A 57,671-nucleotide genomic window follows, 5' to 3' on the forward strand; every position below is an offset into this window, starting at 1 on the left:
CGCAGCTGTACCAGGATCTGGACCTGCTGCCGCGGCTGGCCCGCGATGTGATCAGCGACGATGTGCAGGAGGTTTGGATTAATGATCGCGGCGTTTATGAGGAAATGCGTACTTTAATCCGCAAGGCGAGCCCGCGCTGGCCGGGGCGGCTGGCATTCTACGACCGCAAGGTGCCGCTGTTCGACCAGTTCGGCATCACCGAGGAATTGAGCCGCAGCTTGCGCCGCAAAATCTGGCTGCCGAGCGGCGGTTACCTGATCATCGACCAGACCGAGGCGCTCACGGTGATCGACGTGAACACGGGGCGGTATACCGGCTCCGTCGATCTGGAACAGACCGTCTTCGAAATCAACCGCGAAGCGGCGTGGGAAATTCCCAGGCTGCTGCGGCTGCGCAATATTCGCGGCATCATCATTGTTGATTTTATCGATATGAGCTCTGATCACAACCGCACGGTCGTTATGGAAACCATCTCGCAAGCCGTTCGCAAGGACCGTTCCAAAACGGTGATCGTTGGCTGGACCAAGCTGGGCCTGCTCGAAATGACGCGCAAGCGCAAATAGACGGTTGCATAGTCAGACGTATCTGTGTTACAATAGCAAAAGTGTGTTGCTTAGGCATGCGCTGTAACCGCGCGAATCAGGTATGAGTTCTATAAGCGGGACAGGTCCCCACCTGGACATAGGCGAGTCTGAGACATGAGGAGGTGCAACGAAATGTACGCAATTATCGAGACTGGCGGCAAACAGTACAAAGTTCAAGAGGGCGATGTTCTTTACATCGAGAAATTGAATGCGGCTGAAGGCGAAGTAGTTTCTTTTGATCGTGTGCTTGCCGTATCCAAAGAGAGCGGACTGGTAGTCGGTTCCCCGCTGGTATCCGGCGCAGCCGTATCCGCGAAAGTGGAAAAACACGGCAAAGGCGAGAAAATCATCGTCTACAAGTACAAAGCGAAAAAGAACTATCACAAAAAGCAAGGTCATCGTCAACCCTACACGAAAGTGGTTGTTGAGAAAATCCAAGCTTAATTAAGAGGCGCGCCTTATGATCTATGTAACCATAGAGCGGCAATCGCCGGAACAGACCGACATCACGGCTTTTGTGGTGGAGGGCCATGCAGAATATGACGTGCCCGGCAAGGACTTGGTTTGCGCCGCGGTATCGGCCGTCACGGTCGGAGCTTGTAATGCGGTTGAGCAATTGACCGGCATTATTCCGCTTCACGAGATGGACAAAGGGCTGTTGGATATTACGCTCCCGCCTTTGCCGGAAGAGAAGCGCAAGCCGGTGCAGCTGCTGCTGGAAGGAATGCTCGTCATGCTGCAAACCATTGAACAATCATACGGTGAGTATATAACGATTGAAACCATCTATAGCAAAGGAGGATGACACCATGTTGAAGTTGGATCTCCAGTTATTCGCTTCGAAGAAGGGCGTAGGCTCGACGAAGAACGGACGTGACAGCATCGCGAAGCGCCTTGGCGCAAAACGTGCTGACGGCCAAACGGTTACAGCCGGAAGCATTCTCGTGCGCCAACGCGGCACGAAAATTCACCCGGGCAACAACGTAGGCATCGGCAAGGACGATACGCTGTTTGCTCTGGTACAAGGCGTAGTGAAATTCGAACGCTGGGGTCGCGATCGCAAAAAAGTGAGCGTGTACCCGGTTGAAGTAGCTCCCGTAGCTGCTGCAGTTGAAGTTTAATAAAATCCCCGGCGAGCGATAAGTTCGCTGGGGTTTTTTGTTTATGCAACAGGTTGTCCACGTGCTGTAACTAAGTGGTGATAATTTCCAGTTTTAATGTTATACTGAGAAACGGTTACATAGCATGCGGAGAACGGGGAGAAGCGGGAATGAAGCGAACAAGCGGGGTTCAGGTCTATCTGCTCGCGATTGTGCTGATCGGATGGACGGGCCTGTTTTTGCTGGATGCATGGCCGGTGCGGGCAGCGCTGCTGATTATTTCGGCTGCAGCCGGCTGGGCAGCCCACAGGCTTGAGCTGAGCCGGCAACGCGAGCAAGCTGATCTGGACGCGATGCAGCGTGAGCAGCAGCATCATGCCAGTATTTTGCAGGTGGTCAACCGTCTGCGTCATGACTGGTTGAACGACTTGCAGCTGTTGTTCGGCTACATCCAGTTAAAGAAATATGAGCAATTGCAGCCTTTTATGGAAAAGCTAAAAGTAAAGATTCAGCAGGAAGGTTACGTGTCCAAGCTGGGCATTCCTTCGCTGATCGCTTTTCTGATTACTTTTCGCGTGCAGTCGCGCTCACTGCAGCTGGAGGTCGGGCTGGATCAGGAAGTCAACCTGCAGCAGCTGCCGGTGAGCGCGGAGCTGATTTCGTCGCTAGTGCGGGATACCGTGGAATTGTTCCGTGAGCACAGCGGCTCGGATTTGACCGGCAGCGGCGTGCTCAGCTTGGAGTTTGACGCGGGGGACGATCATTTGCTGATTGATTTTGTATACCAAGGCAGCTACGAGCGCGAAGCGCTGGAGCGGGCGATTCATAGCAGGCTGTCGAGCAGTCCGGCATACGGGCTGGAGACGAGCGACTTTCAAGAGGAAGAAGCGGTAATCGCGTTGCGGCTGCCGTTTCACACATAATGAGGTGTAACGATGTTTGTAGATAAGGCGAAGATTTTCGTAAAAGGCGGCGACGGCGGCGACGGGGTCGTGGCGTTTCGCCGGGAGAAATATGTGCCCGAGGGCGGTCCGGCCGGCGGCGACGGCGGCAGTGGCGGCGACGTGATTTTCCGTGTTGACGAGGGCTTGCGCACGCTGATGGATTTCCGCTATCAAAAGCATTTCAAGGCGCCGCGCGGCGAGAAGGGCCGCAACAAGGCCCAGCATGGCGCAAACGCCGAGGATATGATCGTGCGCGTGCCGCCGGGCACGGTTGTCATTGACGACGATACGCAGGAAGTGATCGCCGACTTGACCTGGCACGGACAGGAAGTTGTCGTGGCTCATGGCGGACGCGGCGGGCGCGGCAATATGCGTTTTGTGACTTCGCAGCATACGGCGCCGGAAATCGCCGAAAACGGCGAAGACGGTGAAGAACGTTGGGTGGTGCTGGAGCTCAAGGTGATGGCCGATGTCGGGCTGGTCGGCTTTCCGAGCGTTGGTAAATCGACGTTGTTGTCGGTGGTGTCGGCAGCGAAGCCGAAAATCGCCGCCTATCATTTTACCACGCTGACGCCGAATCTCGGGGTAGTCGATGTCGGCGACGGACGCAGCTTTGTCATGGCCGATCTGCCGGGGCTGATTGAAGGCGCGCATGTGGGCGTGGGCCTTGGGCATGAGTTCTTGCGCCATGTAGAGCGAACCCGCGTCATTGTCCATGTGGTCGACATGTCGGCTGCGGACGGCCGCGATCCGTATGAGGATTTTAACAAAATCAACGAAGAAATCAAGCTCTACAATGCCAAGCTGGAACAGCGCCCGCAATTGCTGGTCGCCAATAAAATGGACATGCCGGAATCCGCGGATAACCTGGAGCTGTTCAAAGAGCAGCTTGCTGCGGACGGGCGTGAGCTGGATATTTACGAAATTTCGGCGTTGACGCGCAGCGGCGTACAGGAGCTGCTCTACCGGATTGCTGAATTGCTGGAGAGCATCCCGGACGTGCCGGAGGTAGAAGAGGTTGCGGATGTGGAGGAGCGTAAGGTTTTCCGCTTCGAAAAACGCGAGGAGATGGACTATACCATTCGTCGCGAGAACGATACGTTCATTGTGGAAAGTCCGTCGATTGAAAGACTCATCAAGCGGACGAACTTTAGCACGCAGGACGGGATTATGCGTTTTGCACGGATTTTGCGCAATATGGGCATTGATCGTGAGCTGCGCAGCCGCGGCGCTGTCGACGGGCAGACGATCCGGATTGCCGATTTTGAGTTTGAATTTGTGGAGCGCGAATAGCAGAAGCGAGAGCACCCTTGGCGATCAAGGGTGTTTTTGTGTAGGTGGGACGGACGCTGCGCGAACCCCAAGCGCACATGAAAACCCCGGGAGGTTCGCGCAAATCTGCGCATACCGTAAAAAGCCTTGTGCAATAAGGTTTTCGTCTGGACAAAGCAGTGATTATCTGGTAAATTTTTATAAAAATCACTTGTCAATCAGTCCTCCGCGGACAGGTTCGCGCAAATTGCGCCACAAAGCCTTGCGGGGCAAGGGTTTGACAAGGGTGCTGTCGCTCTCCGTGCGAGAGCGTGGATTGAAACCCCGTTGTGTTCGGCGCAATATGCGTGATGATATCGTCGCTCTCCGTGCGAGAGCGTGGATTGAAACCTCCTGATCATTGGGATGCGGAACAACGAACGTAGTCGCTCTCCGTGCGAGAGCGTGGATTGAAACTGGACACTAAACAGGTTGGGGATTTTGACAAGTATCGTCGCTCTCCGTGCGAGAGCGTGGATTGAAACAATTAACGGATTTTCGATTTTTGTGTCGCTGCATAGTCGCTCTCCGTGCGAGAGCGTGGATTGAAACAAATCGGCGGATAACCCGAAAACATTGGTCGGCAGTCGCTCTCCGTGCGAGAGCGTGGATTGAAACGATGCGTTGCGCCGTCCGAAATTTCGAGCGGCAATGGTCGCTCTCCGTGCGAGAGCGTGGATTGAAACCAGATAGTTGCTCATATTATTTGGCATTGTCCGAGGTCGCTCTCCGTGCGAGAGCGTGGATTGAAACGCGGGGATCAGCTTTTTAACAATTCCAATCGCGGTCGCTCTCCGTGCGAGAGCGTGGATTGAAACTACCCTTTTCTTGCTACCTTGTCTAGTATTGCTGGTCGCTCTCCGTGCGAGAGCGTGGATTGAAACTTACCAAAAGACGGGCGCGACATATATAAGGCAAGTCGCTCTCCGTGCGAGAGCGTGGATTGAAACCAGTGTGGCAGGATCATGGAGTTCAACCATCGTAGTCGCTCTCCGTGCGAGAGCGTGGATTGAAACAGGTAGTTAGTCATGGCGACGACCATTTCGGATAGTCGCTCTCCGTGCGAGAGCGTGGATTGAAACCCCGTACTTCTGCATACCTTTTTCCGGCCTTCATGTCGCTCTCCGTGCGAGAGCGTGGATTGAAACTTGACCATAGCAATATTTTCGTCTGTGGCTTCAAGTCGCTCTCCGTGCGAGAGCGTGGATTGAAACGACTTGTGGGGCGGCTCGAATCCCCTCAACCCGAGTCGCTCTCCGTGCGAGAGCGTGGATTGAAACTTGCTGTCCATCGCCTCCAGCGCTCCGGCTCCGCGTCGCTCTCCGTGCGAGAGTGTGGATTGAAACAGCAATGATTTGTCCAATTTGCTGCGATAGCTGCTTGTCGCTCTCCGTGCGAGAGTGTGGATTGAAACCGGGCCGACCGGCTGCAAGTTACCGCTGTCCGGGGTCGCTCTCCGTGCGAGAGTGTGGATTGAAACAAAGGTCAGCCAGGTAAATTCGCACTGACTAAGATCGCTCTCCGTGCGAGAGCGTGTTTTGAAACATCAAGAAGCCTCAACAGGCTTCTTATTTTTTTATCTTTCCTTGTGAATTTAATGTAATGAAACTTGACACAAACTTCAAAAACCTTTACGATTTTATTATAAAATCAACATATCAACGTTTTTAAGTTATATAAACTAACGTATAAATAACAACGGGAGGGGTCGTCTTATGAAAGAGTGGATTCAGGCTGTAGGAAACGGCGGCCCGGCCGCTCGCGATTTGACGTATGAAGAGGCGGTGGCTGCGGCGCGTGCCATAGCCGAAGGTGAGTCCACAGATGCGCAAAATGCCGCTTTTCTCATGGCGCTGCGGATGAAGGGGGAGACCGGCGAAGAGCTTCGAGCCTTTGTCGATGTATTCCGCGCTCATCGATTGCCGTTCATTGAGCATAAGCATTCGCTTAACAGTATAAGCCCCTACGAAGGCCGGCATTTTGTCCCCGTCTCGCTGGCAGTCAGCTTGCTGCTCGCTTCCGTCGGTTTTCCCCAGGTGCTGCATGGCAGCGGCAAGCTGCCCCCGAAGCTGGGCGTATCGTTAAAAGAGATCGTCGAAGGGCTGGGCGTCGCCGTTGATTTATCAGTGCATGCGTGGGAAACCGTGTTCGTGCATCACCAGATTGGGTTTTTGTGGACGGATCGTCTCTGTCCCCCCATTGGCCGACTGCGGCAGGTGAGGGAGCAACTCGGGGTGCGGACGGTGATCAACACGGTAGAGAAAATGATCAATCCGGTGCATTCGTCCAATTTGATCATAGGGGTACGCAGCAGGGCGATGATGGAGACATTGGTGCCGATTTGCGCGCAATCCGGTTTTCAGACCGTCTATATCGTGCAGGGGATGGAGGGCTCCGAGGATTTGGCGATTTGTGAAAAAAGCCTGATCCGCATCGTAACGCCGTGGGGCGACGAATCCCGAATGGTCGAGCCGCAAAAATTTGGCTTCGCCGCAGGCCCGCTGACGCCGATGAACCGGGAGGAGCAAATTGCCGTGCTGTTGCGGCTGCTCGCTGGCGACGACGGACCTGAGCTGCGGAGGGAACGGGATCATATTGTTTTCAATGCGGGGCTGCGGCTGATGTGGTTTGATAAAGTAACCAGCTATGAAGAGGGCTTTCAGCTTGCGGACGCGCTGCTGCGCCGTAAAGAAGCCGATAAGCTATTGCGTCGCTGGAGCGAGCTCAGCACAAGGCTGTATATGCAGGAGGCCGGGCTGCGGGCCAATTAACGAAAACACGTGCATCAGGCGCGTGTTTTTTTGCGCATGCGGACCGGATCGGCAGTATCGGCAGTCGGAACGTTGCCCACAATGATGTCTGAATATGCGCGGCGAAGCGGATTGGCAGGATTTACAGCTAAACGCTCGTCATTGGATATGTTACCATAATGTCACGGTACATCTTGCATGCTTCTTCCTCTCGGCACATTAACGACTCTAATCTTTCACCGTAGGAGGACTACATCATGAAAAAACAATTATTAGCTCTGCTGCTCGTCCCGGCCATCGCGCTAGGCGCTGCAGGTCCGCTCGTCCCGCGTGCGGCGGCGGCCACCGAAGCGCATGTCCTGTCCGGCGTCAGCTTCCGCGAAGCGCCTGATGTCAATTCAACCCGCATCCGTTATCTGAAAGCCGGAGAAGCTGTATCTGTGGTCGAAAAAGTCAACGCTTACTGGTATTACGTTCAGGATACGAGTGGCAAGCTTGGCTATGTATCGGCCAATGCAGGTTATCTCGATCTGTCGGCGCCGACTGTGCCGCAGCAGCCGGACAATGGTGCAGCCAAGCCGGGGACCGGCGTTATTGTCGCCAGCGTCAGCTTCCGCGAGCAAGCCAGCGAGACGTCGACGTGGATTCGCTATCTGAAAGCCGGAGAGAACGTGCAAATTTTAGAAAAAACGAACAGCTGGTGGTATAAAATTCAAGATGCCAGCGGCCGTACAGGTTATGTCAGCACCAACGCGAAATACATACAAGCGTCTGGTGTACCGAGCTCGCCAACGCCATCTCCAACGCCAACACCGACGCCAAAGCCAACACCGACACCAACGCCAACACCGACGCCAAAGCCGACACCAACGCCAACGCCAACACCGACGCCAAAGCCGACACCGACGCCAACGCCAACGCCGATTCCGTCCAGCGAGAAGGCGCAAAAAGTGATCGAAGCAGGCAAAAAATATCTCGGCACGCCCTACGAATACGGCTCCAGCCGTTCCAACACGGCCACGTTCGATTGCTCGGATTTTGTGCGTCAATCCTTTTTGGACGGGCTTGGCCTGAAGCTGCCTTCGGATTCCCGCAGTCAGGGCGCTTACGTCAAATCGCTTGGCGGAGCCACAACCGACTGGCGGCAGCTCAAGCCGGGCGACATCATGTTTTTTATGGATTATAAAGGAACGGCGGCTTCCAACTATTCGGGCATCAATAAAGCGGCGCAGACGATTTCGCATTCCGGCATTTATTTGGGTAATGGACAAATCCTTCATACGTATTCCAAAGAAAGCGGCGGCGTGCGCATTGATAATATTGCCGGGACTCATTGGGAGTATCGCTTCATGTTTGGCGGCAGTGCGTTTTAAAGTAAAGCAGTCAGAAGCTGTTTCGTGCGGGGAGAACCTGAGCGAAGCGGCTTTTTTTCATCTAAGGGTACAAAAAAGAAACGCGGCCACCGGCTAGATCTGCCCGGGATCGACGAGCGGCGTCCAGAGCACGCCGGGCGTGTCGGCAGGGCCGTTCAGTCCAGCTGTACCAACCCACGGATGGCCGCCAGGCGCCGTGCCATGACACAAATGATGCTCCAGCAGCATCCTGAAAATAAACGGCAGCGGCCGGTTCAGCACCTCGGCGCGCGGAACCCAGTGCAAATCGCCTTCGCAGGTCGCGATTCGCGGATCGCAGTCGGTATGGCCGACGTAAAAAAACTGCTGGCGAATTTCCGCCCCGTTCAGCCGCAGCAGCACATAGCGCAGCTCCAGCCCGGCGATATCCCCTTCGGTGAGGCCGGTTTCCTCGAATATCTCGCGCACGCAAGCTGAACGCGGATCGTTCAGCTCCTCCGGCTCCATATGGCCGCCCACAGCGCCCCACAGACCTGGCGACAAGGTGCGCAGCAGCGAACGTTTCATCATTAACAACTCGTCCCGGCTGTTCCATAGCAGCGCAACGGACAACATCCGCAATCGAATCGAAGGCAGCAAGCGATTCCCTCCAAGCGTAATCAAGTCCAAGCAAGCAGCGCCTTGCGGCAATTCCTTCACAGCTTATCACGGCGGCAGAGAGTGCGGCAATGGTTGAATGCGGGCCGGGAAATTTACCTATTGCTTCGCTTGCGTCATTTCGCTATAATGTCCACTATACGGAAACATCAGTCTTTCCAGAGAGGACGATTAAGAAACGTGTCCGAGACCAAAGAGTTTTTCGAGCCGATGAAGCCGGACGAGCAGGAGCGGTACTATTTGATCCGCGAGGATATTTTGCCCGAAGGTGTGCTCAAGACGCTGCAAGCCAAGGAGCTTTTGGCCCGCGGAGCCGTCAAGACGGTCCATGAAGCCGTCGAGCTTGTCGGTTTAAGCCGCAGCGCGTTTTACAAATACAAGGATGCGATTCATCCGCTCAGCAAGCTGGATCGCGAACGCATTGTGACGATTTCGATGGATTTGGAGCACCGCGCCGGCATTTTGTCGCGCGTTCTGGCGCTGATTGCCGATTTGGACGGCAACGTGCTGACCATTCACCAGACGATTCCGCTGCAGGGCATGGCCAACGTCGTACTGTCGGTGGACACCTCGCTGATGGGCGAGCGGATTGGCGATTTGCTGGACCGCTTGCGCGCGCAGGAGGGCTTGCGAAGAGCAGTCGTGATCGGACAAGGCGGATAATGAAGAGAAGCTTATCCAGATAAGCAAACCGGGAGGGTATGGAATGAAACCGATTAAAGTGGGATTATTGGGACTGGGCACCGTAGGAACCGGTGTTGTGCGCATTGTGGAAGGCCATCAGGAGGATTTGCAGCGGCAAACCGGCGCAGCCATTGAAATCGCCAAAATTTTGGTGCAAGATAAAAGCAAGGCCCGCAGCATTGCGGTCGATCCCGACAAGCTGACGGAGAATCCGTGGGACATCGTTGGCGATCCGGACATTGACGTTATCGTGGAAGTGATGGGCGGCGTGTCTGTAGCCAAAGACCATATTCTGACGGCACTGGCCGGCGGCAAGCATATCGTTACGGCCAACAAGGACCTGATGGCGCTGCATGGCGCGGAGATTCTGGCCAAGGCGGCAGAGAAAAGCTGCGACGTGTTGTATGAAGCCAGCGTGGCCGGCGGCATTCCAATCATCCGCACGCTGGTCGAAGGCTTCTCATCCGACCGGATCACGAAGATCATGGGCATCGTGAATGGCACGACCAACTATATTTTGAGCAAAATGAGCCAAGAGGGCGCGGCGTACGCCGACGTGCTCAAGGAAGCGCAGCAGCTCGGCTATGCCGAAGCCGACCCGACGTCCGACGTCGAAGGTCTGGATGCAGCGCGCAAAATGACGATTCTCGCCACGCTGGGCTTCCATGCTCCTGTAGCGCTCGGCGATGTCGGCGCGAAGGGCATTTCGCAAATTTCCAAGGAAGATATCCAGTACGGCAAACAGCTCGGCTACACCGTCAAGCTGCTGGGCATTGCCGAAAACAATGACGGTCATATTTCCGTCAGCGTACAGCCGACACTGGTCAAAAATTCCCATCCGCTCGCATCGGTCAACGGCGTATTCAATGCCGTCTACGTATACGGCGAAGCCGTAGGCGAGACGATGTTTTACGGCCCGGGCGCGGGCGAGCTGCCGACGGCAACCTCCGTGGTCGCCGATCTCGTTGCCGTCGTGCGCAACCTGAAGCTGGGCATCAACGGTCGCCGAGTGCTGGCTCCATACAAGGAGAAGAAGCTGAAGACCGACGAGCAAATCGCCTACAAAAACTTCATTCTCCTGCAAGTGGAAGACAAAGCGGGCGTGCTGGCGCAAATCACGCAAATTTTTGCCCGTCACGAGGTTAGCCTTGAATCCGTCGTGCAGCATCCGGATGCCGGCAAGCCGCAAGCGGAAATTATCATCATTACTCATGACGCCAACCAGGCGAGCATGAAAAAGGTGCTCGACGAGTTCGGAACAATGGACGTCATCCATGCGATCAAAAGCGTATACCGCGTAGAAGGCTAATCGTAAGGTTAATTTCGTGAGCTTAATTTATAGAAAAGAGGCGCTATACAATAATGAGATATATGGGCTTGCTTCAAACGTACAAACAATATTTGCCGGTTAACGATCAAACCCCGCTGCTGACGCTGCACGAGGGTAATACGCCGCTGATTCGCGCGGACAAACTGTCCGAGGAGCTGGATCTCGACGTTTATTTCAAATATGAGGGCTTGAACCCGACCGGCTCCTTCAAGGACCGCGGCATGGTGATGGCTGTGGCCAAAGCGATGGAAGAGGGCAGCCGCACGATCATGTGCGCGTCCACCGGCAATACGTCGGCTGCTGCCGCCGCTTATGCCGCACGCGGCAATTTGAATTGCATCGTGCTCATTCCGAACAACAACATTGCACTCGGCAAGCTGGCGCAAGCGATCATCTACGGCGCCAAGGTCATCGCGATTGAAGGCAACTTCGACCGGGCGCTGGAAATCGTCCGCGAAATCACGGCCAAGCATCCGATCACACTGGTGAACTCGGTCAATCCGTACCGCATCGAGGGACAAAAAACAGCCGCTTTCGAAGTGTGCGATCAGCTCGGCCAAGCGCCTGACTACTTGGCGATTCCGGTTGGCAACGCCGGCAACATCACGGCGTACTGGAAAGGCTTTAAAGAATATCATGCAGCGGGCAAGTCGTCGTCGCTGCCTAAGATGATCGGCTTTGAAGCCGAAGGCGCGATGGCGATTGTCAAAGGCGAGCCGATCCGCGACCCGGAAACGATCGCTACAGCGATCCGCATCGGCAATCCGGCCAGCTGGGACAGCGCTGTGAATGCAGCGAACGAGTCGGGCGGCCAAATCAACTTCGTGACGGACGAGCAGATTTTGCACGCGTACCGGACGATTGCCGCGAAGGAAGGGATTTTTGCCGAGCCGGCTTCGGCGGCGTCGATTGCCGGCGTGATGAAGCTGAAAGCCGAAGGTTATTTCAAGGGCGGCGAGAAGGTTGTCTGCGTCTTGACCGGACACGGCTTGAAGGACCCGAACATCGCGATCAAAAGCGTAACCGGCGGCGAGCCGCTGGTCGTTCAGGATTCCGAAGAAGCGGTTATGGAAGCCATCCAAAAGCTGGAGGGGTGAGCTTTTCATGCACAACAGCAGGATTCGCGTAAAGGTTCCGGCCAGCACGGCCAATCTGGGACCCGGCTTTGACGCTCTCGGCATGGCGCTTGATCTGTACGCCTGGATCGACATGGCCGTTGCCGAGGAAACGACGATTGAATTGATCGGCGACCAAATGAAGGGACTGCCGACCGACAAAACGAATCTCGTCTACAAGGTGGCGCAAATGGTGTTTGATGCAGCCGGCGTTTCGCACCCCGAGCTGTCCATCGCCATGTACAGCGACATTCCGCTGACGCGCGGCCTCGGCAGCAGCGCATCGGCGATTGTCGGCGCGCTGGCCGGCGCCAACGCGCTGATCGGCGACAAGCTGACGCTGCAAGAGCTGTTCCAGATCGCCACGAGGCTGGAGAAGCATCCCGACAACGTCGGGGCCAGCTTGTTCGGCGGGCTTGTCGTCGCCTTCTGGGACGGCGAGCGGGCCGAATATGTACGGCTGGAGCCGGACGCCCATCTGGAGGCGCTGGTGGCTATTCCGGCGTTCCAGCTCTCGACGGAGAAGGCGCGCGGCGTATTGCCGCAGCAGCTTTCGCTGCGCGAAGCGGTCTATAATGTCGGCCACGCCTCTGTGCTCGTTGCGGCGCTGGCGACCGGCAATCTCGGCATGATTCGCCACGCGATGAAGGACGCGCTGCACCAGCCGCACCGCGCGGCGCTGATCCCCGGCATGACGGAGATTCTCGAACAGGCCGACCGGCACGGCGCGCTGGGCGCGGCGCTGAGCGGCGCAGGGCCGACGATGCTTGCGCTCGTCGATACCCGCAGCGACCGCAAGGACGAGCTGGAGGCGTTCCTGAAATCGACGTTCAGCCGCCACGGGATCGAAGCCAAGACGCTGTGGCTGAAGCCGGCGTCGGCTGGCGTCACGACCGAGCCCCTTGCGCCGGGCGCGCCCGATTTGAAGGCGATGCTGGCGGTGCAAGGCGAGGTGAGAGCATGAAGAAGCGGGTTGCGCTGCTCGGACCGGGCACGTTCTCGGAGGAATCGGCGTTTCATTTTTTGGGAGCGGACAGCTATGACTACGTGCCGTGCAAGCTGATTTCCGACGTGTTCAACCTGACGGCAGGCGGCGACTGCGAGTTGGGTGTCATTCCAGTGGAAAATACGCTGGAAGGCTCCGTCGTCCTGCACATGGACTGGCTCGTTCATGAGGTCGACCTGCCGATTCGCGGGGAATGGGTGTATCCGATTGACATGAACCTGATCGGCTATGTGCCGGAAGGTCCAATCGATCCGGACAACCCGTACGCCCACATCCGCCGCATTATGTCGCACCATGTCGTGCCGGCGCAGTGCAGCCGCTTTTTGAAGCAGCACCTGAGCGGGGCTGAATTCGAGATTGCGACCAGCACGGCTGAAGGCGTGCGTCTGGCCGGGGCGCTCAAGGATCCGACCGTAGCGGCGATTGGAACCGCTGCGGCTGCGGCGTTGTACAACGTGCCGATTTTATCGCGGGAAATTCAGGATCACAAAGACAACATGACGCGTTTTTTGCTGGTGGGTCAAGAGGCTCCCGAGCTGAAGCCGTCCGCTCACATCAAGACGACGATTCTGATCACGCTGCCCGAGGACTATCCCGGCGCGCTGCATCAGGTGCTGTCCGCGTTTGCTTGGAGGCGGATCAATCTGTCGAAGATTGAATCCCGTCCAACCAAAAAAAAGCTGGGCAACTACTATTTTTATATCGACATTGAAGGCTCGCTGGATTCGGTGCTGCTGCCGGGCGCGATTCAGGAAATCGAAGCGATCGGCTGCCAGGTTCGCATTCTGGGATGTTATCCGAGCTATGCGTATGCGCTGCATTCCACGGAAGCGTAGGGCTTGCGTACAGATCAGGCTGTTTTTCGAAGGCTGCCGGAACGACAGGTCCGTTAGCGGGCATCGCTAGCGCTGCAGGGGCCTGAGGCGTAAATCCAAGCTGCAAGTCGCTGGGGCTGCTTGCACGGCTCTTGCTTCCGAAGCCGGGGCAAGTGGGTGGTCTCAAGGTTTATCAATAGGCGGGAATCCCTTTCGCATGGAGCGGGAGGGATTTTTTTTGCCCGTAAGAAGGTCAAAAGCCCAGACTGATGCATAAACTGTACAGTCATGGAAAATGGGCACCCGGAGAGGCCACCATTTGAAGGAGGTATTCGGTTTGAGAATTCATATGGTCAAACAGGGCGATACGTTGTACGGACTTGGAGAAAAGTACCGGGTCAGCGTAGAGCAAATTATTGCGTTGAATCCGCAAATTGCCGATCCGAACAGAGTCGAGCTGGGCACGAAGGTGAAAATTCCGAGCGCGCCCAAGCCGGTTGCGCCGCCGGCAATGGAGATCGCCTACAAGCACGTTGTGCAGCAGGGCGACAGCTTGTGGAAGCTCGGCAAGGCTTGGGACGTTCCGCTGCAGGCGATGCTGCAGGCCAATCCGCATTTGAAAAATCCGAACGTGCTGATGACCGGCGACATTGTATTTATTCCGAAGTGGGGCGCGACGCCGCACGAGCCGCAGCCTGTGCCGCAGCCGGAGCTGCCGCAGGAGGTCGCGCCGCCCGCGGAGGAAATGCCGCAGGTTGTTCAGGAAGCAGCGCCAGCGGCTCCACAGGTTGCCGAAGAGGCTATGCCGGCGCCGATGCCGATGCCGGAGGAAGTGACGGTGATCATCGCCCCGGCCGCGCCGGCGGAGCCAGACGCCGAGGAGCCGGCGGTCATTTCCGGCCCGTCTGCCGACGAGGTAGGCTTGCCGGCAGGGCCGCTTTGTCCGCCGCCGCTGTCGGCTACGGGCGGCGACATCGGCTTGAGCCAGCCTTATCCGCAAGCGGCGCATCCGTTCAAGCAGCTGGAGATTACAGCTACGGAGGTGTTCGCTTCCGGCATGCCGCCAGCCGGAGCCTACGATCCGGCCGCCGCAGGCATGCCGGCTTATCCGCCAGCCTTCCCGTGGGAGGCGGCGGGAGTGGGCGGCAGCACCTATGGGCTGCCGATGCCTAACGGCATGCCGTCCGTGGCGGCTGCCGCAGGCGGTTGCGGCTGTGGCGGCCCGGCAGCCGTACAGCCGATGCCCGGCGCCGGCGAAGCCTGGCCGGGCGCGGGCTTTCCTGCGGCGATGTATCCGCCGCAGATGCTGCCGGCGGCGGTCCCGCAGATGGGCCAGCCGCCGATGGCTGCGGCGTTCGGCCTGCCGATGGGGCCGCCGCCGTTCCCGACCGGCCCTGCGGGCGCGCCGGGGCCGATGGAGCTTTACCCCGGCCCGTGTTATCCGGTCGGGGGGGATTTCTCGCCGCCGTGGATGGGCGCGCCGGGCATGCCGCCAGCCGGCGGCCCGATGAGTCCCATGCCTTACGGCATGGCGATGCCCGGCGGCCCGATGAGCCCGCCGTTTGCGCCGCCGATGGGCGGGCCCGGCTTCGGCATGCCGCCTGCAGGCTTCCCGCAGCAGGGAATGCCCGGAATGTCAGGAATGTCTGCAATGCCCGGAATGCCGGGAATGCCAGGAATGTCTGCAATGCCCGGGATGCCCGGAATGTCTGGAATGTCCGGAATGCCCGGAATGCCTGCGATGTCGGGAATGCCAGGCATAGAGGAAGCTTATTCCGGTACGCCGCTGCTTTCGCCGCAAGTGAAGACGCATCAGCTTACGACGGACATGGAAGAGGAGAAGGTCGAGTTGGATGTTCGGCCGTCCAAAAACGCCGCCAAATCTGAGGTCTCCGGCAAAATCGGCAGCTCGGCTGTGCGCAAGGCCAAGAGCAGAGCGGCAGGCAGCGCTTCGCTGCACGCATTAACCCGCAAGCGGCCAAACAGTCCGGCACGCCCGGAAGCCAAAGCCAACGGCCCTTGGATCAACGTGTAGTTTAGCCGACAGCGGTATCATATCCTTTACGGGTAAATCTGCTCATACGGCTGCTTGCGCCCCGTGGCGTGAGCAACGAACGGAACGCATTGTGCGCCGGTTGTTGCTCGCCGCGGGGCTTTTTGCGAAGATGGGGTGTGCAACGCCCGGATTGCGACCTTACGACGTTTATGGAGCGTGGTATGTAGGCCACACGGCGGCTGACAGGTCGGTGCAGCGACTGTTACCGGCCGGATGAGCAGCTCGACCGGCCCTCCGCCGTGGCATTTGCGCTTGGATCGCAGCTCGGCCTGTATGCTCCCGGCCCAAAGCCGCGCCGCCGCCCGCGCCATGCTCCCGGGCCAAAGCCGCGCCGCCGCCCGCGCCATGCTCCCGGGCCAAAGCCGCGCCGCCGCCCGCGCCATGCTCCCGGGCCAAAGCCGCGCCGCCGCCCGCGCCATGCTCTCGGCCCAAAGCCGCACCGCCGCGCGGCCATGCTCTCGGGCCAAAGTCGCGCCGCTGCCCGGCCATGCTCTCGGGCCAAGCCGCGCTGCCGCCCGCGCCATGCTCTCGGCCCAAAGCCGCACCGCCGCCCGCGCCATGCTCTCGGCCCAAAGCCGCACCGCCGCCCGCGCCATGCTCTCGGCCCAAAGCCGCGCCGCCGCCCGGCCATGCTCTCGGGCCAAAGCCGGGCCGCCGCGCCCGCGCCATGCTCTCGGCCCAAAGCCGCACCGCCGCGCCAGCGCTCTGCTCCCGGCCCGCCAGTGGTCTCTACCTGCGCGGCCAACCAAACAAAACAGGCCCCGGCCAATTCGCCGGAGCCTGTTTACTATTTTTTTCCCGAACCGGCACGTCCGCGTTCAGGCGATCATGCCAATTGTAAAAAACACCATGAGGCCAACCACGAAATTCATGCCCCATTTTTTGCGCAGCAGCTCGCGTCCGCGGTGCAGGCGCGTTTTGACCGTCGTCACCGGAAGCTGAAGCTTGTCGCTGATTTCCTGCAGCGAAAGCTCCTCCATGTAATACAAGGTGATTACCGCCTTGTATTTGTCGGCCAGCTTGTTGATGGCTTTGCGGACATGCTCTTGCGTTTCCGTCTGCAGCACGGCGTGCTCAGGCGTATGGTCTTGACTGGCCAGCTTGCTGTAGTAGCTGTAGTCGTCATCAGCGTCCGACAGCTCGGCGTCGAGCGACTGTACGGGCTTCTTTTTGCGCAGCAGATCGATGGCGACATTTTTGCCGATGCGGTAAATCCACGTCGAAAACTTCTGGCTTTCATCATAGTGGTTCAAATTCAGATACACGCGCATAAACGTTTCCTGCACGATGTCCTCTGAATCGGGCCGGTTGTGCAGCATCCGGTACGCCAGGCGCTGAATTTTGCTGCGGTACAGCTCAACCAGTTCCACGAACGCTCCCCGGTCGCCGGTGCGAGACAGCTGGATCAAACGAAGCTCAGCGACATTCATGTTCTTCCCCTCCTACATCTTACCAATCTATATCGAAAACGTTTAGAAAGTATGAGAAAAATAAAAAAAATTCGCTCGGCGCTGCCGAAAAAATCGTCCTACTCTGACTATATCATTTCTACGGCTACAGTCAAATGGCAGATGCCTCGCTGACGGCAAAAAAGCCCGTTACCGGGCGGCATGGGCCTGTTTATGCCCCACGGAAGCGGGAATGGAGGCTGTGGCCCCCGGTTGGTTGTCCGGCGGCGCCTGACTGTGCTCCAGTTCGTTCCATAATGCTACGGTACACCAGAGCAGCACAGTACCGATGATCAGCAGCGTCGTCCGTTTGACGGGCAGCTTGCGGTTTATTTTCATAACGGCTTCACCATCCAAAGGTCAATTGACTTGTTGTTACATTAGACGCATGTATATAGACGTATCCCTGCACGGAATTGTTTCACCGTTTCCTCCTTCTATGGTAAATGATGTATACGCCCTTGCGCAAATGGAAACAATACGAGCAAAACGAGAATAGAAGGCGATTGTGATGAGAAGTTTCCCTTTTTGGAAGCAATTGAAAAAAAAGCTGATGCGCAAACGGCGCGGCTGGCTTGCTTTGGCAGCGCTGCTGCTGCTGACTACCGCGGCTTGGCGGTTGACGCAAGCGGGCGGCTGGCCGGGCATTGACGCGACAGCGGTGTCGCTGGGCGTGACGGCGGAGCCGCAGCAAACAGAGCAGAACGCCAGGCTGGCTCAGGCGGCTGAGCTGTTAAAGGGGCTGGACGGCGCACGGGAAACCTATTTGCGCAAATCATATGTTTGCGGCGAGGAATCGCAGCGGCTCGGCTTGTGGACAGCGGAGCGGATGCTGGAGGAGCTGGGCAGGCACCCGGATTGGACGCCGTCGCTGGACCCGGGCGGCAAGGTTACGTTTACGCAGCAGATTGACGATTTATCGCCGTCCTGCAAGGATCAGGCGGTGTTCGGCATCGACGCGGACGGCAATTTGTCGCTGTTCAGCGGCGCGCCGGGCAAGGACAACATCATCCGCACATTTTTTCAGCTGAATATTCGCCATTTGGAGAGCAGCCTGCCGCGAGAGACGGTCAAACAGCTTCACGACGGCATTCGCATATCCGATTTGGCCGAATACAACAGCGTGCTGTCGACATTCAGCGATTATGCGGTGGAAGAGGACAAGCGGGCGATGACGACGCCGTAAGGCCGGTTGTGACGGCTCGTACAGGACGGGCTGTACACTCACTGTACAAGGCGTCCTATGCAGACGGCTTATGCTCGGTGCTGCAGGAGCGCCAAGACGGCGTACGCAAGGCGAGCGCGGCAGCTCGCTGCGCTGTGTCGCGGAACGCATGCCCGGCATTTGCGGGCACGATAAAGCGCGTACAGCGCTATTATTGAGGTAGACAGCGGAAAGAACCGCGGTCTATCTCTTTTTTTTGTTATCTGCTATAATGACAATGATACATATGTTCGCTTTTTGAGAATGGGAGAGAAGATTGTGCGCATTTTGGGCATCGACCCTGGCATCGCGATTGTCGGGTTCGGTTTTATCGATAAAATCGGCAGCAAGCTCGTTCCCGTACAATACGGCTCGATTCAGACTGAAGCGCACCGCGATCCGGGCCTGCGGCTGCAGGACGTGTATGACGCGACGCGTCAATTGATTGACAAATACAAGCCGGATGCAATGGCCATTGAGAACCTGTTTTTTAATCGCAACGTGACGACGGCGTTTACGGTGGGGCAAGCGCGGGGCGTTATGATTTTGGCCGGCGTGCAGGCCGGGCTGCCGATCGGGGAATATACGCCGCTGCAGGTGAAGCAGGCCGTGGTCGGCTACGGCAAAGCCGAGAAGCATCAGGTACAGGAAATGGTCAAGATGTTTCTGAAATTGGCCGCAGTACCCAAGCCGGACGACGTTGCGGATGCGCTGGCCGTTGCGATCTGTCACGCGCATGCCTCCACGCTGCAAACCAAAATAGACGGAGCTGTGAAACGATGATCGATTTCCTCAGAGGAACTGTTGCGCTGCGCGAAAGCGAATATGCCGTGCTGGACGTAGGCGGAGTCGGCTACCGGGTGTTTTGCCCGAACCCTTATGCGCTGCCGCAGAAAGACAATGAAGCGGTGACGCTGTTTACTCATTATCATGTGCGCGAGGACGCACATTTGCTGTTTGGCTTTTTGACCCGCGAGGAACAAAGCTTGTTCCGTCTGCTGCTGGAGGTGACCGGCATCGGACCTAAGGTCGCGCTTGGCGTTTTGGCCGGAGGGGGCCGTCCGGAAGCGGTTGTGGCGGCGATTTGCCAGGAGAATCTGTCATTTTTGACGAAGCTGCCGGGCATCGGCAAAAAGACGGCGCAGCGGATCATTCTCGATTTGAAGGACAAGCTGGGAGGCTTTGCCGGCGCAGGATTGAGCGGCGCGGAAGCGGTCGAGGCGCTTGGCGGCGGGTTGGTCCGTCCGGTTGCTGTCGGCGAAGGCGGCATCGCTTGGGCCGAAGCGAAGGAAGGGCTGATGTCGCTTGGCTATACGGAAACGGAAGCGGACCGGGCATGGCAGAAGGTGAAGGCAAAGGTCAAGGACGGCGATTCGGTAGACGTGGTTATGAAGCTGGCGCTGCAGGCTTTATATACGATGTAAGGCGATAAGACTTCTGGGAGGGAAGCTGTATGGATGACCGGATCATATCCGCTCATTTGATGATGGAGGATCAAGTCGCCGAGCTCAGCTTGCGTCCGCGTTATTTGGCCGAATATATCGGACAGGCGCAGGCCAAGGAGAACCTGAAGGTGTATATCGAGGCGGCCAAGCAGCGGAAGGAAGCGCTGGACCACGTTCTGCTGTACGGACCGCCGGGATTGGGCAAAACGACGCTGTCGAACATCATCGCCAATGAATTGGGCGTCAATATCCGCACGACGTCGGGGCCGGCGATTGAGCGGCCAGGCGATCTGGCGGCGATTTTGACGAATTTGCAGGAAGGCGACGTGCTGTTCATCGACGAGATTCATCGTCTCCACCGGACTGTGGAAGAGGTGCTGTATCCGGCGATGGAGGATTACGCGCTTGACATTATTATCGGCAAAGGCCCGAGCGCCCGCTCGGTGCGGCTGGATTTGCCGGCATTTACGCTGGTCGGGGCAACGACGCGCGTCGGTCTTTTGTCCGCGCCGCTGCGCGACCGTTTTGGCGTTGTCAGCAGGCTGGAGTATTACACAGTCGATGAGCTGACTTATATCGTTTCGCGCACCGCCGATATTCTTGGCGTGCAGATGGTTGGCGAAGCGGCCCGCGAGGTCGGCTTGCGGTCGCGCGGTACGCCGCGAATCGCCAACCGGCTGCTCAAGCGGGTTCGCGATTTTGCCCAGGTGCGCGGCGACGGCGTGATTACGCTGGAGCTGGCGCGCGCGTCGCTCAAGCTGCTCCAGGTTGACGACCTCGGCCTGGACGAGATCGATCACAAAATGCTGCGGGCGATCATTCTGAGCTTTCAGGGCGGCCCAGTGGGCCTGGATACGATTGCTGCGACAATTGGTGAAGAGGGCCAGACGATTGAAGACGTCTATGAGCCGTATTTGCTGCAAATCGGCTTTCTCCAGCGCACGCCGCGCGGCCGGATGGTGACGCCGCTGGCGTACCGGCATCTGGGACTGCCGCAGCCCGATGCGCGCAGCTAGGCTAGGCGTTACGGCTGGCTAACTGCCAAGTCTCTTGCGGAGTCCGCCGCGCTGCGACAGGCGCAGCGACCCCAAGAGACGTCCGTTTTTCTGGAGCAAGGCGATCCGCCATATAGACCGGCTCCTGTTTTCTCCTTCCGCCGCTGGGCTGGGGGAGATTTTTTTGTCTGGCCAAAACTTCTTGGCGTTTTTGGCGTCTATAGCTTTGAAAGATTCGGAGAATTGAGAATGAGAGAGGATTTGTAAAATATGCCCCTGAAGACATGGCTGCCCCGTAAGTCCGCCGCCTTTGCTGCTGCGTTCGCGCTGATCGCCGGCACGCTGCCTGCGGCTGCACCCGTCGCCCATGCCGCTCACTGGGACACCATTCGTGTCGCACTATTGATGAATGCCAGTAAATATACGCTGATAGAACCTGCCGTCACCCTGACGGCTTCCGCAGGACTGACCATTGGCGTCGAGAACGGCGGCGTGTTCGCTCCGCTGGCGACGATCGCCGGGCCGGCCGTTGTGCGCGGCTCGCTGGACGCTTACAGCGTCATGCTGCTCGAAACGGCCGATTTCGCCGCGGCCAAGTCGCTGTACGCCAAGCTGGCCACGCTGCCGAACGACGGGTACATCTTGAGTCGCTCCAAAGCGGGCAAATTGCTGTACCAGGTGTATTACGGCAGCTTTGGCTCGCGCGAGGAAGCGGACAGCTTCAAGACGCAGGCGCTGCTGGACCCGGCCGTCGCCTCGCTGGCCCAAGGCGGCGCGCTGGCGGCGATTTCCGGGCCGCTGCACCTGGCCGTCGCGACCTACGCGACGGAAGCGCAGGCGCAGGCGCAAATCGCCTCGCTGGCGCTCGCCGGCCTGCCGGCCGAGCTGGCGCTGCAGCTGGACGCCACCGGCAAGCCGGTGTACAGCGTCTGGCTCGGCAGCGTCTCGACGCCGCAGGAGCTGGCGGCGCTCAAGCAGCAGGCCGCGCCGCTGCTGCAGGGCTTGCCGCTGCCGCAAGCCGACACGTCGGCGCCGTATGTGCTGCGCCGCGCCGACGTAACGGCGTCGGCATCCGCCACGGACGCCGCCGTGGCCCATTACGCCGCTGGCGGCGGCGGGCAGAAGACGCTGTTCCGCACCCAGATGGGCGGCATTGCGGTCAAGGAGCATTTTGCCCGGGCCTATCGCGGCGATTTGGAGCTGAGCGCGTTTAACAACCGGCTCGCGCTGATTAACGTGCTGCCGTTCGAGCAATACCTGTACGGGGTGGTCAGCTCCGAGCTGAGTGCAAGCTGGCCAAGTGAAGCCCTGAAGGCGCAAGCCGTCGCTGCGCGCACGTATGCGATTCGTCAGGGCAATAAATATCAGATTGCCAATGTGACCGATACGACGCTGGATCAGGCGTACAACGGGCTCTCCCGCGAATTCGACGCTGCGGTCCAGGCCGTGGACGCGACGAAGGACGAAGTGCTTGTCGATCAAAGCGGGACGCTGATCACGCCGTTCTATTCCTCCAACGCCGGCGGCACGACCGCCGATCCCAGCGAGGTGTGGGGTACGCCGATTCCGTATCTCAAAAGCGTCCCCAGCCCCGACGACGGCGCAACTGCCGGCAAGCTCCCGTGGTATCGCGTATCGCTTGCCGACGGGCGCAGCGGCTACGTGCGTTCCGATTATCTCAAAAGCACGGGGCAAAAAAACGCCGCCGGCCAGCTGATTTACGAATCGACGGAAGCGGGCGTCAACGTCCGCCCGGCCCCTTATGTCGATAATACGTCCAACGCGTCGATCTATCAGCTCAGCGCCAAGGAGCGGGTGACCGTGACGGGCCAGGAGACGGAGTCCAATGCGTATTCCTGGATTCGCGGCCCTTACACGGCGGCGGAGCTGGCTGCGAAGCTGAGCTCGTCCGGCGTGGATTTGAGCGGCGGGCTGAAGACGCTGGAGGTCAGCAAGCGCGGGCCGTCCGGCCGCGTGATCGAGCTGAAGGCCAACGGTCAAGTCGTCAAAACATCCAATCCCGACGCTTTGCGCACGCTGCTTGGCAGCCTGCCGAGCACGCGGTTTGAAATTGAAGGATCGGGAAGTTATACTAATAATGCTGCATCTGCAGATACCGGCGCCGCCGGAGCCGCGGCATCGGGCGTGGCGGTCGCATCGCGCGACGCCTCCGTCAAGGCTGGAGGCGACACGTTGTTCGTCTTATCGGGCAGCGGCGACCCGCCGACGGCGCGCAAGACGGCGGATCTGACCGTGCTCGGCGCAAACGGCGCGGCCCAAGCGCCTGTACAGCCTCCGGTCCAGACGCCGGGAGGCGCATCCGGCCAGACGTTCGTTTTCAAGGGAACGGGCTTCGGTCACGGGCTCGGCATGTCCCAATGGGGTGCGCGCGGCTATGCAGAGTTGGGCTATGATTATACACGCATACTCCAGGCTTACTATTATGGAGTCACTATCGTTAAGGAATGAATACTAGCTGATGGACGTACAAGCATTTGATTTTGAACTGCCGGAATCGTTAATTGCCCAGACGCCGCTTGCCGAGCGCACGGCGTCAAGGCTGCTTGCTCTCAATAAAGCGACGGGCGCGATTGAGCATCGCCGCTTTAACGAGCTAAGCGACTATTTGCAAGCCGGGGATTTGCTCGTGATGAACGACACGCGGGTAATTCCAGCCCGGCTTTTTGGCGTGAAGCCCGATACGGGCGCAAAGGTGGAAGTGCTGCTGCTCAAAGCGCTGGAGAACGACCGCTGGGAAGCGCTCGTGCGCCCGGGCAAAAAGCTGAAGACCGGAGCCGTCATCCGCTTCGGCGAAAGCGACGGCGACAGCGGCGCGCCGCTGCTGTGGGCCGAGGTGCTGGAGGAGGGCGAGATGGGCGCGCGCGTGCTGCAATTTCGCTACGAAGGCATCTTTAACGAGCTGCTGGAGCGGCTCGGCCAGATGCCGCTGCCGCCCTATATTAAAGAGCAGCTGCCCGAGAAGGAGCGCTATCAGACCGTTTATGCCAAGCATGAGGGATCGGCTGCCGCGCCGACCGCCGGTCTGCATTTTACGCAAAGCTACCTGCAGGAGCTCCAGAACAAGGGCGTCAAGCTGGCTTTTGTCACGCTGCATGTCGGACTTGGCACATTCCGGCCGGTGTCGGCGGAGCGGGTGGAGGAGCATGAAATGCACGCCGAGTATTACGAGCTGCCAGCCGAAACCGCCGCGCTGATCAATGAGACACGCGCTGCCGGTCGTCGCGTTGTGGCCATCGGCACGACCTCAGCGCGCACGCTGGAGTCGGTAGCCCAGCTCTCGCTGACACCGGAAGGCGACCTTCGCGAGCTGCAGGCGGCAAGCGGCTGGACGAGCATTTTTATTTATCCGGGGTACACGTTCCGCGTCGTCGACGCGCTGCTGACGAACTTCCATTTGCCCAAGTCAACGCTTTTGATGCTGATTAGCGCTTTGGCCGACCGGGAGACGATCATGCGCGCTTATGAAGAAGCCGTTCGTGAACAGTACCGATTTTTCAGCTTCGGCGACGCGATGTTTATTTACGAGAACGGGAAGTGATTCAAGTTGGCTGCTATCACCTATGAGCATATCAAAACCTGCAAGCAGTCCGGGGCGCGCCTCGGACGCATTCATACCCCGCACGGCGTAATCGAGACGCCGGCTTTTATGCCGGTCGGTACGCAAGCGACGGTGAAAACGATGAGCCCCGAGGAATTAAAAGCGATGGACGCTCATATCATATTAAGCAACACATACCATCTGTTTTTGCGTCCCGGCCACGAGCTGGTGAAGGCGGCTGGCGGATTGCACAAGTTCATGAACTGGGATCGGCCGATTCTCACCGACAGCGGCGGCTTTCAGGTGTTCAGCTTGAGCGACATGCGCAAAATCAGCGAAGAGGGCGTGCAGTTCAAGTCCCATTTGAACGGGGACAAGCTGTTCCTCTCGCCGGAGAAAGCGACGGAAATTCAGAATGCGCTTGGCTCCGACATCATGATGGCGTTCGACGAGTGCCCGCCTTTTCCGGCGGAATACGACTACCTCAAACGGTCGCTGGAGCGGACAAGCCGCTGGGCCGAGCGCTGCCTGCAAAGTCACGCTCGCCCGCACGACCAGGCGCTGTTCGCCATCGTTCAGGGCGGGATGCACGCCGACCTGCGCCGGCTCAGCGCGGAGCAGTTGACTTCGCTGGATTTCCCGGGGTATGCTATTGGAGGACTCAGCGTCGGTGAACCCAAAGACATCATGTATCGCGTATTGGAGGAAACGACGCCGCTCTTGCCGGCCAGCAAGCCCCGTTATTTGATGGGCGTCGGCTCGCCGGATGCGTTGATTGAAGGCGCGATTCGCGGCATCGACATGTTTGATTGCGTCCTGCCAACGCGGATTGCCCGTAACGGAACGTGCATGACCAGCCAAGGCCGGCTCGTCGTGCGCAACGCCAAGCATGCCGAAGACTTCGGCCCGCTGGACCCGAATTGCTCCTGTTACGCCTGCACGAACTACAGCCGGGCGTACATCCGGCATTTGATCAAGGCGGACGAAACGTTTGGCATCCGTTTGACGACGTACCACAACCTGCACTTTTTGCTTCAGCTCATGCGCGATGTCAGACAAGCGATCCTGGAGGATCGGCTGCTTGACTTCCGCGACGCTTTTTTTGCGGCATACGGGCTGAATGATAGCGAAAGAGGCTTTTAGGAAAGGAGGATTCCGCTATGTATACTTGGGCAGACGCTGCCGCTACGACAAGCAGCACAGGGATGCAAGGATATTTAATTACATACGGGCCGCTCGTGCTCATGTTCGTCGTGCTTTACTTCTTACTTATCCGTCCCCAGCAAAAGAGACAGCGCACGCGCAATCAGATGCTGAGAAATCTCAAGAAAGGCGACAAAGTCGTCACAATCGGTGGTTTGCACGGCTCGATTATGGAGATTACGGACGATATCATTGTCCTTCGCGTTAACGACGCGACCAAGATGACGTTCGACCGTTCGGCCATCAATACGGTAACTGCAGTCGGCGAAGAAAAGAAGTAAACCGGAACGAAACCAAAAAAGCGAGACCCGCCATTCCGGGATCTCGCTTTTTTCTCGCCTGCGCGCAGGGCGATTACATTTCGTTTTTCTTGAAATTCTGTTTGAGCAGTGCGCGCTCGCCAAGCACGAGACGGCCTTCGCTGATGCGCAAGCCCAGCCGTGCGGCGAAAATACCCAGCAGCATACCCGCACACATGTCGGACAGCCAGTGAATGCCGAGGTAAAAGATCGAGAAGATGATGAACGCTGCATTCAGCGGTACGAAAATCTTCCAGAACGCGCTGCGGCTTCGCATGGCGATGACAGCCATTGAGACGGAAATCGACGTATGCAGGCTCGGGAAGCAATTGTCCAAACCCGACAGCGGCCGGTAATCCTGTTCAAAGGTCGGGAACGCCTTGGTAATCAGCAGGTCGACATTCGGATGGAACGCCCATACCTCATTGACCGGGAAAAATAGAAAGAACGGAATCGCGATCATGTAGTTAAACATCAGCGCGCAGCAAACGGCGTAGACGAGCTTGTAATTTTTCTCAAACGTATAAATGCCGATGGATGCAATCATAACAGCGGGGAAGACGATGACGTAAAAATAGCTGCTGACGTAAGTCAGCGCGTCATTGTGAAACAAATGCTGGATGGAAGCGACGAAATTGCCCTCGATGCCAAAAATCGATTTGGTGAAATCGGCGCGGTAGTGCATGCCGCGTTCGACCCACAGCTCTGCCTTGTTGAAAAACAAAATCGCGATCATGCCGACGAAATGCAGCATATATTTGCGTGAGGTGAAAATTTCCTGCACGAACAGGCCGGCGGTGGAAAACGGATTTTTGCGGGTTCCGAAAAGCAGGAAAAAAAACACGGTGATGACAATATATACAGTGGCATGTGTCATCGACACAAACGGACTCATGGTGGTTCCCCCTACATATGGAAATGGGCTGTTGAACAAAGGACTATGACATTATACCACATTCGGGAGAAAAAAGTGATGATTTCACGCAACCGACTTATTTGCGAGAATTGACCCCGAGCATGCCCCCCAGCGCCGCTGCGGCAAAGGCAATGCCGAGCAACTTGAGCGATTGCAGGTTAAACCCCGCATCGAAGGCCAGAAAACCAACGAGAAACACGATGACGAAATAAAGGATGCCCAGCAGCGCTCCGTGATACCAGCCGCGACTGCCCGCACGCTTGCCCGTTACCCAGCCGCCAACGAGCAGCGAAGCGCCGTGAATAATCAGGACCAACGTGCCCAGCGAGCTTTCCTGCGTTTTGGTCAACAGTAGAAACAGCGATGTAATTAGTGTACCGACGGTCATCATGATTAATGAGTACAGCAGGCCGGAAAATAAAGGTGAGCTTATGCGAACCTGACTGACGCGGTTCATGGGGTTCATGCGCATCATTCCCTTCTTTGGAAAACGTCTTTTTAACATCATCTTATGGCCAGGCTCATAGAAATAGTACAAACTCTTAGCGGAAAAGGAAGTGTAGCCATGACGGACGTTACGCGCGACCCGGCCATGTGGCAGCCGATTTGCGCGCTGCTGATCTTTGCCGCGGCTTATGTGCTTTTTGTCATCGAAAAATGGAATCGTTCGCTCGTCGCGCTGGGCGGGGCCCTGCTCGCGCTTGCGCTCGGCTTGTTCCCGCTGAAGGCAGGATTTGCCAGCTACTTTAGCGGCCAATTGCTGCTGCTGCTCGTCAGCATGTACGTCATCTCGGTTTGCTTGCATCAAACCGGGCTCCTCGCGGCTGCAGCCAGCGCCATTGTGCGCAAAACGCGGGCCCGCCCGATGGCGATCGCGCTGTGGCTGTCGCTGCTTGCCGCGCTTGGCGCGGCGCTGACCGACGCGCTGGTCGTCATCGCCGCGCTGACGCCGCTGTCGCTGGAGACAGCCAAGCGGCTGCGCTTGTCGCCGATGCCCCTGCTCGTCGGACAAATCATGTCCGCGTGCATTGGCGGCGGCGCGACGCTGCTGGGCAGCGGCCACAGCCGGATCATCGGCGCAGCGGCGTCCGGCAGCTTCCTGCATTACGCGGCGGCGCTGGCGCCGCTGATGGCGCTGCTGCTGCTGATCGTGCTGCTGGCTGTGCGGCTGTTGTACGGCCGGAAGCTGCTCGCGTCGGAAGCGAACAAACGCGAGCTGCTGGCGCTCCAGCCTCACGACCAGCTCGCCGAGCGCTCCGTTACGCTGCCGTCGCTCTTGATCGGCCTGCTCGTGCTGGCGGCGTTGCTGCTCTCCGGCTGGCTCGGCTGGCAGGCCGCTTATATCGCCGCCGCCGGAGCCGCCGCCCTGGCAGCCGTCCAGTACCGCGAGTGGCTCGCGCCGCTGCGCAGCCGGGATTACCGGACGGCGCTGCGCACCGTCAGCGATTCCGGCCTCATCTTTTATTTCGGCTTGCTCATCATGGCCGGGGCGCTCGGCTGGACAGGTGTCGGCCGTTTTCTCGCCGACCGGGCGCTGGAGCTGAGCCAGGGCAGCGTGCCGCTGCTCAGCCTGCTGACATTGTGGCTGTCCACGCTCGGCGGGGCTGTGCTGGAGCATGTCCCGCTGGCCGCCGCCGCCGCTACAGTCGTGCAGGACATGGGCCGCCAGCTGCAGCAGGCGGGAATAGGCTCGGCCGATCCGCTCTGGTGGGCGCTGTCGGCAGGCATCTCGCTGGGCGGCGGCGCGACGCTGCTCAGCTCCTACGCCGGCATGGCGGCGGCGGGCATGGCCTCGGCGCAAAGCGCCGGCTTCCGTCACGTTGATTACGTGAAAGCGGCGCTGCCGTTATCGCTGCTTTTACTGCTAGTTGCTTCGTTATATTTCAAGCTGTTTTTGCTCTAATTGCCAACAATTGAATACGCAATAATTGCATGATGCCGCGCGTCGGCGGTCAGAATACCCAATGAACTCCGGCAAGAGCCAGATCAAGGAGGTCTCGAACAATGGATATTCTGACCATTTTTTTTCGCACCGTGCTGGTCTATTTCGTCGTGTTTCTCATGCTGCGCATTATGGGAAAGCGGGAAATCGGCAAGCTGAGCTTGTTTGATCTGGTCATTTCCATCATGATCGCGGAAATTGCCGTATTCGTACTGGAGGATTCGAACAAGCCGCTGACTGACGGACTGGTGCCCATGCTCACGCTCGTGCTGATTCAGGTATTGATGGCGTTTTTGGCGCTGAAAAGCCGAAAGCTGCGCTTGATGTTCGACGGCAAACCGAGCGTGCTGATTGAAAAAGGCGTGATCAATCGCGAGGAGATGCGCAAGCAGCGATACAATCTGGACGATTTGATGATGCAGCTGCGGCAAAATCGCGTCAGCAATGTCGCCGATGTGGAATTTGCGATTCTCGAGGCTTCCGGCAAGCTGAGCGTGCTCGAAAGAAACGGGAGCAGGGAGACGGGGACACCCGCGCCTGAGCAGGGCGGCGTCGCAGAGGGCAAGCAGGGGCAGGGGGAAGGGGTGCCAGGCAGGTCCGGACACAAGCCGGAGCAAGCCGCAGCCGCGCTGCCGCCCGAGGCACTCGCTTCGGAGAGCTTGCAGGAGAAGCGGGAGCCTGCGCGCATCCGCTATGAAGGTCTGCCGCTGCCGCTGATCATGGACGGTCGGGTGCAGGACGACAATCTGGACAAGCTCGGCAAAACGCGCTTCTGGTTGAAAAACCAGCTCCAGGCCAAGGGCGTGTTCGATTTTAAGGAAGTGTTTTTCTGCTCGATTGATCACCGCGGCCGGTTGTATCTGGACCGCAAGCGTTAAAATTGAACGGAGTTTTGCCATTGCGCGGCACAGCAAAAAAGGCCCGTTGTCCGGTGTGCCCCGGTTCAGCGGACCGCTTTTCGCTAGCGGAGTATTTTTTTGCCCAGCTTGACGATGCGCTGGAGGTCGCTGGCCAGCACCAGCTTGAAGGCAGCGATCAGCAGCAGATACACGATCAGCCCGGCCAGGCACGCGCAGGTAAAGCGCAGCCAGTCGGCGGCGGCCCAAGGGCCGTACATGACGGCGAAGGCGGCAAGCCCGGAGCCGGCGACAGCGAGCAGCGTTTTGGCAAAATCGCCGGCCTGCATGCGGAATTGCAGCAAGCGAACGACGCTATGCCAATGAAGCGCGGTAACCAGCACAATATTGGCGTTGATCGCGATAATCGCGCCGCGGATGCCCAGCTCCGGCTTGCTGGCCAGCCACACGATCAGCGTAAGCTTGACGGCTGCGCCGACGAACGTGTTGATCAGCGCAGCGCCGGGCTTGTCTAGCGCCTGCAGAGCGGCTTGCAGCGGCGCTTGCAGATAAATGAACAGCGCGATGGGCGCCATAATTTTGAGCATGACGCCCACATCGGGCTGATTGTACATAAACTTGCAAATCGGCTCAGCCAGTACAAACATCAGGGCGGCGAAAGGCGCGCCGGTAACAAGCGCCAGGCGCAGCGACTGGTGGAGCCGCTTGTGGATCGTCGGCAGGTCCTTGCGGGCGGCCGCTTCGCTGAGCGAGGGAATCAGCGAGACGGACAGCGAGAAGGTCAGCGCGCTCGGCAGGAGCAGCACCGGAATGACCATGCCCTGCAGTGCCCCGTATTGTGAGGTGGCAACTGCAGCGGAAAGGCCGGCAGCGGCCAGACTTTGCGCGATCAGAATCGATTCGAGCAAATAGGAGCCGGCTCCGACCAGCTTGCTCCCGGTTACGGGCATGGCGATACGAAGCAGCCGCCGCAGGCTCGATCCGCTGGCGGCAGCAGGCAGCGTGCCGATGCTGGCGCGCACGGCGGGTATGCGGCCGGACCGGAAGTGGAGCAGCAGCACGAGCATGCCGCCGGCTTCGCCGAGCAGCACGCCGATCATCGCGCCGGCAGCGGCAAACTCGATACCGAGCGGCAGCATGGCTTTGGCGCAAACAAGCACCATCACGATGCGGATCAGCGTTTCGATAATTTGCGATAGCGCGGTTGGGATCATATTTTGCCGTCCCTGGAAGTAGCCGCGGAACACCGAAGAAACCCCGATGATCAGAATGATCGGACTCATGCACACGAAGGTGTAATATACGCGCGGATCGGTCAGAAGATGCGAGGTAATCCATTTGGAGCCGGCCAGGCAGACGGCGGTGAACACGAGGCCAAGCGAGCTTGTGAGTCCGAGCGAGACGCGGAGAATCGAACGGACGCGCTGCTCGTTGCGCTCGGCTTCCGCTTCGGCGACCAGCTTGGCAATCGCCACGGGAATACCGCCGGTGACAATCGTCAGCATGACGACGAGAAACGGCCAGCCCATTTGATACAAGCCGACGCCTTCCGCCCCGATCACCCGGGGCAAAGTGATGCGCGGAATGAAGCCGAGAATGCGGTTGAGAATGCCGGCAGCCATCAGGATCAGAGTTCCTTTAATAAACGATTGCTTGGTCAATGCCCATTCCTTCTTCCTCTACGGCAGGTAGTTAGTTCATACCTATGCAGCGGAAGGCCAAGCTCATGCTAACATTTTCGGACAGGCGCAAGCGCGGCAGGCAGGAAAACGGCGCACAGACGGCGAATATAGGACATTTGGAACCATTAGCTCATTCGGGAGGACCGTCCATGAACGAAGAAGACAAGATCGTAGAGCCGCAGGCGGAGAAAGCCGCTGAAGCTGAACCGGTTGCCGAGCAATCGCCCGAAGACGCGGGGCTGTCGGAAAGCAGCGAAACCGCTGAGCCGTCGCCCGAGGACGCGGAGCTGCCGGAAAGCAGTCCAACGGCTGAGACTTCGCCCGAAGACGCGGATTTGCCGGAAAGCGGCGGCGAGACCGAGGTGCAGCTTACGGAGAACGAGCTGAACGAATTAATCGAAAACCTTTGCCTCAGCAAAGCCGAGGAATTCAGAATGCTGGGCTACGAGCATGTCGGCGGCAAGGAGGTTTGGGACTGTGTCAGCGACAAATACCGGAAATTCGGCATGCCGCCGCTGCATCAGATCGTCAACGATATATTGTCGCTTAAATCGACGCAATTTATGAACTGGATGACGATGAGCGCTTTCAAGGGGGGCCCATTCTGAGGAAGGGGCTTATTTTTTTGCCGCTAGCGGCGGAAGGGGGCGAAATAAGGCAAATTGACTCGATTTTCGCGCATGAGTATAATAGGCATATTGAGGATGGAAGGGAGACAGGGTAGTATATGGATGTAAAAAGGATTTCGGTCTTTTTCTTGACCGTCGTTGTCACGCTGGCCGTGATCGTATGGTCAAGCCCGGATCTGGTGAAAAAAATTCGCCTTGGCTTGGATTTGAAGGGCGGATTTGAGATTCTGTATACGGCGGAGCCGATTGAGGCCGGACAAGCCGTAACCAAGGAATCGCTTTCAGAGACGGCAAAAAGTTTGGAAAAACGGGTGAACGATCAGGGGATCGCCGAGCCTGAGATTACGACCGAGGGCAAGGACCGCATTCGCGTTCGTCTCGCCGGCGTAGCCAACGAGCAAGAGGTTAGAAATACGCTGAAAAAGCCGGCGGAGCTGTCGTTCCGCGGACCGGACGGCACCAAGGAAATGATCGGCAGCGATTTCAAGGTCGGCGGAGCGAAGCTGGGCTTCGACCAAACGAACAGACCGCAAATTCAGGTGGAAGTGAAGGACCCTGCCAAGCTGAAGGCGGTTACCGAGAAGCTGATCGGACAACCTCTGGCGATTTATTTGGATGAAAAGCAGCTTTCGGCTCCGGTCGTACAAGGCGTAATTCCAAATGGTATCGCTACCATTTCCGGCAATTACACGTATGACGAAGCCAAAAGCCTGACCGATACGATCAATCTCGGCGCGCTTCCGCTGAAGCTGACCGAGAAGTATTCGCAGGTAGTGGGCGCTTCCTTGGGTCAACTGTCGCTGGAGCAAACCGTGCGGGCCGGCCTGATCGGCTCGATCATTATTTTGCTGTTCATGGTGCTGTACTACCGCATTCCGGGTCTGGTCGCAGCGTTCACGCTGATTACGTACACGTGGCTGCTGCTGCTGATTTTCGACTGGCTGAATGCGACGCTGACGCTTCCGGGCATCGCTGCTTTCGTGCTCGGCATCGGGATGGCCGTCGATGCGAACATCATTACGTATGAACGGATCAAAGAAGAAATTCGCACGGGCAAAAGCATGCTGTCCTCGCTGAAAGCAGGCTCCAAGCATTCGTTCAGGACGATTATGGACGCCAATATTACGAACATCATCGCAGCGATCGTGCTGTACTCCTTCGGCATCGGAGCGATCCGCGGCTTTGCCGTTACGACGATTATGAGCATTGTGCTCAGTATTCTGACGAACGTGTTCTTGTCCAGATTGCTGATGCATTTGCTGATTCGCGGCAATCTGTTCAAAAAGCCGGCTTATTTTGGCGTGAAGGAGGCAGATATCCGTGAACTTTGAGAATCGTTTTGATTTTATGAAAAACCGGCGGAAATTTTTCGCCATCTCGATCATTATCACTGTGCTGGGCCTCGTCACGCTGCTCACGCTCGGCTTGAATCTGGGCGTTGACTTCAAGGCCGGTACGTCCATCGACATTTCCACCGGCAAGACGACCGATAAGGCCAAAGCCGACGAGCTGTTCGACAAAGCGGGCGTCAAGCCGGCCGTGTTGACTATTGGCGGCGATAACAACGATCGCGTCTCGGTGCGCTTTGACGAAGTGCTTAGCGAAGACAACGTGCAGAAGGTGGCCGATGCGTTCAAGAGCGAATTCGGCGATCAGGTCTCGCAGGAAGTGAACACCGTATCGCCGGATATCGCCAAGGAGCTTGCGATTAAAGCGATCTACGGCGTAGCCATCGCCAGCGTAGCGATCAGCATTTACGTCAGCATCCGCTTTGAATGGCGTTTTGCGGTTGCAGCGATCATTGCGATTTTGCACGATGCCTTCATCGTAATCAGCATGTTCTCGATTTTCCGTCTGGAGGTCGATTTGCCGTTCGTGGCCGCGGTGCTGACGACAATCGGTTATTCGATTAACGACAAGATCGTTATTTTCGACCGGATTCGCGAGAATCAGCGTTTCAGCAAAATCCGCAATTCGGAAGATTTGTCCAAGATGATTCACAACAGCATTTGGCAGACGATGGCCCGGAACATCAATACGGTGCTTACGGTGCTCATTGCTGCGCTGTGCTTGTTCATCTTCGGCAGCGAATCGATCAAGCTGTTCGCGCTGGCGAAAATCATCGGTCTGACCAGCGGCGCGTATTCCTCGATTTGTATCGCGAGCCCGCTGTGGTTCCTGCTCAAAGACAAATCCAATTCCAAGAAGAAACAGGTCGCACAACAAACATAAACCATTTATTCGACAGCCGCGTGAAGCACTCGCGCGGCTTTTGTATCGGTTCGGGGAGAGTGGCATGGTGATGGAAGATCGTTTGCAAAAGGCTCAACGTGCCGCATGGCTCCGTCTGGTCGGTCATCTCGGCTTGGCTGTGCTCCAGGGCGTCGCCGGATGGTTGGCCCACAGCAGAGCGCTGCTGGCTGACGCTGTGCACTCCGCTTCCGCAGCCTCGGGCCCGGCCGCCGATCTGATCGGCCTTCGCACCGACAAACTGCCGCCGAACGAGAGCCGTTCCTACCGGCACGGCAAGGCGGAAGCCGCCGCAGCGCTGCTGATTGCAGTAGCGCTGCTTGTCGTCGGCATGGAGATCGGTCTTGCCGCCGTCAAGGCGCTGCGGCAAGGCGTCGATGCGCCGCCAAGCGTATATGCCGTGCCGGCGCTGCTGCTGGCGATAGGGCTCAAGGAAGTCGTCTATCGCTACAAGCAGCGTACCCGGCAGCGGCAAGGCTTGCCGGCGCCGGCTGCAAATGTCCGTGAGCATCGTTCCTCCTTGCTGTCGTCTGCCATTGCGCTGCTCGGCGTGCTCGGCGCGTTGGCGGGTTCTTACGCGCACGCGCCGTTATTTTATTATCTTGATCCATTGGCCGGCTTGCTCATTGCGCTGCTGTTGCTGCGCAAGGGCTACAGTCTGGCAATGGACGCGATTCAGGCCACGATTGACAACGCGTTGCGCCGGGAAGACGCTGTTGAGCTGATTACCGCCGCGCAGCGCGTGAAGGGCGTCATTACCGTTGACGATTTGCAGGCGCGGGAGCACGGTCATTACGTGCTCGTCAGCGTGACAATCAGCGTCAATCCGCGCATCAGCGTAGCGGAGGGCCATGACATCGCCAGAAGCGTCAAGCAGCAGCTGATGAAGCGTTTTTTTCACGTGTCCGACGTGTTTGTCCACGTCCACCCTTACGATCCCGGATATCCTTACAAAAACGTCGACCCCGAGCAGGATGAATTTCCGAGCATCGTTCATTAAGGTCGTACAGGTCAAACAGAAGGAGGAGCTGCCGTGCTAGCCCCAAAAGCGAGATGGAGCATTGGAGAGGCCGAAGCCGATGTGATCGAAACGTTAAGCCGCGAGCTGAAGGTCGATCCGCTGGTGGCGAGAATATTGGCCTTGCGCGGAATTAGCAGCATTGACGAGGCCGAGCGCTTTATCAACGGCGGGAAGGAGCATTTTCACGACCCTTTCCTGCTCGACGGCATGCAGCCGGCCGTTGCGCGTATTCGCGAGGCGCTGGACGAGCAGCAGCTGATTCGCGTCTACGGCGACTATGACGCCGACGGTGTGAGCAGCACGTCGCTGATGGTTCACCTGCTGCGCGGGCTCGGCGCCCGCTTCGACACCTACATCCCGCACCGCGTCCGCGAAGGCTACGGATTGAACCGCGAGGCGGTGGAAAGGGCGCGGGACGCCGGCGTCGCGCTGGTCATCACCGTCGATACCGGGATCAGCGCCGTCGATGAGGTCGCGTACATTCGCGAGCTGGGCATGGACGTGATTGTCACCGACCATCACGAACCGCCGGAGAAGCTGCCCGAAGCGCTGGCTGTGATCAATCCGAAAAAGCCCGGCTGCCCGTACCCGTACAAGCAGCTTGCCGGCGTCGGCGTGGCGCTGAAGCTGGCCCATGCGCTGCTCGGGCGGCTGCCGGAGGAGCTGCTGGAGCTTGCCGCGATTGGCACCGTCGCCGATCTGATGCCCTTGACCGACGAGAATCGGCTGATCGTCAAGCTCGGATTGGCGCGCATGCAAGCGTACGCTTACGCCGGTATTCGCGCATTGATCGCGGCGTCCGGCATCGAGCGCAAGGAGATTACCGCGTCGCATATCGGCTTTTCGCTGGCGCCGCGCATTAACGCCAGCGGCCGGCTCGAAGACGCCGCCGATGCGGTCACGCTGCTGACGACCGATGACGAGCTGCAAGCCGAGCGCATTGCCTACGAGCTGGACGAGCTGAACAAGGAGCGCCAGCGCATCGTCGAGGACATCACGAAGGAAGCGGTCGAAGCCGCCGAAGCGCAGCGGGCGCTGGGGCTCGACAAGGCGATTGTCGTGGCCAGCGAGGGCTGGAATGTCGGCGTGATCGGCATTGTTGCTTCCCGGCTCGTTGAGCGATTCTACCGGCCGGCCATCGTGCTGGGCATCGACCCGGCAACGGGGATGGCCAAAGGCTCGGCCCGCTCGATTCACGGCTTTGACATGTACAAGGCGTTGACCCAATGCGAGGCGTGGCTGGATCATTACGGCGGCCATCAGGCCGCTGCGGGGATGAGCCTGAATCGGGACGATTTGCCGGCATTCGCGGCCAAGCTCAACGAACTGGCGGCGGCGTGGCTAAGCGATGAAGACCTGGTCCCGCTGCTGAAGGCGGACGCGGCGTGCTCGCTCTCCGAGGTGCCCATCTCCAGCATCGAAGGGCTGGAGCGGCTGGCTCCTTACGGAATGGGCAACCCGACGCCGCGGTTTGTGTTTACGGATCTGACGCTCGGTGAGATCCGCACGATGGGCAAGGAGAAGCAGCACCTCAAGCTGGCGCTCTCGCAGGCACAGGCGGAAACCGCCGCCGCAGTCGAAGCGGTCGGCTTCGGCAAGGGCTGCTTGTCAGGCCTGATGGCGCCGGCGGCGCGGCTTGACGTGCTTGGCGAGCTGTCAATCAACGAATGGAACGGCGTGCGCAAGCCGCAGATTCTGCTTCAGGATTTGCGCATCCCCCACTTCCAGTTGTTTGACTGGCGCGGCGCCACGCAGATGGAGCTGAAGCTCGCCGGTCTCACCGCGGCGCTGGCAGCTGCTCCGGGCGACGGCGCTCCGCCGGCCGTCGTGCTGTTTGCGGAAGCGGATCAGGCAGGCTACGCCAAAGCAGCGCTTCCGGACAAGGAAAGCTTGCCGCTTTATGTGCTGCAAGCTGACGGCACGCCGCGCCCGGCGAACGCCGAGGGCGAGCGCCACGACTTGGCGGCGCTACCCGACGTCGTGCTTTACTCCGCGCCTGGCAGCGTCGAACAGCTGCGCAGCGTCGTGCGCGCAGCGCGCAGCATGGCCCGCTGCTACGCCGTGTTCGCCGAGCTGCGGCCGATGGCTGCCGGGGCGATGCCGTCGCGCGATACGTTCAAGCTCGTCTACGGCACGCTGCTCAAGCAAGGGGGCTGGGACGTGTACGACCGCGCCTTGATGCAAGCGTTCAGCAAACGCTCGGGGCTGTCGCCGGCGATGATTGAATTCATCCTCCAGGTATTCGAGGAGCTTGGCTTTATCGGGCGCAGCGGCTCGCGTTACCAGCCGCATGACGCTCCGGTCAAAAAGGATTTGTCGACGTCCCGACTGTATCGCGAGCGGGAAGGACGTCAGGAAGTGGAATCCCTGCTGCTATACGCATCCGCCAAGGAGCTGGAGCAGTGGATCGTTGCACATAAAGAGAAGGAAAAGATGGAGGAATGGGCATGAATTTCAAGGATTACATTCGCGTGATTCCCGATTTCCCGCAGCCGGGTATCCGCTTCAAGGATATTACGACGCTGCTGCAAAACGGCGAAGCGTACAGAGCCGCCATCGATGCGATGCGCGAGCTGATCAAGGACAAGCAAATCGATCTGATCGCCGGACCCGAGGCGCGCGGCTTTGTGGTTGGCGCGCCGCTGGCTTATGCGCTGGGCGTCGGCTTCGTGCCGATCCGCAAGAGCGGCAAGCTGCCGGGAGAGACGATTGAGGCCGATTACGCGCTGGAATACGGCAAAGACAAGCTGTCGATGCACAAGGACGCAATCCGTCCCGGACAACGCGTGCTGATTGCCGACGACCTGCTGGCAACCGGCGGCACGATCCAGACGTCGATCAATCTTGTCCGTCAATTGGGCGGCGACATCGTCGGCGCGGCTTTCCTGATCGAGCTGGGTTATCTCGACGGTCGCGGCAAGCTCGACGGCATCGACGTCGTCTCGCTGATGCAATATTAATCGCGCTGGCACCCGAATTATTGCCTAGGTAATAATTCGGGTGCTTTTTGCATCCAAAGCCCGCTGCGGCGCGGGTTTGCGCATCTTTTTCCGCCGGGAAAACAAAAGATTCGCCTGCTGTTCGTCGACGTGCCGCGCCGCAATCGTCCCGAAACGCTGCAGTTGTTGTCGAATCGGCGTTGCCGGGCAGTTGACGGGGAGCCTGCCTTGCAGGCATAATGAATTAAAATCGATTAAAGGAATGGATGGATTCATGGGGATCGAGCAGCTGCTGGAGAAGGCCGCTACCTATCTAAAAGAAAATGACCTGCAGAAGATACGCGAGGCCTACGAATTTGCCGATGAAGCCCATCACGGTCAAGTGCGCAAATCGGGGGAGCCGTATATTTTGCACCCGCTGGCGGTTGCCGACATTCTCGTCAATATGCAGATGGACGTCACCTCGATCATGGCGGCGCTGCTGCATGATGTTGTCGAGGATACGACGGTTTCTTTGGAAGCGGTGCTGGACAAATTCGGCAAGACATGCGCCATGCTCGTCGACGGCCTGACCAAGCTGGAGCGGATCAAGTTCAAGTCGAAGGAAGAGCAGCAAAACGAAAATTACCGCAAAATGTTCGTAGCGATGGCGCAGGACATTCGCGTGATTTTGATCAAGCTAGCCGACCGGCTGCATAATATGCGTACGCTGAAATACCAGTCGGAGGAAAGCCAGCGCCGGATTGCGGAAGAGACGCTGGAAATTTTTTGCCCGATTGCGCATCGTCTCGGTATTTCCACAATCAAGTGGGAGATGGAGGATATCGCTTTGCGTTATCTGAACCCGCAGCAGTATTATCGCATCGTGAACCTGATGCAGAAGAAGCGGGCCGAGCGTGAGCAATATATTGAAGACGTGATCCAGAGCATCCGCGAGAAGCTGGAGGAAATGGGCATTCAAGGCGATATTTCCGGCCGGCCCAAGCATATTTACAGCATTTATAAAAAAATGACCTCGCGCGGCAAGCAGTTTAATGAAATTTACGACCTGCTCGCTTTGCGCGTCATTGTCGACGGCATCAAGGATTGTTACGCGTCCCTGGGCATCATCCATACGCTCTGGAAGCCGATGCCGGGCCGGTTCAAGGATTATATCGCCATGCCCAAGCCGAACATGTACCAGTCGCTGCATACGACGGTCATCGGACCCAAAGGCGAGCCGCTGGAGGTGCAAATCCGTACGTGGGATATGCACAAGACGTCCGAGTTCGGGATCGCCGCCCACTGGGCGTACAAGGAAGGCTCGGTCGTGCCGTCGGGGACGTTCGAGGACAAGATGAACTGGTTCCGCGAAATTTTGGAGCTGCAGCAGGAAACGAACGATGCGTCGGAATTTATGGAATCGATGAAGATGGATTTTTTCTCCGATCTCGTTTTTGTATTTACGCCCAAGGGCGAGGTGATCGAGCTGCCGGCCGGTTCCGTGCCGCTTGATTTTGCCTATCGCATTCATACCGAGGTGGGGAACCGGACGATCGGCTCCAAGGTCAACAGCCGGATTGTACCGCTGGACCATAAGCTGAAAACGGGCGATATCGTCGAAATTTTGACTTCCAAGCATTCATACGGCCCCAGTCAGGATTGGGTGAAAATCGCCCAGTCGTCGCACGCCCGCAGCAAGATCAAGATGTGGTTCAAGAAAGAAAAGCGCGAAGAGAACGTGGAAAAGGGCCGCGACATGATCGAGCGCGAGCTCAAGCGGCTGGGCTTTGAGCCGTCTGGGCTAACCAGCGACGACAAGATGCTGGACGCCGCGCGGAAGTACAATTTTAACGATATCGACGATATGCTGTCGGCTGTCGGCTTTGGCGGCATTACAGCTGCGCAAATTTGCACGAAGCTGACGGAGAAGCTGCGCAAGGAAGCCGAAGAGGCGCAAGCGCAAGCGATGGAGCTGACGAGCGAGGTCAAGGAAGTGAAGTCGGCCCCGGCAGGCGAGCGCAAAAACCGCCCGACCAATGGCGTGCGCGTCAAGGGCGTCGACAATTTGCTTGTCCGTTTTGCCCGCTGCTGCAACCCGGTGCCGGGCGATGCGATTATCGGATACATTACGCGCGGACGCGGCGTTTCCGTCCATCGTCAGGATTGTCTGAACATTCCGGTTAGCGAAGGCGAAGAGGACCGCGTGATTGAGGTCGAGTGGGCCGAAGCGGTCGAATCGAATTTTAACGTCGAGATTGAAATTACCGGCCACGACCGGCGGGGGCTGCTCAACGAGGTGCTGCAAGCGGTATCGGAGAGCAAGACGATGATTTCCGCCGTTTCGGGACGTTCGGATAAAAACAAAATGGCGATGATTCATATGACCATTCTGATCAAAAATATCGATCACCTGCATAATGTCGTCGAGAAGATCAAGCGCGTCAAGGACGTGTATTCGGTGCAGCGCATCATGCAGGCGTAAGATTCGGGAGAAGCCAGACATGCGAGTGATTGTGCAAAGGTGCAAGCAAGCGGAAGTGACAGTGGACGGAAGCAGCGTGGGCCGCATCGGCGAAGGGCTGCTGCTGCTCGTCGGCGTCACGCACGAGGATACGGAGCAGGACGCGCGGTATTTGGCGGATAAAATTGCCGGGCTGCGCATTTTTGAGGACGGCGAAGGCAAGATGAACCTGTCGGTGCAGGAGACGGGCGGGGCGATTTTGTCGGTTTCGCAGTTTACGCTTTATGGAGACTGCCGCAAGGGCAAGCGGCCGAATTTTATGGCGGCGGCCCGTCCGGAGCTGGCCCGACCGCTGTATGAGACATTCAACGGGCTGCTGCGCGAGCGTGGTCTGCCGGTGGAAACCGGCGCTTTTGGGGAAATGATGGATGTGTCCCTGATCAATTGGGGGCCGGTGACGCTGATCCTCGACAGCAAGTAGCGGTTAATCGCAGCCTGATCTGGCAACACTGTAGATATCCTACAGCCAGAAGGAGCAGCGTGAATCAGCTATGAGGCAATCGATCAAACACAAAGCGATGATGTCCGCGGAGCAGCAGCTTCAGCAGGGAGGCTGGCCCGAAAGGCAGGGCCAGCTGCCGTCGTTCGGCGACGTGGAAATGAGCGCGGAGTTTACCTCCGAGCAGGAGCGGCTGAAAAGCATTCCGAAAAAAACGTACAGGTAGCGAAAAGCCTTCGGCGCGTCGTGGCGGCCGGAGGTTTTTTAATGATCTGTTTGTATAGTTTAGCTGACGAACATTTCTCTGGGGCGGCGAAATATGGTACACTATCCAATAGCGCCTATGGCAACGTGACAATGTGATGGAGGGTTCCACTTGCAAATCGCTTTGAGCAAAATCGGCTTTGATGAGTTTTCAACGGAAATATTTCATATACATCGCTTGTTTTTTGAAGAAGCGAATATCGGGGCGGAAGCAGCGGCCGACACGGAGCTGCTCGTTTCGCTGCGGCTGGAGGAGGACGAGCAGGAAGCGCGCGGCTATGCCGATCTGAGCTTGCCCGGCGGCTCCGGGAGCTGGCAAGCGGGCAGCGTGCGCGTCTTCGGAGCGGCAGCCGACCGTAAGGCGATACGCCGGCGGGCCGTGTTGTCGGCATTGCTGCAAGCGCTGCAGCAGATGACGGGGCTTGAGCAGCCGTGGGGCATCCTGACAGGCGTGCGTCCGACCAAGCTGATGCACAATCTGCTGCAGAAGCATTCGGCCGAGGAATGCCGGCACATTCTGGAGGAGCAATATCTGGTCAGCGAGACGAAAGCGCGGCTGCTGATCGACATAGCCGAGCGCCAGCTAAAGGTCATTCCCGACCTGTTCCGGCTTGACGGCGAGGTCAGCTTGTATATCGGCATTCCTTTTTGTCCGACCAAATGCGCCTACTGCACATTCCCGGCTTACGACATTCGCGGCAATAACGGCTCAGTCAACGGTTTTCTCGCCGGGCTTCACGAGGAGCTGCGGCAGACGGGCGCTTGGCTCAAGCAAGCCGGGCTGAAAATAACGACGATTTACTGGGGCGGCGGTACGCCGACCAGCATTACCGCCGAGGAAATGGATGCGCTGTTCGTTACAATGCACGAAGCGTTGCCGGAAATGGGGCACGTGCGCGAGCTGACGGTGGAAGCGGGCCGGCCGGATACGATTACCCCGGACAAAATCCGCGTCATGCTCAAATGGAACGTCGACCGGATCAGCATCAATCCGCAGAGCTTTACGCAAGAGACGCTGGATGCGATTGGCCGGCACCATACGGTTAAGGAGACGGTCGAGAAGTTTCTGCTGTCCCGCGAGATGGGCATGGACAACATCAATATGGACCTGATTATCGGCCTGCCGAACGAAGGTATGACCGAGCTTGAGCGTTCGCTGGCCGAAACTGAGAAGCTGATGCCGGAATCGCTGACCGTGCATACGTTATCGTTCAAGCGGGCTTCGCGCATGACGCAAAACCGCGAGCAATACGAGGTTGCCGAACGCGACGAAATTGCCGACATGATGGAGCGGGCGATTCAATGGACGGAAGCGAAGGGCTACGTGCCCTACTACCTGTACCGGCAAAAAAATATTCTCGGCAACCTGGAGAACGTCGGTTACGCGCTGGAAGGCCGGGAAAGTCTCTACAACATCCTGATGATGGAGGAGCGGCAGACGATTATCGGCGTCGGCTGCGGAGCCGTCAGCAAAATTGTGTTTCCGCGCGCGGGGGAGACGGCGGACGGGGCGCCGCAGCGTATCGAACGTTTCGCCAATCCCAAGGAACCGAATGCATACAATCAGACCTATCAGGATTATATCGATAAAAAAAGAGAGCTGCTGAACGAGGCGTACGCGCCATTTGTCCGGCAGGCTGATTAGAAACGGGCAGGTGGACGAAATCATGGCAAAAGGAACTAGCAGCAGCGGTCCGGTTTCCAAAGGGTGGCTGTTCTGGATGTGGGCGCTGATTGTGGCGGCTGTGCTGGCCGCAGCGGCGGCTTTGTATGTAGAACGGGACGCGTTGCCGCAGCAGGGGCGCACCGGCGAAGAAGCGGCGCTGGAGACGGTGCAGTCGGTCAAGCAGCCGAAGTCGTCGTATGACGTGATCGTGGTCGGGACTGATCCGGAAGGGGTAACGGCAGCGATTTCCGCTGCGCGCAGCGGATTGTCGACCTTGCTTGTCGATGGTCGAGACCGCGATATTCTTGGCGGCTTGATGACGCTGGGCTGGCTCAATTCCATCGATATGAACTATAAACCGGATCAGCACGGCGTGTTTAACAAGGGGCTGTTCACGGAATGGTTCGACCGGATTGAGGGCGATTCGTTTGATGTAGTCACGGCAGCCAATGCGTTCTACGATCTGGTGCGCAAGGAGCCGAACATCGATGTGCTGCTCAAGGCGCAAAAGATGGAGCCGCTGGTGGAAAGCAGCGGGGCGGCCCGCACCGTCACCGGCGTTCAATTGACGCTGGCGAACGGCAGCCAACAAACCGTGCACGCCAAATCGGTCATCGACGCCACGCAGGATGCCGACATCGCCGCGGCGGCAGGCGTGCCGTACACTTACGGACGTGAGGATATCGGCGACAAAAACGCCAAAATGGCGGTTACGCTCGTTTTTCGTTTGAAAAATGTGACGCCGGACGTCTGGAGCGCGATCCAGAAGCGGTTGAAGGACGACAAGGACCCCGGAACGGACGCCAACGAGGTTAGCGCCTGGGGCTACGGGGAGCTGTATAACTATCCGGAGTTTAACAAAGGCAAGGCCAAAATGCGTGGCTTGAATATCGGCCGGCAAAATAACAACACCGCGCTGATCAACGCACTGCAAATTTTCGGCATTGACGGATCGGACCCGCAAAGCCGCGCCGAAGCGGTGCGCATCGGACAAAGCGAAGCTGAGCACGTCGTCGATTATCTGAAATCGCACTACGCCGAATTTGCCGGCGTCGAGCTCGACGCCACCGCCCCGGAGCCGTATGTCCGGGAAACGCGCCATATGCTGGGCGAATATCGCTTGAACATTATCGATCTGCTGGAAAACCGCGATCAATGGGACCGTATCGCGATTGGCTCCTATGAAGCAGACATCCAGCGCATCGCACCAACCGACGGAGGCGCTGTCGTGCTCAATCCGCAGCAATACGCCGTTCCGTTCCGCAGTCTCGTTCCGCTTGAAGTCGACGGGCTGCTCGTCGTCGGCCGCGCGGCCAGCTATGATTCGCTGGCCCACGGCAGCGCGCGTGTGATTCCAACCGGCATGGCCGAAGGCCAATCGGCGGGAGCGGCTGCCAAGCTGGCGCAAGAGAAGAATATGACCTTCCGGCAGCTTTCGGCGTCCAAGGCCGATATAGCCGAGCTGCAGAGCCGGTTGAATCAAATGGGCATGGAGCTGCAGCCGTTTACGGTTAAGCCTGCGCCTTATATGACACACAAATCGTATGAAGGGCTGAAAGCAGCGGTCCGTCTGGCGCTCGCTACGGGCGGCTACAAAAACGAATTTGCGCTCGACGATCCGTCCAATGCCAAACGGATGGTCAATCTGGCCGGCGGGGCCAAAAAAATCAAGCCGGCCGCGTTTGCGGGCGATCCGTCCGCCGCGATTGCCGGCATGAATGCGCCGGATAAAGCGCCGCTGACCTTGGAGCAGGCATGTTACACGCTGACAAGCGCGCTTGGCGCTCAGGTTCAGGCGGGCGAAGCGCAATCCGAGCTGATGCGGCGCGGGCTGCTGACGGAAGCGACGCTGCAAACGATCGCCAACCGACAAAGCTTGAGCAATGGCGATACATATATGCTGATTAAAGATTTGCAGGCCGGGCTGACGGGCACGCCATAAGCGGCTGTCTGTCAGGATTATGCACAAAAAGCCTTTTCTCTTTTCGGAGGGAAAAGGCTTTTTGGGCAATGCCGGAGACTTTATTTGGATGCGCTTACAAGTTAATCTTCCTGCTCGTCGTCTGCGGCGGCATCGTCCGAATCCGAATCGTCTTCATCGTCGCCGTCGTCGGTTTCGTCGTCCGCTTCCGCGTCTGCCGAATCGCCTTCGTCTACGTCTACGTCTACGTCCTCGTCCTCGTCCTCGTCGTCGGCATCGGCATCGGCGTTGTCCTCGTCCGTAGCTTCCTCCGCCGCGCCTTCGTCTTCATCTGTGGTCTCATCATCGTCAGCGTCTGCTTCGCCGCTGTCTTGCTCAACGCTCTCGTCGCCCCCGTCTTCGTCATCCGCCGCGTCATCCGCGGTTTCCTCTACCGCGCTTTCCAAGCTCTCTTCCTCCGCCGAATCCTCTGAAAGCTGTAATCCAAATGTCCGTTCGTCCCGCCACCGCTCATCCAAAGTCATAGCCGGCTTGCCTCCTTCAAAAAAATCATTGTCAAGGATGATTCCTTGCCCTACATGTATATGTACGGCGGCGCACTTTAGACGAGCGCATGACATGAAAATTGTTGAAAAAATAAAACGAGCCGCCACCGCCGCTGCGTCTGCGCACATGCAGCAAAAAGGCCGTCCGGGAGCATTCCCGAACAGCCTTGTGCGCACGGCATCAGGCGGAAGACGAGCGCCTTACAGAATAGCGTCCAGCGACCAGTCGCCGGCGCCGATCAGCGCCACCCCTACAGCAATTGCCAGCAAAACCAGATTGTATTCATAGCCGCCCGCAGTGGACCACAGGCCGTTTTTACCGTGAACCTTGACGATCGCGACCAGCATCGTCAGCGCAATCAGCGCGCCGGCGACCGGAGTCCAAAGTCCCAAAGCGAACAGCAGCCCGCCTGCCAGCTCGCCGAGTCCTGCCAGCACCGCCATTGCTACGCCGGGTTTCATTCCCAGTGATTCAAAAAATCCGCCCGTACCTTTCGGCCCGTACCCGCCAAACCAGCCAAACAGCTTTTGCGCGCCGTGCCCGACAAACAACAATCCAACAATCAAACGAATGATCAATAATCCTGCAGCCATTATCAACATCTCCTTAGTAAATAAATTTTAATAAATAACTTACTTTATGTAAGTATATTAACCTGTGCACTTACTTTTGTCAAGCGACTATGCTAAAATAGATATTAAGGAGATGATTCGTATGGAACAGTTTCATTTATGCCCGAAATTTGAAAATGCTTTTGAGTTGATCGGCAAGCGTTGGACAGGTCTCATCATTCGCGTGCTGATGAACGGTCCTAAGCGTTTCAAGGATATTTCCGACATGATCCCGAGCATGAGCGACCGGATGCTTTCCGAACGCTTCAAGGAGCTGGAGGCCAGCGGCATCATCACCCGGCACGTCTACCCTGAAACGCCTGTGCGCATTGAATATGAGCTGACGGAAAAGGGCAAAGGGCTGGAGCCGGTCATGGACGAGCTGCAAAAGTGGGCGGACAGCTGGTAGTAAGCAGGCTGGACGGCCCATTATCGCCTGACGCGGGTGTCAATTGGCAACTCTTGACTTTGTCGCATTCTGCGATTAAAATAACAGTTAATGTGATTCAAACATTGTATGATCCGTTGAAGGGATAAAGTAACTCGCCCCCACATCTGCAGAGAGGAAGGCCTTGGGCTGCAAGCTTTCCGGTGATGAGCGAATGAAAGACCTCCCCGAGGACCGGCAGGGAACCGCAGGCATCCGTCGATTCGAACCGGCGATGTGCTGTCAGTAGCTGCCGCGCGTGTAACGGGCGTTAACCGTCAAGAGCGGGTTGCTTGTGCAGCTCGAACGTGGGTGGTACCACGGGAGATGAAGGTGTTCAAATCTCTCGTCCCTGACTGATGTCGGGGGCGGGGGATTTTTTATTTTTTCGGCAGGAAGGAACAGGAGGTCGTACGCATGAGTATTCAAAAGCCTAAAGGCACGCAGGATCTGCTGCCGGGCGAAGTGGAGAAGTGGCAGTACCTGGAGTCGCAGGCGCGCAAGCTGTGCCGCAGCTTCAATTATAAAGAAGTCCGCACGCCGGTTTTCGAGCATACTGAGCTATTTGCCCGCGGCGTCGGCGAAACAACGGATATTGTCGAGAAGGAAATGTATACGTTTCTCGATAAAGGCGATCGCAGCATCTCGCTGCGCCCGGAAGGAACGGCCGGCGTCGTCCGCGCGTATGTCGAGAACAAGCTTTATGGCGAGCCCGATGTCAGCAAGCTGTATTATATCGGACCGATGTTTCGTTATGAGCAGCCGCAAGCCGGCCGCTATCGGCAGTTTCATCAGTTCGGCGTCGAAGCGTTCGGCTCGGTCGATCCGGCGATCGACGCCGAGGTGATTGCGCTGGGCTATACGTTTTACAAGGAAATCGGTCTGCGCAATGTGAGTGTGGAAATTAATTCCGTCGGCACGCCGGAAGTGCGGGCGGCTTACAAGGAGCAGCTGCAGCAGTTTTTTGCCCCGGTTCGCGAGCAGCTTTGCAAGGACTGCCAATCGCGTTTTGAGCGCAACCCGATGCGCATTCTCGACTGCAAGATCGACCACAAGCTGGGCGAAGGCGCGCCGAACATTTTGCAGCATCTGGACGAAGCGTGCAGTACGCATTTTGCCGCTGTGCAGGAGCATTTGCAAGGCATGGGCATTCCGTTTACGGTCAATCCGCGGATGGTGCGCGGTTTGGATTACTACACGCATACGGCGTTCGAATACAAATCGGCCGGCATCGGAGCGATTGACACGATCGGCGGCGGCGGCCGCTACAACGGGCTTGTCGGGCAAATCGGCGGCAACGACCAGCCGGGCGTCGGTCTTGGCCTCGGATTGGAGCGGATTCTGCTCGTTCTCGCCAATCAAGGTGTGGAGGTGCCAAAGCCGGATACGCTGGGCGTGTATTTGATCGGTCTTGGCGAAGCGGCGGAGAAGGAAACGGCCAAGCTGCTGTATAAGCTAAGGCTGCAGGGCGTCAGTGCCGAGCGGGATTATCAGGGACGCAAAATCAAAGCGCAAATGAAATCCGCCGACCGGATGCAGGCTCAATTCGTGGCGATTCTCGGCGACGATGAGCTGGCCAAAGGCGAAATTGCCGTGAAAACGATGGCAACCGGCGAACAGCGCACGGTGCGCATTGCCGATCTGGAAGAGCGCGCGGCGACGATTTTATTCGGATAAAACACAAGTTTAGCAACAACACTATACAAGGAGGTTATTTCATTATGTTGCAAAGATCGCATCATTGCGGACAGCTCCGCAAGGAACATGTAGGACAAACGGTAGTATTAAACGGCTGGGTGCAGCGCCGCCGCGATTTCGGGGGGCTGCTGTTCATCGACCTGCGCGACCGCAGCGGCCTGGTCCAGCTTGTCTTCAACCCTGACTTTTCCGGCGAGGCGCTGGCTGTAGCCGACCGTGTGCGTAACGAGTATGTGCTGAAGATTCAAGGCAAGATTGTCGAACGCGATGCCGAGACGATCAATCCGAACCTGGAGACAGGGGAAATCGAAGTCCAGGTGACGCACATCGAGATTCTGAACGGCGCCAAAACGCCGCCGTTTTTCATTGAAGACGGCATCGAAGTCGACGAATCCGTGCGTTTGAAATACCGTTATTTGGACCTGCGCCGTCCGGAAATGCAAAAAACGCTGATGCTGCGCTCCAAAGCGTCCAAGCTGTTCCGCGATTTCCTGGACGACAACGGTTTTATCGATGTAGAAACGCCGATTTTGACCAAAAGCACGCCGGAAGGCGCGCGCGATTATCTCGTGCCAAGCCGGGTGCATCCGGGCGAATTTTTTGCCCTGCCGCAATCGCCGCAAATTTTTAAACAGCTGCTGATGGTGAGTGGTCTTGAACGGTACTACCAAATCGCCCGCTGCTTCCGCGACGAAGACCTGCGCGCCGACCGCCAGCCTGAATTTACGCAAGTCGACATCGAAACCTCCTTCTTGTCGCAGGACGAGCTGCTCACGCTGATGGAGGAGCTGGTGGCCAAGCTGATGAAGGAGACGGCCGGCGCCGATATTCCGCGTCCGTTCCAGCGCTTGAGCTATGCCGACGCAATGGGCAAATACGGCTCCGACAAGCCGGATCTGCGCTTCGGGCTGGAGCTCGTCGAGGTGTCCGATATTGTCGCGTCTTCAGGCGTGCAGGTGTTTGCCAATGTAATTAAAAACGGCGGCCAGGTCAAGGCGCTGAACGCCAAGGGCTGCGGCACGTGGAGCCGCAAGGAAATCGACGACCTCGGGCCTTTCGCGGCGCGTTACGGAGCCAAAGGTCTGGCGTGGATTCAAGTCAAAGACGGTGAATTCAAAGGGCCGATCGTGAAATTCTTCAGTGAGGCGGAAATCGCTGCATTAACCGAACGTCTGGACGCGCAAGAAGGCGATCTGCTGCTGTTCTCTGCCGACAAAAAGAAAGTTGTCGCCGATGTGCTCGGCAACCTGCGCCTGAAGATCGGCCGCGACCTCGGTCTGATCGACGAGTCGCAATTCAAGTTTGCCTGGGTCGTCGATTTCCCGCTGCTGAGCTACGACGAAGAAGAAAAACGTTACGTTGCCGAGCATCATCCGTTCACGCGTCCCAAGGAAGAAGACGTGCACCTGTTCGACACCGATCCGGGCCAAATTCGCGCGCAAGCGTACGATCTTGTGCTTAACGGCTACGAGGTGGGCGGCGGCTCGATGCGGATTTACAAGCGCGAGGTGCAGGAGAAGATGTTCAAGGCGCTTGGTTTTTCCAAGGAAGAAGCCGTCGACAAGTTCGGCTTCCTGCTGGAAGCGTTCGAATACGGTACGCCTCCGCATGGCGGCATCGCTTTTGGCTTCGACCGTCTGGTGATGCTGATTGCCGGCCGCACCAACCTGCGTGAAACGATTGCGTTCCCGAAAACGGCCAGCGCGACCGATCTGCTGACCGATGCGCCGGGCACAGTGGACGACAAGCAGCTGGAGCAGCTGTCGATCCGGCTGGCGCTCAAGCAGCCTGCCGTTAAGGCCTAAGGAGGGGTAACCCCGATGCTTCATCAGTTTTCCCGCACTGAGCTGGCGATTGGTCCCGAAGGGCTTGAGGTGATGAAAAACAGTACGGTGGCCGTGCTTGGCATCGGCGGCGTCGGTTCGATTGCCGCTGAAGCGCTGGCGCGCACCGGCGTGGGCCGGATCATCCTGATCGATAAGGATGTTGTGGATATCACCAATATCAACCGGCAAATTCATGCCTTGACGACCACTGTCGGGCAGCCGAAGGCCGATTTGATGCGCGACCGCATCAAGCTGATCAACCCGGAGTGCGACGCTGTGGCGCTGCGGATGTTTTATACCGAAGAGACGTATGAGAAGCTGTTCGAATATCCGCTTGATTATGTGCTCGACGCCAGTGATACGATCAGCTACAAAATCCATTTGATCAAGCAATGCTTGCAGCGGAAGATTCCGATCATTTCCAGCATGGGCGCGGCCAACAAGATGGACCCGTCGCTGTTCAAGGTCGCCGATATTTCGAAGACGGAAATGGACCCGCTGGCGCGGGTCATCCGCCACAAGCTGCGCAAGGAAGGGATCAAAAAAGGCGTCAAGGTCGTGTTCTCGACCGAGCAGCCGATGAAGCCGCGCGAGGATGTGACGCAGCGGATCGTGCCGGATAACGCGCCGGATATCCGCAAGGCGCAAATGCCGCCGGCGAGCAACGCGTTCGTGCCGCCGGTTGCCGGCCTGATCATGGTCAGCGCTGCCGTGCGCGACTTGCTTAGCGCGGCAGCGAAGCGGAAGTAGCATACAGATTTGTAGCCAAGCCGTACAGCCTGAAGAGGCTGTGCGGTTTTTTACTGGTTTGGGCGCGGTTCGGGTGGTCTGCCAGGTTGGTTATCCACAGTGGGTAGTTATTGATCGTTTGATGTCTGGGCCGTTTCATGACAAACGCTTGTTCGAACGGTATAATGGAGGGATGGAAGCCTCGCGACAGGAGGCGGATTTTCGGAGGAAAGCGGGAGGGCAGGCATGGATTTGTTTTCATACGCCGCGGAGCAGGAGCCGGCGGGCAAGCTGCTGGCCGACCGGATGCGGCCGACAACCCTGGACGAGTACATCGGCCAGGAGCATATTGTAGGGCCGGGCAAGCTGCTGCGCCGCGCGATTGAAGCCGACAAGGTTGGCTCGATCGTGCTGTACGGACCGCCCGGCACGGGCAAAACGACGCTGGCGCACATTATCGCTTGCCGCACGCAGGGCGGGTTCGTCAAGCTGAATGCGGTGGAAGCGTCGGTTAAAGATGTGCGCGAGGTGATCGAGCGCGCAGAGGCGGACAAGTCGTTGTACGGCCGGAAAACGACGTTGTTTCTTGACGAGGTGCATCGCTTCAACACCTCGCGTCAGGATGCGCTGCTGCCGGCTGTGGAGCAGGGCATCCTGATCTTGATCGGCGCGACGACGGAAAACCCGTTTCACCATGTGAACGGGGCGCTCTTGTCGCGCTCGACGCTGTTTCAGCTGCAGCCGCTGACAGCTGAGCATGCGCTCGCCGCGATGCGGCGCGCCTTGGCCGACCCCGTCAAGGGGCTCGGCTTCATGCGCCTCGACGTTGAGGAAGAGGCGCTGGCGCACATCGCGCGCATGGCGGCCGGCGATATCCGGCGCTCGTTGAACGCGCTGGAGCTGGCTGCGCTGACGACGCCGCCGGAAGCGGACGGCACGGTGCGCGTGACGCTGGAGGTGGCGGAGGAGTCAATCCGCCGCCCGGTCGTCCGCGCGGACGAATCGACGCAATACGATGTCCTGTCAGCGTTCCACAAGAGCGTGCGCGGCTCCAGCGACGCGGCGCTGTTCTGGTTTTTGTACGCGGTGGAGAAGCTGGGCATGGATCCGATGACCTTCCTGCGCCGGCTGATCGTGGCCTGCAGCGAAGACATCGGTCTGGCGAATCCGCAGGCGATGGTACAGGCGGTGACGGCAATGGACGCTTATCACAAAATCGGCTGGCCGGAATCGAAATATGTCATTGCGCAGGCGATTTTGTTTGCGGTCGAAAGCCCCAAGTCGAACTCGATCCCGCTGGCGATTGAACGGGCCATGCACGCGATGGATCGCGTGCGCGCGGCCGAGGTGCCGCTGCATCTGCGCGATACGCATTACAAGGGCGCCGAGCAGCTTGGGCATGCCGGGTACAAATATCCGCACAATTACCCGGGGCATTACGTCGACCAGCAATATTTGCCGGACGCGCTCAAGGATGAAGCGCTGTTTATTGCCAGCGAGCAGGGGACAGAGGAGAAGATGCGGCACAATCAGATGAGACGCAGGAGCATGCAAGCGTCTTCGCAGCTATCCAATGAACAATCATAATTTCATAAACGAAGCGCACCGCGGATTCCTGACAGAGCGGAGCGCTTCTTTTTTAGAAAACGGAAAATTTGACATATAAAACGTAATATTGGATATTGAAAATCGGCGCTTTTTATTTAAACTAAAGAGGTCGTGTGCAGTAAAGTTTTCCAGCTCTTTTAGTTGGATATAATTTACAAGCGAATTTGCGAGCGAAGGAGAGATAGGGGAAAAGAGAGAGAAGAGGAGAGAGTTTTTGTTTTATGTCGTATATATATTAAATATTAATGCGACCGTATCGAGTAAAGAAACATAATTTGGAGGTTCGGTATGTTTAGAAAAACAACATCAATGTTGGTCAGCCTTACGCTGCTGTCCGGTTTCATTTTACCGACCAGCCAAGCTGCGCAAGCGAGAATCGATGCATCTGCGGATTCGTCGGTCAGTAGCGCCGTATATGGTGCAGAGGCAAGCGGCGATAGCTCGGTCAATACGTACATCATCAAATTCAAAGACGAGGATCAAGGCAAAAAATCGCTTCAGAAGAGCAAAAAAACGATTCGCAAGCAATTCAAGCACGCGCAAGCGCTGACGGCAACGCTGACGGCAAAGGAAGCCGCGCAGTTGCAAGCTGACGGCAATGTGCAGTTTGTGGAACCGGATGCGCCGATTCGCAAGGCTGCTGAGCAGGTTATGCCGAATTTAACGCAAATCCATGTTCCCGAGGTTCAAGCGACCGGCAATTTGGGCAGCGGTGTTTCCATTGCGTTGCTGGATACCGGCGTGGATACGAATTCTGCAGAACTGCACATCGCCGGCGGCGTGTCCTTCGTCCCGTCCGAGCCGACGATGGAGGATTGGAACGGTCACGGAACAGGAACCGCTGGTGTGATCGGCGCGCTCAAGGATAACAGTGGCCTTCTGGGTATCGCGCCCGAAGCCAGCTTGTATGAAATTAAGGTCATGGACCGCAATGGTCAAGGTACGTATTCCCAAGTCATCGAAGGGATCGAATGGGCGATTGACCATCACATCGATATTGTCTCGATGAGCTTCACAGGCAGCGTTTATTCGCAAGCTTTGAAAGACGCGATGCAAGCTGCGCACGACAACGGTATTTTGCTGATCGCCGCCACCGGCAACGATGGGGCGAAGAACGTCGAGTACCCGGCCAAGTTTCCTTCGGTTATCGGCGTGGGTGCAGTGGACGGCAATAATCAAATTGCGCCTTTCTCCAATACAGGCAAGGAATTGCAGATTGTCGCGCCTGGTGTGAATATCCCTTCGCTGGGCTTGCACGACACCCATGTGACGATGAGCGGCACCTCGCTTGCAGCTCCACATGTCGCTGGTGTAGCTGCGTTAATTAAAGCCAGCCATCCCGCCTACACAAATGTGGATTTGCGCGGAGCCTTGTTAGGCAGTGCAACGCCGTTAAGTGATCAAAGCGTCTATGGCAATGGCTTGGTGAACGCCTTGGCCGCTTTTGATAGTCAAAGCCAAGGCGACGGGAACAAGCAGCAAGTGAACGTTTCTTCGCTGAAGAAGGAGACGCTGGATCAGATTAAAAAGCAGTATTCCACCAAGATGCTGCAAATCGCGGCTTACTTCGAGCCTGAGTTAACCTCACTTTTGACAAGCGATCAACTGGCCGAGATGTTGAGTTGGTCGGAAGTGGATGTAGAGACGCGCATCGACGGTTTGACGAAAGTGGAACAAAATTGGCTGCGAAAATTGACGCCGGTCGATATGGTTTGGCAGGAGGACCGCAAAAAGCCGAAAAAGAAAGCGGCGGTGTCGCCAAACGCCTCGATTCAAGCGGCGAGCGGATTTTCTTTTACAGAAAAAAATAATCCTTATACTTACAAAAGCGACACAGACGGGGCTGTCGATACCATGTACCGAACGGCCAATCAAAAAGACGTGGACGTTTACCTGAGCGGTAAACACGGTCTCGATGTAAGCTTGATTCGCAGCTACAATTCGCTTGCCGCCAAAATGGCCGCACCGAACTATACGCAGGGCACAGGTTGCCCTACGGGTTCAACGATCAACAGCTCGGATTACGGTCCTTCGCAAGTGTCCGATTGCATGCAAAATGCATTGGCGGCTCCCGGTCTGCTTTCTGCGGCTAACCCGAACTATATTGCCGTCGGCTGGAGCTTAAATCTGCCCACTATGGATCAAGGTGTCAAAACGGATTTCATTTCCGCAAATCCGGTTTATGTGGGGACCGGAAAGCTGAATCCGACCAAGGTTTACTATAACCGTACTTACGGCGACAGCAATTCGTATACGTATGTGGAATTTATTTTGGATGACGGGTCGCGTTACCAGTTCCGCAATACGAGCACATCGCCCTATAACTATCCGTATGCGAACGTAACCTATACAAAAGCGACGGACGGGACGTATTATCTGAAAATTGACGACGGCAAGCTGGTCTATCATTTTGATGCGACTGGCCGAATCCTGGACAAAAAGAATTTCCTGGGCGATCAGGTGTTGTACGCTTATTCGACCAATGCTGTCACGATTACGGACACGGTCGGACGAACGATTCAGATCAATAACAACGGCACGCGCATTACGAGCGTCAGTTGGAAAGATAATCCGACAACCTTTACCCGGCAGATCATTTACAACACAGCATCCAATTCGTATACGTTCGGGGGCAAGGATCCCAATGCAGCCTTCGGCGGGACTTACGATCAATTGAACAGTGTACAGGACGAAACGGGGCATATTTTAAAAAGCTATACGTATTTTCAGCCGTCTGTCACGAATCATGCTGACTATAACTTTGAAGACGACTATCAATACGACCAGACCAATATTAGCGGGATTCCGAACCCTACACTGGATATTGTCAGCGGCAGCGATCCTGCCGAATCGTCGTTAGTGGCGAATCGGGATTTAGCCACGTACTCCGAGCTTCCGTATTTATTGCTGAATGCAGCTATAGACGATACGGGCATGACCGTGCAATACCAATATGACAGCTATAATCCGAACTGGTACACGGGAACGAACTACTTTTCCCGCGAAGCGAGTCGCCATACGGTAAGGCTGTATCTGGATCCCTACATGCTGACCTACATCGGTTACGTGCCTGTCCGCAATGTGTATTTCAAGTACACGAACGCCAGCGGCCAGCAGAAGGTTCTGACGCGTACCTACATGGAGATGGGAGGCAAACCGTTCTCGGAGATTTGGGGGAGACCGCGGCAAGGAGGAGATTACGGGAACTTCCGTTTAAGCTATGCGAGCTATCGCGGCGGCGATCAGCCCAAGGTAGCGACTGTTACCGCTTTGGGGGATTATACGGAAATGAAGTTTTACACCTACAGCGCGTTGGATCGGGAAAAGTACAATCTTGTTCATATCATGGACAGCTCAAGCACAGCGTCCTACGATATCAATGAGGTGCGCGGCTCGTACAGGTATACGTATTCTCCCAAAGAAGAAACCGGATTTCAATTTGATCCCGGTATGACCAAGCCGTATCTGGTCAAAACGTATGACAGCGGCAACCCGAACGATCCGAAACTTAGCGATTCCGGATTAATGAACTTTTTGAATACGGGCAATAGCCGAAGTTACCCGTCTTATTATGCGAGTTATGCTACTCTTCATAAAAATGAATATGATTCTTACGGTTATGTGACGTACGATGAGGATTCCTATGGGAATAAAACGAACACTACGTATGGCGGCCCATACCATATGATCAGCAATATGAAAAGAACGGCAGCCGACGGCTTGACCTCCTACCAGGAGGCAACCGCCTATAATCCTGACGGGACCATCGCTTCGATTACCCGGACCAGCACCTACCCGGACCCGTTGTATCCGACAGATCCGACCAAGCTGAAAACAGATACGATTGTCGTTGCGTATACGTCGTATGATGCTGTCAATAAGGTGCCTACGCATCGAAGAGAAACGGGCTCGGGCAACCAATTCAGCTTGTATCCGATTACTACCGACGTGGATATGGCTTATGACGCCAAAGGCTTCCATGTAACGACGGAGACGACGCAAATTACGTTAAAAACCGGACAATCGCCAACGTCCGTTACGCTCACTCATCTGTACGATGGCCAGGATCGTCCAATCAGCACGACATTTCCGGACGGCAGCAAAGCCCAGTATACGTATGACAACAAGGATCGGATGTTGACCGAGACGTATACGCCGCCAACGTCCAATCCGGGAGCGGCAAAGACGGATTCTTACAGCTATGACGATCCGAACCGCACGATTACCAAAACACTGGCTGACGGTGAGAAGGACATTATTGTTTACACGCCGTACGGGAATGTGGACAAGCAGCAGAAACAGGTAGGAAGCTCTGTTGTGACGACACTCGTCAATCAAACCAACAATGCAGGGAATATCATCAAGGAAATAGACCCTTTCGGAGATCCTGCCCAAAAGACGACTTACACCTATGCGAACAATGGCAAAGTGAGGACCGTGACCAATGCGCTCGGAGAAACGACCACGTACTCCTATGCCAATGCCGCCTATTTTACCTCCGGTTCCTCTACACGTCTTCAGGATACGGTTAAAGCTGTAACTGCGGACGGTAAACAAACCTGGTCCTATTACGACCGGGAAGGTCGATTGATCCAAACAGATGAGAACGGAGCACTGTTCAGAACGACGACCTATCAATATACGCCGCTCGGACAATTGAGCATGCAAAGTATTGCCTCGGGTTCATCTGTAGAAACGACTCGTTACGGATACGGCGGAATGGGTCACTTGATCTATATCCAGGATGCGATGAACCAAACTTACCAGTATGTGTACAACAGGCTGGATCAAATGAACGCTTATTACGTGAATGGAAGCGCCCAACCGCAAAAAACACAAACCTACAATGAGGTTGGCTGGCTGCTCACGCAAACGAATGCCGCAAATTTGAGCGAGTCTTTTGCCTATAAAACTACGGGCGCTCTGGAGTCGCATACCGACAAAGACGGGCAAATGCATGTATTCAGCTATACGCCTTACAACCAGCAAAGCCGGGTTTCGATTCAAAAGCCTGCCGGCACGGAGCTTTATTGGCAAACGAACAATTACGATCCGAACACGGGCTTGCTGCTTGGCACAGCCAACAGCGAGAATGAAACACAAACGTATCATTATGACATGTGGAAGCGTATGGATTGGCAGCAGGTCGCAGGCAAAACGTACAGCTTTGGTTACGATGCAAATGATCGGCTGCAGACCCTGACTTATCCGGACAGCAAACAGATCAGCTACACCTACGATAATCTGAATCGGATGTCTTCTGTCAGCTATCCGGGGATGGGCACAGTCAACTACTCGTATACATTGGCGGCTAATCAGGATACTTACACCGTCAGTTAT

At 57.3% G+C, this 57,671-nt stretch carries 51 protein-coding genes, 1 CRISPR repeat array and 1 other annotated feature (2 of these 53 running past the window's edge); of the genes, 41 read left to right on the top strand and 10 right to left on the bottom strand.

The features are described from left to right. The 8 genes from B5M42_RS05070 to B5M42_RS05105 all read left to right on the top strand — a co-directional run. Positions 1-563, top strand: partial view of an Rne/Rng family ribonuclease gene (locus B5M42_RS05070; RefSeq protein WP_134755697.1) — the 3' end only. The gene continues 601 nt to the left of window position 1, outside the view; only the last 563 of its 1,164 coding nucleotides appear in the window; its start codon lies beyond the left edge, outside the window; the stop codon is at positions 561-563. Between the two features lie 55 nt (positions 564-618). Continuing rightward, positions 619-703: a sequence feature (ribosomal protein L21 leader region), on the top strand. A gap of 13 nt (positions 704-716) precedes the next feature. Next, on the top strand, positions 717-1,028 hold the full coding sequence (rplU, locus tag B5M42_RS05075; RefSeq protein WP_134755695.1) for a 50S ribosomal protein L21: 312 nt from the start codon (positions 717-719) through the stop codon (positions 1,026-1,028). 16 nt (positions 1,029-1,044) lie between these two features. Continuing rightward, on the top strand, positions 1,045-1,389 hold the full coding sequence (locus B5M42_RS05080; protein ID WP_134755693.1) for a ribosomal-processing cysteine protease Prp: 345 nt from the start codon (positions 1,045-1,047) through the stop codon (positions 1,387-1,389). A gap of 4 nt (positions 1,390-1,393) precedes the next feature. After that, a complete protein-coding gene (gene rpmA / locus B5M42_RS05085; RefSeq protein WP_134755691.1) occupies positions 1,394-1,705 on the top strand; it encodes a 50S ribosomal protein L27 in 312 nt (103 codons plus the stop codon). Between the two features lie 149 nt (positions 1,706-1,854). Beyond that, complete coding sequence (locus B5M42_RS05090) at positions 1,855-2,607, top strand: Spo0B domain-containing protein (protein WP_134755689.1); 753 nt, start codon at positions 1,855-1,857, stop codon at positions 2,605-2,607. A gap of 12 nt (positions 2,608-2,619) precedes the next feature. After that, the gene (obgE, locus tag B5M42_RS05095) at positions 2,620-3,921 is read left to right on the top strand and encodes a GTPase ObgE (RefSeq protein ID WP_134755687.1); all 1,302 of its coding nucleotides are present in this window, start codon (positions 2,620-2,622) and stop codon (positions 3,919-3,921) included. 270 nt (positions 3,922-4,191) lie between these two features. Continuing rightward, a CRISPR array of direct repeats spans positions 4,192-5,484; the repeat unit is 32 nt; unit sequence GTCGCTCTCCGTGCGAGAGCGTGGATTGAAAC. A 170-nt stretch (positions 5,485-5,654) separates the two neighbouring features. Next, on the top strand, positions 5,655-6,710 hold the full coding sequence (locus B5M42_RS05100) for an anthranilate phosphoribosyltransferase (protein WP_134755685.1): 1,056 nt from the start codon (positions 5,655-5,657) through the stop codon (positions 6,708-6,710). Positions 6,711-6,946: 236 nt separating this feature from the next. Further along, the gene (locus tag B5M42_RS05105) at positions 6,947-8,062 is read left to right on the top strand and encodes a C40 family peptidase (protein WP_134755683.1); all 1,116 of its coding nucleotides are present in this window, start codon (positions 6,947-6,949) and stop codon (positions 8,060-8,062) included. A gap of 93 nt (positions 8,063-8,155) precedes the next feature. Here the strand turns inward: B5M42_RS05105 and B5M42_RS05110 are convergent, their stop codons facing one another. Further along, positions 8,156-8,680 (bottom strand): NUDIX hydrolase, encoded by a 525-nt coding sequence (locus B5M42_RS05110; protein ID WP_230632689.1) that lies wholly within the window; start codon positions 8,678-8,680, stop codon positions 8,156-8,158. Positions 8,681-8,908: 228 nt separating this feature from the next. Here B5M42_RS05110 and B5M42_RS05115 point away from each other — a divergent pair, with 228 nt between their 5' ends. The 6 genes from B5M42_RS05115 to B5M42_RS05140 all read left to right on the top strand — a co-directional run bounded on the left by B5M42_RS05115 (position 8,909) and on the right by B5M42_RS05140 (position 15,683). Continuing rightward, the gene (locus tag B5M42_RS05115) at positions 8,909-9,361 is read left to right on the top strand and encodes an ACT domain-containing protein (RefSeq protein WP_134755789.1); all 453 of its coding nucleotides are present in this window, start codon (positions 8,909-8,911) and stop codon (positions 9,359-9,361) included. A gap of 43 nt (positions 9,362-9,404) precedes the next feature. Further along, positions 9,405-10,691: a homoserine dehydrogenase gene (locus B5M42_RS05120; RefSeq protein ID WP_134755681.1), complete on the top strand. Its 1,287-nt coding sequence runs from the start codon at positions 9,405-9,407 to the stop codon at positions 10,689-10,691. A gap of 53 nt (positions 10,692-10,744) precedes the next feature. Next, entirely contained in the window at positions 10,745-11,809 is a 1,065-nt protein-coding gene (gene thrC, locus B5M42_RS05125) for a threonine synthase (protein WP_134755679.1), read from the top strand. A 7-nt stretch (positions 11,810-11,816) separates the two neighbouring features. Then, positions 11,817-12,791: a homoserine kinase gene (thrB, locus tag B5M42_RS05130; protein WP_134755677.1), complete on the top strand. Its 975-nt coding sequence runs from the start codon at positions 11,817-11,819 to the stop codon at positions 12,789-12,791. After that, positions 12,788-13,669 (top strand): prephenate dehydratase, encoded by an 882-nt coding sequence (gene pheA, locus B5M42_RS05135; RefSeq protein WP_134755676.1) that lies wholly within the window; start codon positions 12,788-12,790, stop codon positions 13,667-13,669. Before thrB ends, pheA begins: the two co-directional genes overlap by 4 nt. A gap of 316 nt (positions 13,670-13,985) precedes the next feature. Beyond that, a complete protein-coding gene (locus B5M42_RS05140; RefSeq protein WP_167690166.1) occupies positions 13,986-15,683 on the top strand; it encodes a LysM peptidoglycan-binding domain-containing protein in 1,698 nt (565 codons plus the stop codon). Positions 15,684-15,851: 168 nt separating this feature from the next. Here B5M42_RS05140 and B5M42_RS05145 read toward each other — a convergent pair whose 3' ends face one another. The 3 genes from B5M42_RS05145 to B5M42_RS05155 all read right to left on the bottom strand — a co-directional run bounded on the left by B5M42_RS05145 (position 15,852) and on the right by B5M42_RS05155 (position 17,491). After that, on the bottom strand, positions 15,852-16,313 hold the full coding sequence (locus tag B5M42_RS05145; RefSeq protein WP_230632691.1) for a hypothetical protein: 462 nt from the start codon (positions 16,311-16,313) through the stop codon (positions 15,852-15,854). Positions 16,314-16,522: 209 nt separating this feature from the next. Then, positions 16,523-17,134, bottom strand: coding sequence for an RNA polymerase sigma factor SigW (gene sigW / locus B5M42_RS05150; protein ID WP_134753390.1), 612 nt, complete (start codon positions 17,132-17,134; stop codon positions 16,523-16,525). Positions 17,135-17,302: 168 nt separating this feature from the next. Continuing rightward, the gene (locus B5M42_RS05155) at positions 17,303-17,491 is read right to left on the bottom strand and encodes a hypothetical protein (protein ID WP_134753388.1); all 189 of its coding nucleotides are present in this window, start codon (positions 17,489-17,491) and stop codon (positions 17,303-17,305) included. A gap of 172 nt (positions 17,492-17,663) precedes the next feature. Between B5M42_RS05155 and B5M42_RS05160 the strand changes: the two genes are divergently transcribed. The 8 genes from B5M42_RS05160 (at position 17,664) to yajC (ending at position 25,839) form a co-directional block, all read left to right on the top strand. Beyond that, complete coding sequence (locus B5M42_RS05160) at positions 17,664-18,338, top strand: BofC C-terminal domain-containing protein (RefSeq protein ID WP_134753386.1); 675 nt, start codon at positions 17,664-17,666, stop codon at positions 18,336-18,338. Between the two features lie 297 nt (positions 18,339-18,635). Further along, complete coding sequence (ruvC, locus tag B5M42_RS05165) at positions 18,636-19,139, top strand: crossover junction endodeoxyribonuclease RuvC (RefSeq protein ID WP_134753384.1); 504 nt, start codon at positions 18,636-18,638, stop codon at positions 19,137-19,139. Next, positions 19,136-19,780 (top strand): Holliday junction branch migration protein RuvA, encoded by a 645-nt coding sequence (gene ruvA / locus B5M42_RS05170; RefSeq protein ID WP_134753382.1) that lies wholly within the window; start codon positions 19,136-19,138, stop codon positions 19,778-19,780. Before ruvC ends, ruvA begins: the two co-directional genes overlap by 4 nt. Before the next feature lie 29 nt (positions 19,781-19,809). Continuing rightward, positions 19,810-20,817: a Holliday junction branch migration DNA helicase RuvB gene (gene ruvB, locus B5M42_RS05175; RefSeq protein WP_134753380.1), complete on the top strand. Its 1,008-nt coding sequence runs from the start codon at positions 19,810-19,812 to the stop codon at positions 20,815-20,817. Between the two features lie 249 nt (positions 20,818-21,066). Continuing rightward, positions 21,067-23,265 (top strand): SpoIID/LytB domain-containing protein, encoded by a 2,199-nt coding sequence (locus B5M42_RS05180; protein WP_134753378.1) that lies wholly within the window; start codon positions 21,067-21,069, stop codon positions 23,263-23,265. 10 nt (positions 23,266-23,275) lie between these two features. Continuing rightward, a complete protein-coding gene (gene queA, locus B5M42_RS05185; RefSeq protein ID WP_134753376.1) occupies positions 23,276-24,355 on the top strand; it encodes a tRNA preQ1(34) S-adenosylmethionine ribosyltransferase-isomerase QueA in 1,080 nt (359 codons plus the stop codon). Between the two features lie 6 nt (positions 24,356-24,361). Further along, positions 24,362-25,498 carry a tRNA guanosine(34) transglycosylase Tgt gene (gene tgt / locus B5M42_RS05190; RefSeq protein ID WP_134753374.1) on the top strand — a complete coding sequence of 379 codons (1,137 nt, stop codon included), beginning with the start codon at positions 24,362-24,364 and terminating at the stop codon, positions 25,496-25,498. Between the two features lie 17 nt (positions 25,499-25,515). Further along, positions 25,516-25,839 (top strand): preprotein translocase subunit YajC, encoded by a 324-nt coding sequence (gene yajC / locus B5M42_RS05195; protein WP_134753372.1) that lies wholly within the window; start codon positions 25,516-25,518, stop codon positions 25,837-25,839. 73 nt (positions 25,840-25,912) lie between these two features. On the opposite strand, the gene B5M42_RS05200 is transcribed toward yajC, so the two are convergent. After that, on the bottom strand, positions 25,913-26,752 hold the full coding sequence (locus B5M42_RS05200; RefSeq protein ID WP_134753370.1) for a phosphatase PAP2 family protein: 840 nt from the start codon (positions 26,750-26,752) through the stop codon (positions 25,913-25,915). Positions 26,753-26,849: 97 nt separating this feature from the next. Next, on the bottom strand, positions 26,850-27,239 hold the full coding sequence (locus tag B5M42_RS05205) for a TIGR04086 family membrane protein (protein ID WP_134753368.1): 390 nt from the start codon (positions 27,237-27,239) through the stop codon (positions 26,850-26,852). Positions 27,240-27,338: 99 nt separating this feature from the next. Here B5M42_RS05205 and B5M42_RS05210 point away from each other — a divergent pair, with 99 nt between their 5' ends. After that, the gene (locus B5M42_RS05210) at positions 27,339-28,676 is read left to right on the top strand and encodes an SLC13 family permease (protein ID WP_167689957.1); all 1,338 of its coding nucleotides are present in this window, start codon (positions 27,339-27,341) and stop codon (positions 28,674-28,676) included. Positions 28,677-28,777: 101 nt separating this feature from the next. Then, positions 28,778-29,593 (top strand): DUF421 domain-containing protein, encoded by an 816-nt coding sequence (locus B5M42_RS05215; RefSeq protein WP_134753364.1) that lies wholly within the window; start codon positions 28,778-28,780, stop codon positions 29,591-29,593. 83 nt (positions 29,594-29,676) lie between these two features. Here B5M42_RS05215 and spoVB read toward each other — a convergent pair whose 3' ends face one another. Then, positions 29,677-31,233, bottom strand: a complete 1,557-nt coding sequence (spoVB, locus tag B5M42_RS05220; RefSeq protein WP_134753362.1) for a stage V sporulation protein B — start codon at positions 31,231-31,233, stop codon at positions 29,677-29,679. Positions 31,234-31,403: 170 nt separating this feature from the next. Between spoVB and B5M42_RS25480 the strand changes: the two genes are divergently transcribed. The 6 genes from B5M42_RS25480 (at position 31,404) to B5M42_RS05250 (ending at position 38,114) form a co-directional block, all read left to right on the top strand. Continuing rightward, positions 31,404-31,862 carry a post-transcriptional regulator gene (locus B5M42_RS25480; RefSeq protein ID WP_134753360.1) on the top strand — a complete coding sequence of 153 codons (459 nt, stop codon included), beginning with the start codon at positions 31,404-31,406 and terminating at the stop codon, positions 31,860-31,862. Between the two features lie 119 nt (positions 31,863-31,981). Beyond that, positions 31,982-33,214, top strand: a complete 1,233-nt coding sequence (secD, locus tag B5M42_RS05230; RefSeq protein ID WP_134753358.1) for a protein translocase subunit SecD — start codon at positions 31,982-31,984, stop codon at positions 33,212-33,214. Continuing rightward, a complete protein-coding gene (gene secF, locus B5M42_RS05235) occupies positions 33,204-34,115 on the top strand; it encodes a protein translocase subunit SecF (protein ID WP_134753356.1) in 912 nt (303 codons plus the stop codon). The genes secD and secF overlap by 11 nt, the downstream gene beginning before the upstream one ends. A 64-nt stretch (positions 34,116-34,179) precedes the next feature. Then, on the top strand, positions 34,180-35,133 hold the full coding sequence (locus B5M42_RS05240; protein WP_268999080.1) for a cation diffusion facilitator family transporter: 954 nt from the start codon (positions 34,180-34,182) through the stop codon (positions 35,131-35,133). 33 nt (positions 35,134-35,166) lie between these two features. After that, positions 35,167-37,605 carry a single-stranded-DNA-specific exonuclease RecJ gene (recJ, locus tag B5M42_RS05245; RefSeq protein WP_134753354.1) on the top strand — a complete coding sequence of 813 codons (2,439 nt, stop codon included), beginning with the start codon at positions 35,167-35,169 and terminating at the stop codon, positions 37,603-37,605. Then, positions 37,602-38,114: an adenine phosphoribosyltransferase gene (locus B5M42_RS05250; protein WP_134753352.1), complete on the top strand. Its 513-nt coding sequence runs from the start codon at positions 37,602-37,604 to the stop codon at positions 38,112-38,114. The genes recJ and B5M42_RS05250 overlap by 4 nt, the downstream gene beginning before the upstream one ends. Before the next feature lie 24 nt (positions 38,115-38,138). Here B5M42_RS05250 and B5M42_RS05255 read toward each other — a convergent pair whose 3' ends face one another. Further along, positions 38,139-38,369: a hypothetical protein gene (locus B5M42_RS05255; RefSeq protein WP_134753350.1), complete on the bottom strand. Its 231-nt coding sequence runs from the start codon at positions 38,367-38,369 to the stop codon at positions 38,139-38,141. On the opposite strand from B5M42_RS05255, the gene B5M42_RS05260 reads away from it, so the two are divergent. The 5 genes from B5M42_RS05260 to B5M42_RS05280 all read left to right on the top strand — a co-directional run bounded on the left by B5M42_RS05260 (position 38,368) and on the right by B5M42_RS05280 (position 44,907). Further along, positions 38,368-40,557, top strand: coding sequence for a RelA/SpoT family protein (locus B5M42_RS05260; protein ID WP_134753348.1), 2,190 nt, complete (start codon positions 38,368-38,370; stop codon positions 40,555-40,557). The two genes, B5M42_RS05255 and B5M42_RS05260, sit on opposite strands and share 2 nt — an antisense overlap. A 19-nt stretch (positions 40,558-40,576) precedes the next feature. Continuing rightward, entirely contained in the window at positions 40,577-41,017 is a 441-nt protein-coding gene (gene dtd / locus B5M42_RS05265; protein ID WP_134753346.1) for a D-aminoacyl-tRNA deacylase, read from the top strand. A 70-nt stretch (positions 41,018-41,087) separates the two neighbouring features. Beyond that, positions 41,088-41,261: a hypothetical protein gene (locus B5M42_RS05270; protein ID WP_167689954.1), complete on the top strand. Its 174-nt coding sequence runs from the start codon at positions 41,088-41,090 to the stop codon at positions 41,259-41,261. A gap of 150 nt (positions 41,262-41,411) precedes the next feature. Further along, positions 41,412-42,944 (top strand): coproporphyrinogen III oxidase, encoded by a 1,533-nt coding sequence (locus tag B5M42_RS05275; protein WP_134753344.1) that lies wholly within the window; start codon positions 41,412-41,414, stop codon positions 42,942-42,944. A 22-nt stretch (positions 42,945-42,966) separates the two neighbouring features. After that, a complete protein-coding gene (locus B5M42_RS05280) occupies positions 42,967-44,907 on the top strand; it encodes an FAD-dependent oxidoreductase (RefSeq protein ID WP_134753342.1) in 1,941 nt (646 codons plus the stop codon). A 101-nt stretch (positions 44,908-45,008) separates the two neighbouring features. On the opposite strand, the gene B5M42_RS05285 is transcribed toward B5M42_RS05280, so the two are convergent. Together B5M42_RS05285 and B5M42_RS05290 are read right to left on the bottom strand one after the other, a co-directional pair. Continuing rightward, positions 45,009-45,410 carry a hypothetical protein gene (locus tag B5M42_RS05285; RefSeq protein WP_134753340.1) on the bottom strand — a complete coding sequence of 134 codons (402 nt, stop codon included), beginning with the start codon at positions 45,408-45,410 and terminating at the stop codon, positions 45,009-45,011. Between the two features lie 222 nt (positions 45,411-45,632). Continuing rightward, positions 45,633-46,028 (bottom strand): DoxX family protein, encoded by a 396-nt coding sequence (locus B5M42_RS05290; RefSeq protein WP_134753398.1) that lies wholly within the window; start codon positions 46,026-46,028, stop codon positions 45,633-45,635. A 118-nt stretch (positions 46,029-46,146) separates the two neighbouring features. On the opposite strand from B5M42_RS05290, the gene B5M42_RS05295 reads away from it, so the two are divergent. The 6 genes from B5M42_RS05295 to B5M42_RS05320 all read left to right on the top strand — a co-directional run. Then, positions 46,147-46,452, top strand: a complete 306-nt coding sequence (locus B5M42_RS05295) for a winged helix-turn-helix transcriptional regulator (protein WP_134753338.1) — start codon at positions 46,147-46,149, stop codon at positions 46,450-46,452. Between the two features lie 435 nt (positions 46,453-46,887). Continuing rightward, positions 46,888-48,147 carry a histidine--tRNA ligase gene (hisS, locus tag B5M42_RS05300; RefSeq protein ID WP_134753336.1) on the top strand — a complete coding sequence of 420 codons (1,260 nt, stop codon included), beginning with the start codon at positions 46,888-46,890 and terminating at the stop codon, positions 48,145-48,147. A 44-nt stretch (positions 48,148-48,191) separates the two neighbouring features. Further along, on the top strand, positions 48,192-49,973 hold the full coding sequence (aspS, locus tag B5M42_RS05305; RefSeq protein WP_134753334.1) for an aspartate--tRNA ligase: 1,782 nt from the start codon (positions 48,192-48,194) through the stop codon (positions 49,971-49,973). Positions 49,974-49,988: 15 nt separating this feature from the next. Continuing rightward, a complete protein-coding gene (locus B5M42_RS05310) occupies positions 49,989-50,744 on the top strand; it encodes a tRNA threonylcarbamoyladenosine dehydratase (RefSeq protein WP_134753332.1) in 756 nt (251 codons plus the stop codon). A gap of 225 nt (positions 50,745-50,969) precedes the next feature. After that, positions 50,970-52,310, top strand: a complete 1,341-nt coding sequence (locus tag B5M42_RS05315) for a replication-associated recombination protein A (protein ID WP_134753330.1) — start codon at positions 50,970-50,972, stop codon at positions 52,308-52,310. A gap of 309 nt (positions 52,311-52,619) precedes the next feature. Continuing rightward, positions 52,620-57,671 carry the 5' portion of a S8 family serine peptidase gene (locus B5M42_RS05320; protein ID WP_134753328.1) on the top strand. The gene runs 1,680 nt beyond the window's last position, so only the first 5,052 of its 6,732 coding nucleotides appear in the window; its start codon is at positions 52,620-52,622; the stop codon falls past the right edge of the window.

Source organism: Paenibacillus athensensis, assembly GCF_004514475.2.
Taxonomy (GTDB): Bacteria; Bacillota; Bacilli; order Paenibacillales; family NBRC-103111; genus Paenibacillus_AL; species Paenibacillus_AL athensensis.

Bases quoted from the DNA above. Each gene is read 5' to 3' on its own strand.
- B5M42_RS05285 (WP_134753340.1), bottom strand. From the start codon at position 45,410: ATGACTTTGGATGAGCGGTGGCGGGACGAACGGACATTTGGATTACAG.
- rplU (WP_134755695.1), top strand. From the start codon at position 717: ATGTACGCAATTATCGAGACTGGCGGCAAACAGTACAAAGTTCAAGAG.
- aspS (WP_134753334.1), top strand. From the start codon at position 48,192: ATGTTGCAAAGATCGCATCATTGCGGACAGCTCCGCAAGGAACATGTA.
- B5M42_RS05295 (WP_134753338.1), top strand. From the start codon at position 46,147: ATGGAACAGTTTCATTTATGCCCGAAATTTGAAAATGCTTTTGAGTTG.
- B5M42_RS05210 (WP_167689957.1), top strand. From the start codon at position 27,339: ATGACGGACGTTACGCGCGACCCGGCCATGTGGCAGCCGATTTGCGCG.
- B5M42_RS05115 (WP_134755789.1), top strand. From the start codon at position 8,909: ATGAAGCCGGACGAGCAGGAGCGGTACTATTTGATCCGCGAGGATATT.
- B5M42_RS05155 (WP_134753388.1), bottom strand. From the start codon at position 17,491: ATGAAAATAAACCGCAAGCTGCCCGTCAAACGGACGACGCTGCTGATC.
- B5M42_RS05080 (WP_134755693.1), top strand. From the start codon at position 1,045: ATGATCTATGTAACCATAGAGCGGCAATCGCCGGAACAGACCGACATC.
- B5M42_RS05270 (WP_167689954.1), top strand. From the start codon at position 41,088: ATGAGGCAATCGATCAAACACAAAGCGATGATGTCCGCGGAGCAGCAG.
- ruvA (WP_134753382.1), top strand. From the start codon at position 19,136: ATGATCGATTTCCTCAGAGGAACTGTTGCGCTGCGCGAAAGCGAATAT.
- obgE (WP_134755687.1), top strand. From the start codon at position 2,620: ATGTTTGTAGATAAGGCGAAGATTTTCGTAAAAGGCGGCGACGGCGGC.
- B5M42_RS25480 (WP_134753360.1), top strand. From the start codon at position 31,404: ATGAACGAAGAAGACAAGATCGTAGAGCCGCAGGCGGAGAAAGCCGCT.
- B5M42_RS05240 (WP_268999080.1), top strand. From the start codon at position 34,180: ATGGTGATGGAAGATCGTTTGCAAAAGGCTCAACGTGCCGCATGGCTC.
- B5M42_RS05120 (WP_134755681.1), top strand. From the start codon at position 9,405: ATGAAACCGATTAAAGTGGGATTATTGGGACTGGGCACCGTAGGAACC.
- B5M42_RS05310 (WP_134753332.1), top strand. From the start codon at position 49,989: ATGCTTCATCAGTTTTCCCGCACTGAGCTGGCGATTGGTCCCGAAGGG.
- queA (WP_134753376.1), top strand. From the start codon at position 23,276: ATGGACGTACAAGCATTTGATTTTGAACTGCCGGAATCGTTAATTGCC.
- ruvB (WP_134753380.1), top strand. From the start codon at position 19,810: ATGGATGACCGGATCATATCCGCTCATTTGATGATGGAGGATCAAGTC.
- thrB (WP_134755677.1), top strand. From the start codon at position 11,817: ATGCACAACAGCAGGATTCGCGTAAAGGTTCCGGCCAGCACGGCCAAT.
- B5M42_RS05100 (WP_134755685.1), top strand. From the start codon at position 5,655: ATGAAAGAGTGGATTCAGGCTGTAGGAAACGGCGGCCCGGCCGCTCGC.
- B5M42_RS05215 (WP_134753364.1), top strand. From the start codon at position 28,778: ATGGATATTCTGACCATTTTTTTTCGCACCGTGCTGGTCTATTTCGTC.
- yajC (WP_134753372.1), top strand. From the start codon at position 25,516: ATGTATACTTGGGCAGACGCTGCCGCTACGACAAGCAGCACAGGGATG.
- thrC (WP_134755679.1), top strand. From the start codon at position 10,745: ATGAGATATATGGGCTTGCTTCAAACGTACAAACAATATTTGCCGGTT.
- B5M42_RS05205 (WP_134753368.1), bottom strand. From the start codon at position 27,239: ATGAACCCCATGAACCGCGTCAGTCAGGTTCGCATAAGCTCACCTTTA.
- rpmA (WP_134755691.1), top strand. From the start codon at position 1,394: ATGTTGAAGTTGGATCTCCAGTTATTCGCTTCGAAGAAGGGCGTAGGC.
- B5M42_RS05280 (WP_134753342.1), top strand. From the start codon at position 42,967: ATGGCAAAAGGAACTAGCAGCAGCGGTCCGGTTTCCAAAGGGTGGCTG.
- B5M42_RS05180 (WP_134753378.1), top strand. From the start codon at position 21,067: ATGCCCCTGAAGACATGGCTGCCCCGTAAGTCCGCCGCCTTTGCTGCT.
- sigW (WP_134753390.1), bottom strand. From the start codon at position 17,134: ATGAATGTCGCTGAGCTTCGTTTGATCCAGCTGTCTCGCACCGGCGAC.
- B5M42_RS05255 (WP_134753350.1), bottom strand. From the start codon at position 38,369: ATGAATCCATCCATTCCTTTAATCGATTTTAATTCATTATGCCTGCAA.
- dtd (WP_134753346.1), top strand. From the start codon at position 40,577: ATGCGAGTGATTGTGCAAAGGTGCAAGCAAGCGGAAGTGACAGTGGAC.
- B5M42_RS05260 (WP_134753348.1), top strand. From the start codon at position 38,368: ATGGGGATCGAGCAGCTGCTGGAGAAGGCCGCTACCTATCTAAAAGAA.
- B5M42_RS05250 (WP_134753352.1), top strand. From the start codon at position 37,602: ATGAATTTCAAGGATTACATTCGCGTGATTCCCGATTTCCCGCAGCCG.
- B5M42_RS05160 (WP_134753386.1), top strand. From the start codon at position 17,664: ATGAGAAGTTTCCCTTTTTGGAAGCAATTGAAAAAAAAGCTGATGCGC.
- B5M42_RS05315 (WP_134753330.1), top strand. From the start codon at position 50,970: ATGGATTTGTTTTCATACGCCGCGGAGCAGGAGCCGGCGGGCAAGCTG.
- B5M42_RS05200 (WP_134753370.1), bottom strand. From the start codon at position 26,752: ATGAGTCCGTTTGTGTCGATGACACATGCCACTGTATATATTGTCATC.
- B5M42_RS05090 (WP_134755689.1), top strand. From the start codon at position 1,855: ATGAAGCGAACAAGCGGGGTTCAGGTCTATCTGCTCGCGATTGTGCTG.
- B5M42_RS05105 (WP_134755683.1), top strand. From the start codon at position 6,947: ATGAAAAAACAATTATTAGCTCTGCTGCTCGTCCCGGCCATCGCGCTA.
- hisS (WP_134753336.1), top strand. From the start codon at position 46,888: ATGAGTATTCAAAAGCCTAAAGGCACGCAGGATCTGCTGCCGGGCGAA.
- pheA (WP_134755676.1), top strand. From the start codon at position 12,788: ATGAAGAAGCGGGTTGCGCTGCTCGGACCGGGCACGTTCTCGGAGGAA.
- secD (WP_134753358.1), top strand. From the start codon at position 31,982: ATGGATGTAAAAAGGATTTCGGTCTTTTTCTTGACCGTCGTTGTCACG.